Raw genomic sequence first — 57,671 nt, forward strand, 5'->3', positions numbered from 1 at the left:
GGTGAACGGATCGGTATGCAGCCGAACGTCGCTGTAGCCGTCGTTGTGCCCGAACTGCACGAACAGATAATCGCCAGGCTTGATGACGCCGAGGATCGCCGACAGCCTGCCTTCATCGACAAAACTCTTGCTGCTCCGGCCGCCCACGGCGCGGTTGCTGAAGGTAACGCCAGTTGTAAACAAGGCCGGGAGGCGGGCGCCCCACCCCTGCTGCGGGTAGTTATTCGCGCCGTTGGTCATGACGGTGGAGTCGCCGGCAAGGTAAATGACGGGCGCGGCCAGGGCCTGGTGCGCGAACCCCGCTAACAATATGGACAACATGGTCACCATGAATAACAAAAAGGCGCGACAATTCCTCACCAAATACCAGTGTGCTTTCATGATTTTTCTTTCTCTTGTATGCTGGCGCCGCGCGCACATGCCGTAATCAGACTGCAGGCGCCCGCAGGCGGTTCGGCGCTTGCGAAAAAAAATCCGCGCCCCCAAGAAAAACGAGCCACATGAGAAAAACGGGCCGTCAGCGGCGGCCTGGCTTACACTATCGCAATACAGAATGTCTGCTTGGTAACGCGTCCAGTGTACAATCGGGCGCAACAGAACGGTAACAACACACACACGCAGGCTTTACGATGAATGACGATTCTGGCGCTTTCCAGCTGCGCCGCCGCCAAGTACTTACGGGTGCGCTGGCAAGCGCGCTGCCGCTGGCCGTGCCTTCCCTGGCCTTTGCCGCACCCGAGCCGTTGATCGTCGGCGGTTTGCCCGTCACCTGCAACCTCACGCTCCCGGTCGCCTGCATGGCCAAGGCCACCAGCAACGCGAAAGCCGGCAATACGGGCCAGGCTTTCCAATACAGCAAATACAGCGGCTGGCCCGAAATCAAGGAATCCTTGATGACCGGGCGCATCCAGGCGGCCTACATGCTGGCCCCGCTCGTGATGGACCTCACCGACAAGCGCATTCCCCTCAAGATCGTGTCGCTGGGCCACCGTTCCGGCGCCGTGATCATGGTGCGCACCGATTCGGCCCACAAAAGCTTCAAGGACTTGCGCGGCAAGCGCATCGCCATTCCGAGCCGCTTTGCGGTCGACTTCCTTTTCCTGCGCAAGATGCTGGCGCGCGAAGGCATGTCGCCCAAGGACATCACGGTCATTGAAATGCCCCCGCCCGACATGCCGGCCGCACTGTATGCCAATGCGGTCGACGCCTACTGCACGGGCGAGCCGTTCGGCGCAGCCGCCCAGCGCGCCGGCTACGCTCGCCCGCTGTCGATGACGCGCAACGAGTGGCGCAATTACATCTGCTGCGTGCTCACCGTGCGCCAGGAACTGATCCGCGATAACCGTCCGCTGGTGCAGGACCTGGTCAACCATGTGCAGGCGGCCGGCAACTGGCTCGACGCCACGCCGGTCAATCGCGCCAAGGCGGTCGCTATCGCATCTGGACGCAAGTACTTCAATCAAGACCCGGCAGTGCTCAAGTTTGTGATGGAAAACCCGGCCGACCGCGTCACCTATGGCGACCTGCGCATGCTGCGTCCCGAGTTTGACGAGTTGATGAAACTATCGATCGAAGCGGGCACGCTGAAAAAGCCGGTTGCCTACGAAAGCTATATGGACGAGAGCTTCGTCAAGAACCTCAAGCCGACCATCATCGCGCTGTAACCTGGAACGCCATGAAGCCTGTATTTTCCCTCGCCCTGATCCTTTCCTTGCAAGCCGGTGCCGCGCAGGCAGCGCCGGCATTGAAGGCGGGCGTGTTCGAGCCGCCGCGCGCCGCGCCGCAATTCTCCCTGCCGTCGTCGAACGGCCAGTTCAAACTGAGCCAGTTGCTGGGCAAGGTCGTGGTGCTTGAATTTGGCTACACCACCTGCGTCGACGTCTGCCCGGTGTCGCTCGCGGCGCTGGCCGACGCGCGCAAGAAGCTGGGCGCCGCCGCGGCCGACGTGCAGGTCGTCTTCATCACCGTCGACCCGGCGCGCGACAAGCCGGCGCGCCTGAAGTCGTATCTGGCCGCGTTCGACCCCAGCTTTATTGGCGTGACCGGCAGCCAGGCGCAGATCGATGCGCTGCTCAAGTCGTACGGCATCAGCGCCGCCCGGCGCGTGGCCGGAGGCGACGCCAAGAACTACTTCATGAGCCATTCGTCTTACCTGTATTTCATCGACCGCAAAGGCATGCAGCGCGCGATGATGCCGTTCGGGCGGCCGTCCGACGAGATGGTGCACGACCTCAAGCTGCTGCTGCAGCCCTGAGGCGCAAGGGTTTGCGCATCAAACGCAATGCCGCACTGCTGGCGGCCACGGTGATCGCGCTGATTGCGCTGATTGCGCCAGCTGCGCTGTGGGCCGCCCTGGCGCCGCTCGCCGGGGCTTCGCGCGACTACCTGTTCGAGATACCCAAAGGGACCTGGGCGCGCCGCATGGCGGGCGAAAAAATCGAGATCCTGCCTTCGCGCGTGGTGCTGACGCTGGGCGTGCGCGACGTGCTTTTGCTGCGCAACAGCGACACCGTGCCGCAGATCTTCGGACCGGTACTGATCATGCCGGGTCAGGACTTCCGGCTGCCGTTCGCGCAGGTATCGGAAAACCAGTTCGACTGCACCGCCCATGCCAGCGGCCAGATGACGGTGGTTGTTGAACCGGCGCCGACGCCGGGCTGGCCGCGCCTGCGATGGCGCCTGGCCGCATTCGAGCGCCGGCTTCATCCCGATTCACCTTGATTCACCTTGATTCGCCTTGTTACCTTTCACGATTACCCTCACTAGGCAGCTGATGGAAAAGATAAAAAACGCGTTACCCTCGATTGTGCTGATGGCGCTGCTGATCGGCCTGTGGTGGTGGGTGGTGGTTGCCACCGACAGCCTGATCTTCCCCACGCCTGGCCAGGTGGTCGCCGGCACCATGGAACTGGCGGCCGACGGCACGCTGTGGGAGCATATTGGCGCTTCGCTGTTCCGGGTTGGCTGCGGCTTTGCGCTGGCGGTGCTGGTGGCAGTGCCCATGGGACTGTGGATGGGCCGTGTTGACGCCGTCTATCGCACCTTGAATCCGGTCTTCCAGATCATGCGGCCGATCTCGCCGATCGCCTGGATTCCGCTGGCGATTTTATGGTTCGGCGTGGGCGACGTCTCGCCGGTGTTCCTGATTTTTATCGCCGCCGTGTTCCCGATGATCGTGCAAACGGCTGCCGGCGTGCACACCATCGAGCGGCGCTACCTGCATGCGGCGCAAAATTTCGGCGTCTCGCGCAGCACCCTGTTCCGGCGCGTGATCGTGCCGGCGGTGCTGCCGGAAATCGTGGTGGGCATGCGCATCGGCCTTGGCGTGGCGTGGCTGGTGGTAGTGGCCGCCGAGATGATCGCCCTGCATTCGGGGCTGGGCTACCTGATCATCGATTCGCGCAACGCGGGCAACCGCTACGACCTGGTCATCGCCGGGATGATCATCATTGGATTAATCGGACTTCTGCTCGACGGCGTCATGCGCCTGCTCGAAGGACTCAAATCGGTAAGGTGGCGCTATGGAAGATAAGATCGTCGTCAAGGACATCAAAAAGCATTTCGGCAGCGGTGCGAACGCGCTGCCCGTGGTCGGGGGCGTGAGCTTGCGCATCGCCGATGGCGAATTCGTCGCGCTGGTGGGGCCGTCCGGCTGCGGCAAGTCGACGCTGATGAAAATCATTTCCGGCTTCGAGCAGCCGGACGAAGGCCAGGTCAGCATTGACGGCAGGCCGGCCAACCAGCCCAGTGCGAAAGGGATCGTCATTTCGCAGCACGGGTCGGTGTTTCCATGGCTGACGGTGCAGCAGAACCTGATGTTCGGCCTGAACGGCGACGGCCACGGCGACAAGGCCGAACTGGCCGATCACTACGCGGCCATGGTGGGCTTGAAGGGTTTCGAGAATGCCTACCCGCGCGAACTGTCGGGCGGCATGCTCAAGCGCGTTGAAATTGCGCGCGCGCTGGTCGTCAAGCCCGAAATTCTCTACATGGACGAGCCGTTTTCGGCGCTCGACGCGCTCACCAACCTCAAGATGCGCACCGAGCTGCTGCGCATCCTGGCAAAAGAGCGGCACACGGTGCTGTTGATCACGCACGATGTGGAGGAAGCAATTTACCTGGCCGACCGCATTTTCGTGCTGTCGCAACGCCCCACGATGATCCAGGCCACCTTTGAAGTCAAGCAGGCGCACCCGCGCAAGCTGTCGAGCCCGGAACTGCAAGAGCTCAAGGACAACATCCTGGCCGAGCTGGGCCTGTAGCGCGGCTGCGACCTCAATTGCACAAGGCCGATCCGGGAACGTAGCCCAGCGACTCGGCCCGCACGATGGTCGTGGCGACCGGATAGTTCATCGGCAGTTTAACCAAGGGAAAAAGCGGCTCGTAAGGCACCGGCGTGCATTCGCTGCCGCCCGGCTGGCAAATGCGCACGCGGATCAGCCTGATACAGCTCGCGTCCCCGTTATCCTTGGCGCAATTGACGCGGTTGCGGGCGGGACAACTGGGCATGGCAGCCGCAGGCATGGACACCATGCTGCTGCTGCTGTTTGAATCGTGCTGCATCGACATGTAATCGATGCGGATATGCTTGTCGGTAATCGGCTTGCCCAGCGCCAGTTCGCCGGGTCCGTCGCGAAATACGGCCGCCTGGCGCAGCGCGTTCATGGCCGCGGCATCGTTGAAGTCGGTGACCGATGCAGATCGCGCCGCGCGCCGGGTGACCTCTTGCAACGTGTTCCACATGTACAGCCCGCGCGCCACCTCCAGGATCGTAAATACCAGCACGAAAAAGAACATGGCCAACAGGGCGAATTCAAGCAGGAATGAGCCAGCCTGGCGTGCGGCGGGCGCCCTTTTCATACTTTTGACAACGTGCGATGGGGTGTTCATTTATAGAGCTCCACGGTGCCGCCCAGCGACTGGTCCGTAGCAATTCCCGCAAATTCTGCGTAAATGCTGGTGGACGTGGCTGGAACTGTCATGAAAAATTTCCCTACTGCCAGGACGGTCGCGCTGGCCTTGGCGCCATTGGATACCGGACACAGCAGCAACGGGATATTCAGGACGCGTCGATTGCGCAAGCCGCGCCCATGTGCGGAGCTTGGTTTAAGGTCGGTGGCGGCACTGCCGGAAAAATACGGCGCGGTGGAATAGCCGGATTTGGTATCAGGCAGCCCGGGTGCAAACAAGGCGGGCCACAGCGTCTTGTCGAGGGTGACGTAGCCGCCGGCCGGCTCGGTGGGTGACGCCAGATAGGCGCTGTACGGTACCGGCTTGGCATACGACCAAAGTAGTCCGTACTTGGCTGCCGTATTGCTGCCGGGAAGCGGAATCGGATCCGCAACAGTGAGCAACTTCCCGTTATCGGTCATCGTCGTGGCCGTTTGACCGGCTGGTGTCGTCGCCATCCATGAATTGCTGGCGGTATAAACAAACGACTTGATGTTGGCGTCCGGCGGCGCCATGCGATAGCTGCAGGAGCCGCCGCTGTACTGGTCGAAGCGGGAGTTGAGCTGTACGTAAAGGCTTGCCAGAGGGAACTTCTTCTTGACCGAAATCTGTCCTTTCATGACCCCTGACATTGGCAAGGTGCCGGAGCATACAAAGGGACCCACGTCAGCGGCGGTGGTATTGCTGGCGCCACTGGCGCCGGACGCAGCGATGGGGTCGACGACGAAATGTTCAGGCGATGAGCCGCCGGGGTTGAGCTGCATCAGGTCATAGCCTACACCGCGGCGAAACCCGTATTGCACCAGTTCGTTGCTGGGCGAGCGGGACGAGGCCGGCACCGTCGACATGGCGCACAGCGCCAGCGGCATCACGTTGGTCGTCGAGCGGCCGGCAACGGCGCTCGCGCCCGTGGTGGAGCTGTCCAATTTGGTCGACACGAAGCGCATCAGGTAGTTGTCGATGGTGTTGGCCGCGGCGCCCAGTTCGGCTGTATCGACTTTGGCGAACATGACGCCTTCGGGTGCTGCTCGGGCCGCCGTTGCATCCATCCAGCCGGCGCCCTTGGGAGCGGTGCTGAATTTGAGCGCGGCGTCGGACCAGGTGAAGGTGGCGTTCTCATAGGCGAACTTTTTACCCGCGGCGGCCGTGGCGGCAACGTTCAGCGCTGCATCGATGCCGCCGGCGGTACCGGACAGTTTTTCGGCCGCTGCCAGCGCGGCGGCGTCGGCCGCCGATTGCAACTCGACTGTACGATTGTACAAACGGCTCAGGTCGAGTGCCATGCCCAGGAAGGCGAGCATCAAGATCAACAGCACCGCGAACAGGACGGCAAAGGCGCCGCGCTGATGCGGCCCCGGATGCTGCAGCGTGGGCCGATTCGTCGGCAATCTGTTCACTGTCATCGCGTTTTCTCCCGTGCAATCCAAAGCTGAAGCACCCATTTGCATCAAAGCAAATGCTAGCGGAGCGGACAGTGGGAGGGTTGATCTGGGGCAAAAATTACAAGATCAGCCGCGTGGCTTTGACGGCTACTTATTTATCTGCCATCACTAAGCTATCGTAACCAAGCTATCGCCCGGGATACAATCATGGTTAAATTGAAAGATCCGCGATGAATAGCCCAAATAATCTCGAACGCTGCAGCAAATTTCTGTCATTAATTCTCAGGCACGAGCCACACAAAATTGGCTTGGTGTTGGATGGCAATGGATGGGCCGATGTCGATCGCTTGCTGCAGCAAGCTGCCGCCCATGGCGTCGCCAGCTCGCGCGCGTTGCTGCAAACGATCGTCTCAAGCAGCGACAAGCAGCGCTTTGCCTTGAGCGATGACGGCCAGCGCATTCGCGCAAACCAGGGCCACTCGATCGCCAGCGTCGACCTTGACCTCGGGCCGAGCGCCCCGCCGCGATTGCTCTATCACGGTACCGCAAGCCGCTTCATTGACCCCATCAGGGCATCTGGCCTGATTCCAGGATCGCGTAATCACGTGCACCTGTCCGCCGACCTCGCTACGGCGAGCAAGGTGGGATCGCGCCATGGAAAGCTGGTCCTACTCACCGTGCGCGCTGGCGATATGGCAGAAAACGGCCATGCCTTTTATGTATCGCAAAACGGTGTCTGGCTGACGGCTGCAGTGCCCGTTGCATACCTCATCTTTTCCGATACCGACCGCAGGCCACTGGAATAGCGCGAAAAATCGAGCTCACCCACAGCGCCCGTTGAGGGCCCTGCAATGTTGGCCTGGCTACATCCCCCCTCAGTTCCACCCTCAGTTCCACCACGTTCAAATCTCGATCTGGGTGCCCAGTTCAATCACCCGGTTGGCCGGGATCCGGTAATAGTCGGCGGCGCTGCGGGCGTTGCGCGACATGGAAATGAACAGCTGCTCGCGCCACGGCCACATGCCGCCTCTAGGCGTCGCAATGACGGTCTGGCGCGCGATAAAAAACGACGTTTCCATCATCGCCACAGGCGCCGCCTTGTCCTCCCACGCCTCGAGCAGTGCGGGAATGTCCGGTTCGTCCTTGAAGCCGTAGCAGGCCATGAGCTGGAAGCAGTTGTGCCCCAGGGCCGTGATGACGACGCGCTCCCCTGGCCCGACGTAGGGCTGTTCCAGTATGCGCACGGTGAGGAAAATCACCCGTTCATGCAGCACCTTGTTATGCGACAGGTTATGCAGCAGCGCATGCGGCACGCCGTCGCTCTCGCTGCGCAGGAACACCGCGGTGCCCGCCACCCGCACCGGCGGCGCGACGAACAGCGACTCCAGAAAGGCGTCAAGCGGGATGGCATGCTTTTGCAGATTGGCGAACACCAGCCGGCGCCCGCGCTTCCAGGTCATCATGCCGGTGAACAGAATGGCGCCCAGCAGCAGCGGAAACCAGCCGCCATGAAACAGCTTGAGCGTGCTCGCCGAGAACAGCACAATGTCGAGCACACAGAAAAACCCGGTCGCGGCAAGGCACAGCGCAAGCGGTAACTGCCAGCGATAGCGGGTGACGAAATACGTCAGGATGGTTGTGGCCAGCATGGTCGCCGTCACCGCGATGCCGTAAGCGCCGGCCAGGTTTTCGGAAGAGCCAAAGCCCACCACCGCCAGCAGCACGACCGCCATTTGCAGCCAGTTCACGGCCGGCAGGTAGACCTGACCGATTTCACTTTCCGACGTGTGCAGCACCCGCATGCGCGGCAGCAGCCCCAGTGCAATGGCCTGCTTGGTCATTGAGAAGGTACCCGAAATGGTCGCCTGCGACGCGATCACCGCCGCCATGGTCGACAGCGCCACCAGCGGATAGATGCTCCAGCTCCCCAGCTGGTTGTAAAACGGGTTGACCACGCTTTCCGGATGCACCATCAGCAGCGCCCCCTGTCCCAGGTAATTGAGCGCCAGCGCCGGAAACGTGATGGTGGACCAGGCAAGGCGGATCGGCGCTTTGCCAAAATGGCCCATGTCGGCGTACAGCGCTTCGGCCCCGGTAAAGGCCAGCACTACGGCGCCCAGCGCGATAAAGCCGGCAAAGCGGTTGGCCAGCAGGAAGCGCAAGGCATGCACGGGATTCATCGCGGCCAGCACCTGCGGCGCCTTGGCGATATTGATCACGCCCATGACCGCCAACGCCAGGAACCAGGCCAACATCACCGGCCCGAACCAGCGGCCGATGCCGGCCGTGCCGTGCCGCTGCACCGAATACAGCCCGATCAGGATCACGATGGAAATCGGCACCACGTAGCGCGCCATGCCGGGCGCGGCCACTTCCAGGCCTTCGATGGCGCTCAGCACCGAAATGGCCGGCGTGATCACGCTGTCGCCGTAGAACATGGTGGCGCCGAACACGCCAAGCACCATCAGCGGGACATACCAGCGCGACTTGCTGGTGACGGAATTGAGCGCCAGCGCCATCAGCGCCATGATGCCGCCCTCGCCCCGGTTATCTGCGCGCAGCACCAGCGCCACATACTTGAGCGAGACGATCAGCGTGAGCCCCCACAGAATCAGCGAGATGATCCCGAGCAGGTTCGGGGTGGACAGCGCCAGGCCGTGGGCCGGATCGAAAATCGTCTTGAAGGTGTACAGGGGACTGGTCCCGATGTCGCCGTAAACGATGCCTACCGCCGACAGCGTCAACGCTGCCAGGCGGCCTTGCTTGTGCTCTGAGCTCACAGCTAGTCCTTGTTGGTTGATGGATGAAGCCAAGCCAAGCTTATCGACTAGCGCGTAAAAAAATCATCAAGACTTGCCCGGCCCGTATATTGAAAGCGTAAAAACGCCGCTGCACTGGGCCTGGCAGGGTGGATATGGCACAATCACCGGATACCGGCAACGTCACACCTTATGTCCAGCAGCGATCTCGAAGCTCCCCGCCCCCCGTGCAAGCGCGGCAGCCTGCGCATTTATTTTGGCGCAGCCGACGGCGTGGGCAAGACCGACGCGATGCTGGCGGCGGCCCGCCTGCTGCAGCAGCAAGGGCGCGACGTGCTCGTCGTCGCCCCCGCTGCCGGGTTCGACCTTGACGCCGCGCTGGCGCGCAAGCCCGCTGTGGTGGTGCTGGGCCAACTGGCCAGCCCCAACCCCGCGCCCGCGCGCCATCCGCGCCGCTGGCAAGATGCCGACGAATTGCGCAGCGCCGGCATCGACGTGTTCACCACGCTCAACGTCGACCAGCTGGAAAGTCTGTTCGACGTGGTGCGCGCGATCACCGGCGCGGTCCCGGCGCACTCGCTGCCCGACACGGTGTTTGACGGCGCCGAGCAGGTGGTGTTTGTGGACGGCGCGCCAGACGTCCCGGGCGCCTTGCACCCACTGCGCGAACTGGCCCTGCGCCGCACTGCCCAGCAGGCCGAACACGCCGCGCGCGCGCACCGCGGCGCCGGCGCGGGAGCGGCCTTGCTGGCCTGCGTGGCGGCCGACGACCAGGCGCAGCACGTGATTCGCAGCGCGGCCCGGCTGGCCGGCCAGGTGAACGCCGACTGGCACGTGATCCACGTTGAAACGCCCTCCATGCAGCGCCGGGGCGCGGCGGGGCGCGAGCAGCTCGCGCAAGCTTTTGCGCTTGCGCGCAGCCTGGGCGCCAGCACCACGCTGCTCGCTGGCAGCGACATCGCGCTGATGATCGCCGACTACGCCCGCAGCCAGCATTTTTCGCGCATTGTCCTTGGCCGCAGCCGGCGCAGCGGCGCCCTGCCGTGGCGCGCGCCGCAGCTGCGCCGCATCGCCGCCTACGCGCCTGATATCGACCTGATCGAAACCGGCCACGCCAGCACGGCCCCGGCGCGGGCCGACGTTGACACTGGGGTTGGCACCAGTGTTGGCACCAGTGTTGGCACCAACGGCGCGCCGCCCGCACAGGCGCATCCCCGCTCGCGCCGCCAGCGCTACCTGCTCGGCGCCGGGGCCAGTGCGCTGACGGCCGCGCTCACCGCGCCCTTGCTGCCGTACTTCGACCTGGCCAACATCGCCATGCTGTTCCTGCTTACGGTGGTGCTGGTAGCAGTGCGCTTGGGGCGCGAAGCGTCGGTGGTGGCCGCTGTGGTGAGCGCCGCGGCGCTGCTGCTCAGCGCGCGCGGCATGGCCATTGGCGCCGCCGACCTGCAGTACAGCGTGATGTTCCTGGTGATGCTGGCGGTCGGCCTGATCACGGCGAGCCTGACGGCCGATCTGCGCTACCAGGCGCGCTTTGCGCTGCAGCGCGAAGCGCGTTCGCGCGCGCTGTACGAATTTGCGCGCTCGCTCTCGAGCGTACTGCAGACCGAACAGGTGTTCGAGATCACCCAGGCCTTTATCCGGCAAACCTTCCAGGCGCACGCCACGCTGCTGCTGCCTGACGGCGCCGCGCGCCTGGCCTATCCGAGCGCGCAGCAAGGCGTCGTGCATGTGCCCGTCATGAGTGTGCTCGACATGGGCGCGGCGCAGTGGGCATTCGACCGCGCCCTGCCGGCCGGCGCCGGCACCGACACCCTGCCCGGCAACAGCTTTTATTACCTGCCGCTGGTGGCGCCCATGCGCACGCGCGGCGTGCTGGCCATCTGGGGCGGGCAGGAAGGCGCCGCGCTGGCGCACGAACAGCGCAAGCAGCTTGAAACCTTTGCCGCACTGGCCGCAATCGCGCTTGAGCGCGTGCATTACGTGGAGGTGGCGCAAGACGCGATGGTGCGCATGGAATCGGAGCGGCTGCGCAACTCGCTGCTGGCAGCGCTCTCGCACGATTTGCGCACGCCGCTCACGTCGCTGGTGGGCCTGTCCGAGTCGCTCGCGCTGTCGCGCCCGGCCCTGAGCGAAGCGCAAGCCGAGATGGCGTTCGCGCTGCGCGATGAAGCGGTGCGCATGAGCACCCTGGTGTCGAACCTGCTCGACATGGCGCGCATGCAAAGCGGCCACGTGCGCCTGAACCTGCAGTGGCAGACGCTGGAAGAAATCGCCGGCAGCGCGCTGCGCGCCAGCCGCTGGCAACTGGCGCGCCACGTACTGTGGACCAGCATTGCGCATGACCTTCCCCTGGTGCGCTACGACGCGGTGCTGCTCGAACGGGTGCTGTGCAACCTGCTAGAAAACGCGGCCAAGTACACCCCGCCCGGCTCGCGCATCGGCATTACGGCCCAGCCCAGGGGCAGCATGATGGAAGTGACGGTGCATGACAACGGCCCGGGCCTGCCGCCGGGGCGCGAGGAAGACATTTTCGAAAAATTTACCCGGGGCGAGCGCGAGTCGCCGATTCCCGGTGTCGGCCTGGGCCTGGCCATTTGCCGCGCCATCGTCGAAGCGCACGGCGGCGCGATCCGCGCCGGCGCCTCGCCCGAAGGCGGCGCCGCCTTCATTTTCAGCCTGCCGCTTGGCACGCCTCCCGAACTACCTGCAATGGACGAGCAAGGACCAACATGAGCGAGACCAATCCAATAGCCCTGCTGGTAGAGGACGAGCCGCAAATCCGGCGCTTTGTGCGCATGGCGCTCGACGCCGAAGGCTGGCAAGTGTTCGAAGCCGAATCGATGCGGCGCGGCCTGATCGACGCCGGTACGCGCAAACCCAATTTGATCATCCTCGACCTTGGTTTGCCGGACGGCGACGGCATCGACTTCATCACCGACGTGCGCTCCTGGTCGCGCGTGCCGATCATCGTCCTGTCGGCCCGCACCGATGAAACCGACAAGATCGCCGCGCTCGACGCCGGCGCCGACGACTACCTGAGCAAACCATTCGGCGTAGGCGAACTGCTGGCCAGGGTGCGCGCCACGCTGCGGCGCCAGGGCCAGCCGCCACTCGACGCCGGCGCTCTGGTATGCTTTGGCGACGTCCAGGTCGACATTCAAAAGCGGCTGGTCAGCAAGGCCGGCAAAGGCGTGCACCTGACCCCGACCGAATACCGCTTGCTGTGCGTTCTGGTGGTCAACGCCGGGCGCGTGGTCACCAATCCGCAGCTGCTGCGTGAAGTGTGGGGGCCGTCCAACAGCGAAAATGGCCACTACCTGCGCATCTACATGGGCCACTTGCGCCAAAAGCTTGAAGACGACCCCACCCAGCCGCGCTACCTGCTCACCGAAACCGCGGTCGGTTACCGGCTGCTGTTGCAGGCCGATTGATTGGCCTTTTTAAGAGAGAAAAATTTGGTGGACAACAACCCGGCACTGCCGCCGCGGCGGGCATCGAACGCCGCCTCGCCCGAGCAAGCGCTTGCCAACAAGCTGGCGCGCGAACAAAAAGATGCGCTGGTGCGCGGCGTGACCTCGATCGAGGCGATGCGCGACGCGATCCGGCGCGCGGCGCGCGAGCTGCCCGCCATTGCCAGCGTGCCGCGCCTGGGCACGCTCGATGCCGCAGCCTTTCGCGCGCGCGCCGCACAGGGCTTGCCGTTTTTGCTCACCGGCCTGGTGGGCCGCTGGCCGTTGTCAAAGCTCACGCCGCAAACGTTGCGCGAGCGTTACAGCGACCTGGCGGTGCGCGCGCGGGTGGGCGACTACATCAACACCGCCTTTGCTCCCGACCGCGCGATGCAGGATATGTCGATGCTGGCGTATCTTGACCTGGTGGCCGGCGACGCGCAGGCGCTGCCGCCGTACCTTGGGAACCTGGAATTGCGCGCCTTGAACAAGCTCTGTTACTGGCCCGCGTATTTCGACAAAATGGGGCCGCCGCGCTTTTGGCTTGGCCCGGCAGGCACGGTGACGCCGCTCCACTGCGATTACGACGACAATATTTTCGCGCAGGTCTGGGGCACCAAACGGATTTTTTTGGCGCCGCCCCATCACGACCAATTCCTGTACCCGAGCGAAGCGAACGCCATTTTATTCGGCTCGCCGTTCAACCCGGAGGCGCCTGACTTCGACACATTCCCGCAGGCGCGCCAGGCCACCATGATCGAGTGCATCGTCGGACCCGGCGAACTGCTGTATGTGCCTGCCGGGTGGTATCACCAGGTGCGCGCGCTGACGTTTTCGCTGTCGGCCAACCGCTGGGCCAGGGCGCTGCCGTTGGCCTTGACAGGCGAGCTGTCGCTGCAGCGGCAAGGCTGACCGGGAACAGCAAAACGCCTGCGCTACTGACGCCGCTTTCCATAGTGGAGCTGCACCGATGCGATCTCCACCGCGCGGGCATCGTCGCCGGCGTGCTCGCCGGCGTTGCGATACACCCGCAGTTCCACCCGCTCGATATTGTCCGGCCTGATCTTCCCGCGGCCGCGCGCGGCGGGACCGCGGCGCCAGTAGTTCCACGTCCCCGGATAGGGCGTGGGTGTGAGTGCACTGCGCGCGAAGGTCAGCGCGTCGAGCCCGATATGCCGCGTGCTCCACTGCGCCCCCGCGCGCATGCTGGCGCGCCAGCTTGAACCGTCCTTTTCAATCAGCAGCACGTCAAGCGTTTTGCGCTTTCCGCCGGCCGCTTTAAGCCGCACGCTCAGCGTGCTGGCAGTGGCGGCAGCCGCCCCGCGCGCCGCGATGCGTTCCCCGACAAACACCGATCCGGCATACTGCTGCGCCACCTGCGGCGCCTTGAGCTGCGGGAGCGCCAGCGACAATGCGAGCGCGTTGCTGTTCTCGCCTGGCACCAGCTTGAAGCCCGATGCGCCGTCCGACTCGGACAGCCGCGCAAACGTCAGCGCCGCCTTGTCGCGCCGAGGATTGAACAGTTCCAGCGCCTTGTCGGCACCCGTTACCGTAAAGCGCCACACTTCACGCGCCTCGAACGGCCAGCGGCCGGGTTGTCCGCTCGCCTGGTCCGGAAACGCGGTCGCCTGTGCGCCCTCACCCTGCACTACGATGAACTCATATTGCCCTTCCGGCAGACGCGCCGCTTCCACGGGCGCGGCGTAGTCATAGCCGCGCACATGGCGCAGCGCAATCGGCTTGCCAAAATCGCGGGTCCCCGCGTCGCGGATGTACAGGTTCAGCCGCTCAGGCTTGCTTTGGCTGGCCAGGCGCACGCGGATCGTTGCGGGTGCGCCGGTCACAAACTCGCCTGGCGAGAGGTTTTGCACCAGGTCGGGATAGGTTTGCTGCGCATTGACGTGAAACTCGCGCAGGCCGACGCGGTTGACGGTGGCCGGCAGGGTCGCGAAGTCCACCGGGCCGGAGCGGCTCAGTAGCCACACGCCCGGCTCCACTTCGACGCTGCCCGACTGCGCCCGGCGCGCGCTCGCCGCAGCGTTTGCCGGCACGGTCAATGGCGTGGCGCTAAAGCCAGGACCCAGGTCAGGCAGCGCAATACCCATCTGCCAGGGGCGAAAGTACAGGCGCGAGACCACCTTGCCCGGCTGCGGCTGGGCGAACGGATCGCCTACGAGCAGCGCGTCCGGATAGACTTCGAGGCGCCACACGCCGTCGCGTATCTTGTCGAGAAAATAGGCGCCCGTGCCTTCATACGACACCACTGGCGACGAGCCGAAGCCCACGACCCGTTCAAGGCCGGCGGCGTTGCGCGGCGCGACTGCCGTGTCGCCCGCGTGCATGAACGCGTCGGCGGCATTGAGCAGGCTCGAATCGGTCTCGTAGTCGACACTGAAGTCGCCAAACTTGGTCGAGGCGGGATACGCGCCGTAAGAGGCCATGCGCGGCAGGCGGCGCATGGCCTCGCCCGCAATGACGGCGCTGACGGCCTTGCGCGGCGTATGCACCAGGTTGATGAAATGGGTTTGCCACGACAGATTGTACGGCGCGGTATCCAGCATGTCGTAGGCGAATACGGCGGCGAATTGCGCGCCCACGCTGCGAAAGGTGCGCGCCATGGCCGGATACAGGTAGCCGGTGTTCAGGTCAGCCTGGTCGAACTCGTAGACAATGCGCGCCTTGTGCAGCAGCGCAGGGTCGAGCAGCGCGGGATAGCTGTCCACGGCGGGAAGGAAGTTGCCTTTCAATGTATGACCCGACACCAGCCCGGAGGGATACCAGCCAAAATCGATGCCCTGCACGTTGGACTTGACCAGCGCCTCCCGAATGGCGAAGTCCTGCGAATAATTGTGAAACGTGATCTGCTCGCTGCCGGTGCCGCGCACGGCGTCGACCAGCGCGTTGATGTAGTCGACCGACTGCTTGAGGTTCTCCGGGTGGTGCACCGGTTCGTTGATCATTTCCACGAACAGGATCGCCGGATCATCCTTGAGCGCGGTGCGCGTATACGGATTGACGTGATTGAGCACCTGGCCGATATAGTTGGTCTGCGCCGCGATTGCCTTGGGGTTGGTGCCCAGCGCGGCGCGCTCGTACAGCGACGAGAAGCCCGCCGGCTTGTAGTCTGGATTGCCGATCTGGTCGGCATAGGACGAACCATACGTGACGATGGGGCTGAGCAGCATGCTGATGCCGCGCTCGCCCGCCTTGAAAATCAGGTAGTCCATCAAGCCGGTGTGCACGTCCTCGGTCAGGTTGCCCTCGCCGTCGCTACTTTCCCAGTCGCCCCACGAACACAGGCGCAGGCCATCCCAGCCCATGCGCGCGAAGTGGCCCATGTCGGCGTCGATCAGCTTTTTCATGTCGGCGCCCACGCGCTTCGCCAGCCGGTAGTCGCCGGAGGCAAAGGCGCAATAGTTGGCGCCGAACAGGCGCACTTCCTGCCGGTCCGCCTTCCAGCGCATCACGCCCTGCTGGTCGACGACAATGCGCGCAGGGGCGGCGAGCAGCGGCGCGGGAATAGTGCCAAACGAACAGGCGGCGATCAATCCAAGTAGCGCGCGGGGAAAGGTTTTCATGTATGCAGGGCATTTGTGCGAAATTCAGGAAGCCCATCATAGGATACGTTTGCGCCAAGAAACACTTGAGAAGCATTCACTTTTTACCGTTTTCCATACGGTATTTGCATACGCCGGGCCTACTCCCGCGTTAGCGCGAAATCGTCAACGTACAGCCAGTGTCCTGCCTTGCCTTCCGAATAGACGCCAAGCTGGATGCTGCCGTTGCTGACCATAATCCCCGGGATCACCATCTCGGTCCACGCATCGATGGCGGTATTGATTGGGCGCGCCAGGTCCGCGCCGCCATAGCCATGCACATACACCTTCGCGACGGCCTGTCCGCCGCTGCTTCTTACCCAGGCCTTGAGCGTGTAGCGCCCGTTGGGCAGCGCGATGTTTTGCAAGGTGCTGCCCATGGTTGGCGCCGCATGGCTGAGCGCAAGGGCCCAGCGCCCCGTATGGCCGCCCAGCAGGTTCATGGTGGGCCCCGCATCGGCCAGGTTGGTCCAGCTGGTCACCCATCCCGCAACACCCGTTTGCGTCACGCGGTCCGCCTCAAAGCTGGGATTGCGCACATAATTGTTGCCGCTGCCGACACGCCAGGTGCCCTGCCCCGCATCCAGGTCGAACTGGCTGAGCGAATGGAACACGGGCGAGGCGCCGTCGAACGACAACGGCAGCCACTGGTTGTAGCCGATGCCGTTGCCGGCAAAATTGCTCCAGCGGTCGCCCGCAAACAGGATCGTCGTTGCCTGGCTGCCTTGCACGGGAATGAAGAACCCGGTCTGCGATACGTGGGAAAAGTCGGCCTGCGTGCCCGGCATGATTTTCTCGGCCGAATACGGTCCCGTGATGCTGCTCGCTGTCATGTAGTACGTATGCGAGGCGTTCCACCCATGCAAGTCCGACGAGCACAGGTAATACAGGCCCTGGTACTTGAACATGGCGTTGCCTTCGCGCCCGCCCGCCGGACTGGAGAAGACCCTGGTGGCAGGTTCCACCGCCAGGTAGTCATCAGCGCGCAGCGGCGCAACGTACGCGTGCGCGCGGCCTTTCGCGTTGCTGAAGATCAGATAGGGTTGGCCATCATCGTCGACGAATACGGTCTGGTCGCCGGTGGCGGGGGTGACCACGTTCTCTATCCGTGGCTGCAGGTGGTGATACACAAAAGGACCGGTAGGCGTGTCGCTGACGGCAAATAGCACGCCGCCACCCATGGCGCGGCTTGCGTACTGGCTGATCAGCACATACTTGCGCGTGCGCTTGCTGTAGACCACGCCCAGACGCCCCAGCCACGCATCCGGCTCAAACACCTGGCCGGCGCCACCGGCCTGGATGACATTGCCTTCGAATTTCCAGTTCACCAGGTCGGTGGAGGAATACGCGGTCACTGCACTAAAGCGCGCGTTTCCTTTTTCCCCTACTGGCCTGGCGGCGTAGCGCACCGCTGCCTCGTATTTGGCGCCATACCAGTAGTAGGTATCCTTGACCTTCAAGATGCCGCCGCCCTGGGAATAGATGGGATTGCCGGCCGTGTCTTTCCAGAAGGTGTCGTTTTGCACCGGCAGCGACGCTGCGCGCAGCAGGGCCGGGCCGAGCATGACGAGCGCCGCCAGCAGGCGGGCAAGGTGGCAGAGGAATGGTTTGAGAGGTGTGGTGAACATGGCGCCGGTCCGACAGGAGGGCGCCCTATTATGCTGGAGGAAGGCGGGGGATGGCAGTCATCTGCGTGATTGTATCCATCCCTCAACAATTACTTGCGCATCGAAGCGCTGGCGTCGCGCGCGCCGCGGAACTCCGAATCGGACGACCAGTTTGGCCAGGTGCTGGCGTTGGCCAGGTCCGCGCCCACGCCATACAAAATCTCCAGGTCGCGCGCCATGCCGGTGAACGGCCACTTCTCGCTCCACTGGTCGGACGGCTGGTGGTAATTGTTTTCTGTGTACGCTTCGGACGCCGCTTTGCCGGCCGCTACGCCACCGTCAACCCAGTCGTCACCGGAATCGAACGACACGGCCGGCACGCCCCGCTTGGCAAACGAGAAGTGGTCGGAGCGGAAAAAGTGGCCCGCTTCCGGCTTAGGATCGGGCGTGTAGCGCAGCTTGTACTGCCCGGCCTTGGCCACCAGCTGATCGAGCAAGTCGAACTTGGCGCTGCCCGAAATGGTGAAGTTGCGCGTCGGCCCATGGGGGCTGAGCGCATCAATATTAATCACGCCCACCGTCTTGGCCAGCGGATATACCGGATTGGCTGCATAGTATTCGGAACCCATCAGGCCGCGCTCTTCGGCCGTCACCGCCAAAAACACCACGCTGCGTTTCGGCGCCGGCTTTTGGGCGTACACGCGCGCCATTTCCACCAGCGCCGCAATGCCGGTGCCATTGTCGATAGCGCCGTTGTAGATGGTGTCGCCCTTGGCGTCCGCCAGTCCCACGCCCAGATGGTCCCAGTGCGCGCTGTACATCACATATTCGCCCTTGCGCCCGGTGCCTTCGCGCAGCGCCAGCACGTTCTTCGATTTGATGACCTGCGCGTCAACGGCGTAGCTGGCCGACAGGGTCACGCCCTTGAGTTCGACGGGGCGAAAATCGCGCGTTTGCGCCTGCTTTTTAAGGTCCTCGAAGTTGGCGCCGCCGCGCTTGAACAAGTCGACCGCCAGCTCGCGCTGGATCCATGCTTCCATGGGCGCGTGCGACTTGGCCGGCTCCTTGCGCACGATGTCGAACATGACGTTGGTGTTGGAGTTCTTGACCGTCGCCCACCCGTATGACGCCGGCGCCGTTTCATGCACGATGATCGTGCCCACCGCGCCGCGGCGGGCCATTTCTTCAAACTTGTAGGTCCAGCGGCCGTAATAGGTCATGGCCTTGCCGCCAAATTCGCCCGCGCCCGTTTCAAAATCCGGGTCGTTGATCAACACGAGCGCCAGCTTGCCCTTCAAGTCCACGCCCTTGAAGTCATCCCACTTGCGTTCCGGGGCGCTCACGCCATAGCCGACGAATACCAGCGGCACGTTGGTGAAGTCGACTTTTTTGTCGCCGTTCATGGCCGCGCGGATCGCCAGGTCGTCGCCCTGGGCCAGGCTCTGGGTCTTTTTACCGTCGTGCACCGACACGGTCACCGGTCCCTTGATTTCAAAGCGGCCCAGCGGCACATCCTGCGTCCAGCCGCGCTTGCCGCCGGCAAGCTCGCCGCCAGGCTTGAGCCCGGCGGCCTTGAACTGGGCGACCAGGTAAGCGACGGTCTTGGTCTCGCCCGCCGAATCGGGCGCGCGGCCCTCGAACGCGTCGGACGAAACCACCTTCACGTGCTGCGACAAGCGCTGCGGGTCGAATAGTTGCGTGGGCGCTGCGCTGGCGGTAGCGGCTGCTGAAACCAGCACGAGGAATGTGGCGTTCTTCAATGTAAAACTCCATGTTGGACGTTGATCGAGGGTACGGGCCAGAGTATCGCCGCAATACGGGCCTCGGTCAAACTTGGCGCCCGGCTACAGGGCGCGCCAAGACCGGTTATATTATCGACAATACTTTTTTTACTGGAGCAGTATGCACATCGCCATCGAATCGCCGGACCAGGCCGACGTCATCGCCCTCATTGCCGACCTTGACGCTTACCAGGACAGCCTGTACCCGCCGGAGAGCCGCTATGCGATGGATCTGTCGTCGCTCACAAAGCCGAACGTCCGTTTTGCCGTCGCGCGCGACGGCGAGGGCCGGGCGCAAGGCTGCGGCGCGATCGTGTTCTATGCGGGCTATGGCGAACTGAAACGCATGTACGTGCGTCCCGAGAGCCGCGGCCAGGGCGTGGCGCGTGCCATCCTGACCGTGCTCGAGGCTTGCGCACGGCAAGACGGGATGCGCAGTTTCAAGCTCGAGAGCGGCCCGCACCAGGGCGCAGCGCTGGCCTTTTACGCCAGCTGCGGCTATGCCACCTGCGGGCGTTATGGCGACTACAAAGTCGACCCGAACAGCGTTTTCATGGGCAAGGACGACACCAGCCCGGCCGCCATCACAGAGGCGCGCTAACGCTGCTCGGGCCGCTGGGGCCGCACATCTCGCCCGTCACCAGCGGCGCCGATGCGCGCGCGCCAGGCATTCTGCCCTGCAGGCCAAACTCCACACTCTGGCCGGGATAAATGACGCGGTTGTAGCTCTGGTTCCCCGCGCGGTAGGGATTGGCGCCACTGACAATCGCATTCCAGCTGCCGCTCACCTGGCTGCCGTCCGCGTACGACCAATTGACATGCCAGCCATCGATCGCGGCACTGCCGCGATTGGTGATGCGGACCGCCGCAGTAAAGCCGCCGCCCCACTGTCCGGTGACGATGTAGCTGCACTGGGCAGGCAACACCGGCACCGGCACCGGCGCCGGCGCGATGGTCCCGTAGGCGATGCCACGCCCGGCGGTGCTCAGGTATACCGTGCCGTAGGTAGTCATGTCGCCGATGATGAAGCGGCCGTTGGCCGGCCCGCCATACTCGTGCGCGTCGTCATTGATGCGCGTCCAGGATGCGCCCTGGTCGGTGGAGCGGTAGGCGCCGCGCACGCCATTCACGCTCCCCCAGATATACACTGCCGGATAAAGCGTCCCCGGCGCGGCCTTGCCAAAGCCGACCGCAGCGGCGCTGCCCACGCCGGCCAGAGTGGAAAACGACGCGCCCGAATCCGTCGAGCGCGCCAGCCCGGCGCCGTTGAGCGCGACCCAGACGTCGCCTTCCCGGCCGGGCGCGACGCGCACCACGTTCGATGCGCCCGCTGGCAGCGCCGCGCGCGCGCCGAAGGACGCGCCGCCGTCCACGCTCACCAGCATGCCCGCGCCGCTGTACAGGTAGAACTTGCGCGGGTTGACTGCATCGGCCACCGGGCGCGCATTGAACACGTCCACGCCGGCCACCGTGCTCCAGCTGGCGCCAAAGTCGAGCGAGCGATACACCCGCGCCGCGTTTTCGGGCGCATGCAGCAGGACTGACGCGTCGGCCGCCAGCGCCACCTGCCCGCCCCTGCCACGCGTGGTGGCCGCGCGCTTCCAGGTCATGGCGGTGTCGGTGGAGTAGTACATGGCCGCGCCCGAACGCACCACCACGGCGCTATTGCGTGCGGCGACATCAAGCCCGCTGGTCGAGCCCACCGCCGGCGCATGCATGGGCGAATAGCGCGCCACATCCGCATGCCGAAAGCCGTCGTAATCCATGATCGCCGAGAGCATCGGTCCCTGGGCAATGCTGACCGCATTGAGGGCGACGGTTTCTTCCAGGCCGGCCACGGTAAAGTCCCAGGTCGCTGGCGTCAGGCCCACATCAGCGCTGCGAAAGACGCCATTGCCCGAGGTTGCCCAGACGGCGCGCGTATCGAACGGGTCGAACTCCACCGAGCCTGTCCAGTGGATCGACTGGCCCGCCGCCCATGACACGCCGTGCACGTCTTTGGCAAAGCCGCGCTGCACCACGTCGGTCCAGGTGGCGCCGCCGTTGGCGGAGGTAAAAATATGGTCGCCGTAAGCGCTATCTTGCTGCAGCCAGGCGTTGGTGGTGGACGCCACCAGGCGCAATGGGTTGTCAGGGGCCACACTGATGCCGCCAAACGGCGCGCCAATCGCCGGCGGCGTGACGTTCGACCAGGCGCCCGAGGCCAGCGCGTACTTCCAGATCTGGCCCTGGTTCATCGGTTCCGGCAGCGACCAGTGCGGGTGCGGTCCGGCGCCGTTGGCGTAGGTGATGAACAAGTTGCCGTCCGACCCGAGCGCGGCGCGCTGGGGCATCAGCGACGACGGCGCGCCGGCCACCGGACTGAAGCTGGCGCCGGCATTGCGGCTCAGGTACAGCGACGGCCCGGCAGCCCCGGCGCGCGAGACGCCCACCACGATGCGCTGCGCCACGCCATTGACCACGCTGGCCGGGTCGAGCAGCACCAGGCAAATGCCGTTGCCGTTCGGGGTCGACGTCACATCCAGGCTGTCCAGGCGCTGCCAGCTGCTGCCGCTGTCGGTGCTGCGAAACAGGCCGTTGGCGCGGGTGCCCACGTACAGCACGTTGCTCGAACCGGGGTCAACCTGCAGCCGTTCGCCGTTCTGGCGACCCATGCCGTTGCCGTGCGCCTTGAACTGGGCGCTGACGTCGATGCGGGTAAAATTTTTTCCAAAGTCGTTGGAGCGCAAAATCATGCTGCGCCCATTGTTGAAGTAACTGGTCCCGGCCAGCAGGTACAGCTTGGCGCTGTCGCGCCGGTCGAGCGCGATCGCTTCCACGCCCAGCAGGCCCGTTTCGTCCTCGGACACCCAGTCCATCAACGACACCCAGCGCGCGCTGCCCGCGTCCCAGCGATAGGCGCCGCCCACGTCGGTGCGGGCATACGCCAGTCCCCGCATGGTTTTGCTCGGCACCACGGCCGCGACGAAACCGCCGCCGCCCATGCTGACAGTATTCCAACGGTAGGGTTCGGCGCCGGCCAGGGCCGGCAGCAGCGCGCAGGCGAGCGCCAACAACTTGCGAAGTGGGGAAATGGTCATTGGGATGCGCTTTTCGGTGGCGTCAGGCTAAATATTTGACAAGGACCGTGATCGTCCACCTTGCGCGCCCTGCTGTCCAATCGCTTTTTTCGCGTTCCCGATGCCGATTGCGGGATCGACGCCCCGCTATCCGCGCAGCAGCTTGTCAAGCGCCATAAAATCGACCGGCTTGACCAGGTGATGGTCAAATCCCGCGGCAACAGCGGCCTTGCGGTCGGCATCCTGCCCCCAGCCAGTGGCGGCAATCAAGATCACTTCCCGGCCCCACGGCTCGGTGCGCAGGCGCCTGGCAACCTGGTAGCCGTCCATGTCGGGCAAGCCAATATCGAGGACCACCGCGTGCGGGAGAAACTGCTGCGCCAGCGCCAGCGCACTGGTGCCGTTGTAGGCGCACTGCACGCGGTAGCCGAGCATCTCGAGCGCCATCTGCAGCGTATCGGCGCCGTCGGCATTGTCGTCGACCACCAGCACGCGCCGCAGCGCGTCGATCGCCTGCGGCGCGGCGGCAGGCACTTCGGCCACCTGCAGGGGCGCTGCCGGCAGCGGCAGATACAGCGCGAACTGGCTGCCGCGCCCCGTCCCTTCGCTGCTGGCGCGAATGCGCCCTCCATGCAGCGCGACCAGGCCGCGCACCAGCGACAGGCCAATGCCCAGGCCGCCCTGGGCGCGGTCCAGCCCCGGCTCGAGCTGGGCGAACATAGTGAATACTTTGTCCAGGTTTTCGGGCGCAATGCCGATGCCCGAATCACGCACCGTGATCGCCGCCTCGGCGCCTCGCCGCTCGCCGCTGAAAACGATCAGGCCGCCGTCGGGCGTGTATTTGATCGCGTTGTTGAGCAAATTGGTCAGGATCTGGACCAGGCGCGTCGGGTCGGCCTCGAGCGTCACCGGTTCGATCGGCAAGTGCATCTCGAGCCGGTGGCCGGCCGCCGCCAAGCGTTCCTGCACTGCCTGCACGGCGTCTTGCATGACCGCCGTCAGCGCCACCGGTTCGCGCCGCAGTTCAAGCCGGCCCTGAGTGATGCGCGACACTTCCATCAAGTCGTCCACCAGATGGGTGACCTGGTTCATCTGGCGCTCGAACACTTGCTGCGCCCACTGCATCTGGGCGTTGCTGCTCGCTTGCAGCTTGAATATTTCCAGCACATTGCGCAGCGGCGCGAGCGGATTGCGCAGCTCGTGCGCCAGCGTCGCCAAAAATTCGTCTTTGCGGCGGTCGGCGTCGGCCAGCTGGGCGTTCAAGGCGCGCAGCTGGGCCGCGTCGCGCTGGCGTTCGGTCATGTCGCGATGGACGCTGACGGCGCCGTAGCTGTTGCCCTTGCGGTCGCGCAGGGGCTTGATCACGGCCTCGCTGCAGCCTTCGCTGCCGTCGCGCCGCACAAAAACCAGGTCGCCGCGCCACTCCCATTCGCCCGTCACGGCGCGCTGCACGGCCTGGCGCACTTGGGTCGCGTCTTCCGGGCGGTAAAACTGCCCCATGTCGGCGCCAATTGCCTCGGCGCTGCGGTAGCCCAGCATGCGCTCGGCTGCCGGATTGAACTCACGTACTTTTCCCTGGCCATCGGTGACGATGATGGCGTCGCTCTGGTCGGCAAAAATGGCCGCTTGGCGCATGGCGCTCCACTCCGCTTCAACCCGGTCGGTGATGTCGATGGCAATGCCGTACAACATCAGGCGAGCGCTATCCTGTTCGCTGGCCAGGCGCACCTGCCCTTCCATCGGGATCCAGGTGCCGCTGGCATGGCGCATGCGAAATTCCACGGTGCAGTCGCGCGCCAGCGCCTCGGCCGCGCCGATCGCCTGTTTCAAGCCTTCCAGGTCCGCTTCGTGGATCAAGGCATGGAAGGCTTGCTGCGTTCCGGGAAACGATCCCTCTTTCAAGCCGGCCAGCGCCTCCAGTTCGCTGCTCCACCAGACGGCGGTCGAGCCCACCTGGCGCGACCAGACACCCATCTTGGCGCCCCGCATGGCAATGCCGAGCACGTCGCGGCTTTCCTGCAGCGCGCGCACCGCGTCGCGCCGCGCCAGCAAAGCTTCTTCGGCATGTTTGCGCGCGGCCAGCAGCTCGGACTCGTACTTGCGGCGGTCGGTGGCGATGAACACGGCCGTCTCGTCGTACACCTGGCCCTCGTGCGTGCGGCGCAGGCAGTTGAACAGCATCGGCAGCGTGTGGCCGGCCCGGTGCCGCATGTCGAGCTGGACTTCGGCGACCGACCCTTGCATTTGCAGCAAGGGCGCCAGGTGGGTCTGGTGAAACACCTTGCCGCCGATGGTAAACAAGTCCTGCAGGCGGCGCTGCCCGACCAGGTCGGCGGCGGCAAAGCCCAGCCATGCGCAAAATGTGTGATTGACGCGCAAGATCTTGCCGTACGCATCGGTAACGACCAGCCCGCACGCTGCGTATTCGAACAGCGCGTCAGAATCGGGCAGTGCGGCCTCACTTGTCATCGGCGAACCAGGGTTGCAGAAAGGCCTCCATCGCAACCGTGCTGGCATGCGGCGCGGAGAGGTGCGGGCAATGGCCCACGTTGTCGATCACCTTGAGCGTGCTGCGCGGCAGCGCCCGTTGCATGTATTCGCCCACCGCCACCGGCGCGATCAAGTCATCGCTGCATTGCAGGATCAGGGTCGGCGCCTGGCAGCGCGCTAGTTCCTTGCGGTAATCCGACAGGAAGGTCACGCGCGCAAAGTGCTTGGCGATATTCGGATCGGTGCGGCAAAAACTGTTGGTCAGTTCCACGCCCAGTTCGGGTTGGTCGGGCGCGCCCATGATGGCGGGCGCCATCGCGCTCGACCAGCCGAGGTAATTGTTTTCCACGGTGGCCAGCAGCTCGTCGATATCCTGGCGCGAAAAGCCGCCGATATAATCCTGATCATTGATGTAGCAAGGCGAAGGCCCGATCATGACGTGCGCCAGGAAGCGCTCCGGCGCCTTGTTGGCCGCCAGCATGCCGATCATGGTGCTGACCGAATGGCCGACAAAAATGACCGGGCCGGGCGCGAATTGGTCGATAATTTCCAGCACGTCATCCGCATAGCCCTGCAGGCTGTCGTACTTGCCGTAATCGTAGGCGGCCAGGTCCGAGTTGCCGCTGCCAACCAGGTCGAACAGCACCACCCTCGCGTGCTTTTCAAACTGAGGCGCAAGGTAGCGCCACATATTCTGGTCGCAGCCAAAACCGTGGGCGAAGAGGATGGTCGTTTGACCTGTGCCGCGCAAGTGCACGTTATTGCGCTTGCTGATGTCTGTCATGAAAGCTCGCTCTTTGCGGATGGATAAGGTAATTTTATCATTGCGGTCTCATCCATTTACCAGTGCGCCCGTGCGGCGCATGCCGGCCATGGTGGCGGCCATCACCAGCACCCCCACGGCCGCGATGCTGGCAAACAGCGATACGCCAGTACTGCTGAGCAATCCATAGCACAGCAACACGGCAAAAGCGGCGCCGTTTTCAAAAAAGTTTTGCACGGCGACCGATTGCCCGGCATGCATCAGGCTATTGCCGCGCTCTTGCAACAGCGCGTTCATGGGCACCAGCAGCAGGCCCGCCAGCAGGCCGATGCCCGCCAGCACCAGCGCCGCCGCCGGCGCCGTGGTCACCCACGGCATGAGGACGATCAGCGCGCCGACGCCCAGTCCGAGCGGCATGACCGACAGCGCCTTGTGCAGTGGCACCAGGCGGGCGGCACCCACGGCGCCGCCGATGACGCCCAGCGCAAGTGCGCCCTGCAGCAGCGCGGCGCGCGCCAGCGGCAAACCGAGCACATCGGTGCCCCAGCGCAAGACTAAAAACTGCAGCACCGCAGCCACGGCCCAGAACAGAGAGGTGGCGGCCAGCGACCGCCCTGCCCCGGGGTCAGACCACAGCGTGCGGCAAGAAGCAACGAAGCGCCCCACCAGGCGCGCCGGATCGCGCAGCGCATGGGGCGCAGTGGCGCGCACCGGCGGCACCGCCAGCGACGCCGCAACGGCGCACGCGAACAACAGTAGCGTGCCCGCCGTTGCCGACCGCGCCGGGGTGCCGATAAAGGCCATCTGAAAGGCTGGATCGACCAGCACGCTGCCCAGCGCCACCCCGCCCAGCATGGCGCCGACGGTGGCAATTTCCATCCATGCGTTGGCCGCTACCAGCTGCTCTTGCGCGAGCAGTTCGGGCAGGATGCCGTAGCGCGCCGGTGCGTGCGCCGACGCGCCGAACCCGATCAGCGCAAAGGCCAGCAAGGGATGCAGGCCGGCCAGCAGCAGCGCGCAGCCGGCCAGCTTGAGCACATTGGTCAGCACGATCACGCGCGACTTGGCAAAGGCGTCAGCCACGGCGCCGGCAAAGGCGCCCAGCAGCACATACGACACATAAAAGCACACGCGCAGCGCCGGCGTCATCCATGCGGGCGCCGCGCGTTCGTTCAACAGGCCGATGGCGGCGATCAGCAAGGCACTGTCGGCCAGCGCGCCAAAAAACTGCGCCAGCACCAGCGCCGCCAAGGTGCGCCTGGCGCCGGCCAATCGCATCAGTGCTGTCCCAGGAAGTGCTTGCGGTAGCGCGGGGCCAGGTCGTCCAGGCGCAGCATGATGGGCAGGTCGGCCGTGTTGAAAGCGCGGTCGAGTGCCGGCGGGCCGAGCAGCATGGCGCCGCAGCGCAGATAGCCTTTGATGAGCGGTGGCGTGTCGGGTGCAAAGCGCGCCGTCGGCTCCGCAGTGGGCACGCGCGGCGCGCCCAATTCGAGCGGATGGCGCGCGCGCACCTGCCAGCAAGGCGCGGCCAGGTAGCGCGGGTGCAGGCTTTCCCAGATGGCGGTGGCAGCCTCCGGCCCGCCGGCCAGGCTGATGCTGGCGCAGCCGATCATGGTTTCCAGGCGCCGCTGCAGCATGTAGCGACCCAGCGCGCTCCACAAGGCCAGGATCACGCCGCCGTTGCGGTAGTCGGGATGCACGCACGAGCGGCCCAGTTCCAGCGCGCGCGGGCGCAGCGCGCGCAGCGGCGCCAGGTCAAACTCGGCGTCGGAGTAAAAGCCGCCGGCGCGGCGCGCCCCATCGGGCGCCAGCACCCGGTAGGTGCCCACCAGCAGCGGCTGGCCCGTGGCGCTCGCCGCATGCACCAGCAAATGGTCGCAGAAGGGATCGAAGCGATCCGCGTCAAGCCCGCTCTCGCGCGCCGGACCCGGCAAGCGCGCGCCCAGTTCGCCCCCAAAAATCCGGTAGCGCAGCTGCTGCGCGGCGCGCACCTCGTCTTCGCAGCCGGCCCACGTCACGGTCAGCGCTGCGGCGCCGCGCGCATGGCCGGCGGTGCAATCGGGTACGGTATGACTATATTGGCTCAGCATGCGCAGCTCCTCAGTTCGATGGGGGATAGCAGGCAATTAGCGCCTGCTGGCGCCGGTGATACCGGTACAGGGCCACAAGAGCGACCGGCACCGCCCCGCGCTTGCGCAGCGCAGCGCCAATGGCAAACAGCACGCGCTGCTTGGCAAAGACCATGGCCAGGCCTTTTAGCAGGGACGTGTCCGGATCCCACGCGTGAATCGCTTCGGACCCGGCGCCGTTCACTTCAATGATGGTGAAACCGGCGCCGCGCGCCAGTTCCTCCGTCGTATTGAAACGCACGTCGAAGCGGCCGCAGTAAAACTGCGGCATGTCGCGCGCAATGGCGTCGATGGCCGCCAGCAGCTGCGGCGTGATCAGCGCCGCGCCGTTCCGGTACAAGCCGCCAACGCGAGTGGAACCGATGGTGGCCAGGCGCACCTGTTCGTGCGCGGCCGGAATCCGGCTGCCGTTGCCGACGGCCTGGTGCTTGCCGCCGTTGCGCAGGCGCCGCGCGCGCGGGTCGGCATCGATCAGCGCGTCGATCGTGCGCACGCCGTCGCCCACCACGCGGGGAAAATAACGCAGCGCCAGCCCGATCAGGCGCGCCTTGCCCGTGTCCGGGTCGCGCGCGTAAAAAATGCCGGCTTCGCCTTCTTGCGCCAGATAGGGCTGCAGCACCACGCTTTCGCCTTGCGGATAGGCCGCCAGGTACGCGAGCAAATCGGTCATGCACGCGACGCGCCGCACGCCGTAACCGCACAGGCCAAGGTCAGGCTTGACGACCAGCGGAAAACGCAGCGCGGCGGCGCCCAGCGCCTCGGTCAGGCTTGCCGCGTCCAGTTGCGGCCCGGCGCACACGCCAATATACGGGGCGGTGGCCGCGCGCGCGACGGCGCCCATGCCCGCGAAATATTCCATCTTGCCCTCGCCCACCAGGCCACCGGCCGTGATGCACGGATTGGCGCACGAGGGCAAGGTGGCGCTGCGGTAACGCAGCGCCAGCCATACCCACTGCAGCGCGAGCGGCACGCAAATGAGCCACTTGGGCATGCGCTCGAGCGTGCTGCAGCGCGGCGCCATGCCAGCCTGCCAAGCCGCGCCCGGGGGATGGGCGGGGACGCGCTGAGCAGTGCTGTCGAGAAGAGGTTTGAATTGAATAAGCATAATCGGCCCAGCATGGCATTGCTAGCTCGACATTGTCTGTGCGCTACTTCACGAAGGACCGAGGCGCGCCAGTGCTGCCGTCACGGCTTGCTCGGCAGCAGCGGCAAGCTCGCGCCGACGCAGGCCGTGGGGCGCGATCGGGGCCAGGTAAGCCACGCGCGCCACCATCGACGGACCAGACAAGATCAGCCTGACGCTCTGTGCAAAGGTGGTCGCGCCCACGTATTCAGCGCTGCGGTGTGCCTCGCCCTCCCCGTTGAAATAAGCGAGGGCGACGGGCTGCACCGCAATTGCCGCGCCGCGCGCTGCCTCGAACAGGGCCGAATGAAACGGCAGCATGGCGCCCTGCGGCGCGCTGGTGCCCTCAGGAAAATATGCGATCTGGCTGCCGCCGTCGATATGGCCGGCCACGCGCAGCAGCAGCGGCCCCAGCGCCCGCCGGTTGCCGCGCTCGATAAAAACAGTGCCGGCGCGCATGGCCAGATAGCCCAGCACCGGCCAGCGGCGCACCTCGGACTTGGCGATAAAGCGGCAGGGTTGGCAGGCATTCAACACAAAAATATCGAGCCAGGAAATATGGTTGGCGACGATCAGCGTGCCGGCCGCCGCAGCAGGCAGCGCGGCAAGCTCGATGGCAACGCCGCAAATGCGCAGCAGACGCGCTGACCAGCGCTGGATGTGGCGCAGGCGAGCGGCTTGCGAACAGAAGGGAAACACCAGTGTGCACGTATACAGGCCGGCGACGATGTGCAGGCAAAACAGCGCAAGGCGGACGGGGTAGGCGGCGCTCAACAGGACTCCAAAATGTGCTAACCATACACAAATACGTGTTTGTGCGCCGCCCGTGTGCGTCGCCGTGTATGTAACAATCCCAGCGAGGCAATTCCCCCAACTTTTGCTGGAGACAATCGATGACTGCACTTCAAGACGCGCCGCGCCATTCCCTGTCAGGCCCCGCTGCGCCATTTGCCACTGCGACCGCCGCGCGCGGCGCCGCCTTGCTGGCCCTGGGGCTGGCATTAAAACAGCGCGCGTATGCCTTTACGACGGTCACGCCGGCGACCCACGCGCGCGTCAACGCCCGCGCCGACGCCCGCCGCTCTGCCGACCTGGCCGGCATCTTCGGCTGGAGCCGGCCATTTTGCGCTGACGTTCCCGATGCCGAGCTGCTGCAATGCATGCGGGACGCCGGCGTTGTGACCGGGGTGGACGATGCGGATGGCGCTCTGCTCAGCCAGGTTCGCGCATCGACCCTTGACGGCCAGCTGTATTTTCACTCCGCATTTCCCACCAGCGCCAGCGACGCGGTCTTTTTCGGCCCCGATACTTATCGCTTCATTCGCGCCCTGCGCGGGGCACTGGCAGCGTTTCCCGGTCCGATCACGCGCGCGGTCGATATTGGTTGCGGCGCCGGATCCGGCGCCATGACCATCGCGCTGGCCCATCCCGGCGCCACCGTGTTTGCGGCAGATATCAACCAGGCGGCGCTGAACGCCGCCGCGATCAATGCGCGCCTGGCATCGGTGACCAATCTGCTACCGGTCCACAGCGACCTGCTGAGCGGGCTCGATGGCGATTTTGACCTGATCGTCTCCAATCCCCCGTACCTGCTGGACCGCGAGCAACGCGCCTACCGCCACGGCGGCGGCGACCTGGGCGCCGGTTTGTCGGTCGCCATCGTCGAACAGGCGGTGGCGCGACTGGCCCCCGGCGGCATGCTGGCGCTGTACACGGGCGTGGCCATGGTCGACACCGCCGATCCTTTCCGCGCCAGCGCAGAGAGCCTGCTTGGCGCCGCCGGTTTCAGATGGACTTACGAGGAAATCGACCCCGATGTTTTTGGCGAAGAGCTCGCGGAACCGGCTTACCAGCACACTGACAGGATCGCCGCCGTGTTCCTGTGCGCAAGCAAGCCGGTGCAGGGCGAGTAAGCCGCGACCCAGGGCGTCCGTCGCGCGCGGGCGCATCATACGATAGTCAATTTCATTCAATACAACGGCAAACCGCACTCCTATCATCTGCGCACATTTCACTGAAAGGAAACGCAGATGAGCACGTTCATATCCATGGTGGCCTTCGCACTGGTTGCCGCGATTTCGCCCGGACCGGTCAACCTCGTCGCGCTTGCCAGCGGCGCGCGCCATGGCGTGCGCGCCAGCATGGCGCTCGTGACCGGCGCAACGCTGGGGTTCACGCTGTTGCTGCTGCTGACCGGGTTCGGTTTGCATGAAATGCTGGTTCGGATGCCTTGGCTCACTGCCGCGATCCGCTGGGCGGGTGTAGCGTTCCTCCTGTATATGGCGTGGCGGCTGGCCACCGATTCCGGGGAACTGGGCGGCGAAAAGGCAGGGCAAAAGCCGTCCTGGTCGCACGGGGCCGCCATCCAGTGGCTCAACCCGAAAGCCTGGCTGGCGGCGGTGGCCGGCATGGGAACCTATGCATCGACGGCAGACGCGCATGCGGTCTGGCTGTTTGCCGGAGTCTACTTTATCGTCTGCTATTGTTCCATCGCCAGCTGAGCCGTGGCGGGGAGCTTCCTGCAGCAGCACGTGCGAACGGCGCATCGGGTGCGGTTGTTCAATCGGGCGCTGGCGGCAATGCTGGTGCTCAGCGTGCTGTACCTGATGGCTGGCGCAGGTGCTCGCTAGCCTCGATACTGTCCCGGCGTTGCCGCCGTCAGCCGTTTGAATATGCGCTGGAAATGCGCCTGGTCGGCAAACCCGGCTTCGAGCGCGACCTGGGCCAGGGGAATGCGCTCCCTCAGGCGCGCTTTGGCAAACTGAATGCGGCGGTTGGTCTGGTATTCATGCGGCGCCACGCCGTAGCGCCGCTTAAAAGCGCGGATCAGATACGACCCCGACAGGTTCGCTATGGCGCACAGCTCGTCGAGCCGCAGTGTTTTTGCAAAGTGCATGTCGATATGCCGGGCCGCGCGCTCGGTCTTGACGCTGTCGCCGCCAGCGGTGGGCCCGGGCGCCAGCACGGCGTCGAGCAGGCCGGCAAAATCGGTGACGCCCATCTTGCGCCGGAAGCGGTCGTTGTCGCTGTCGGTCAGTTCCACGAACAGTTGCGCGCCTGCCGCCGCAAGTGCCGGCGAACGCAGCGCCGCCGTCGCGTACGGCCGGAACGCGGCGCTGCCTTCCCCGCGCAGCGCGCACTGGACGCGCCCCATCCAGTGCGGATCCAGATAAAACATCAGGTACGACCAGGCACCATCGTCGATGGCATTGCAGACATGAACGTCGCCGGGATTCATGATGACGATCACGCCGCTGTCGACGACCTCAGCATGGGCGCCATTGCCATAGCTGCTGCGTCCTCCCGTAATGACACCGACGGAAAGCGTTTCGTGCGAATGGCGCCCGTGCGTCACCCGGCGGCCGTCGCCCACCTGCCGTACCTCGATGAACGGCAGCTCCGGATCGCGCCAGAATCGTTGAATGGCTGGAATCAGGCTTGAACTCCTAGTCAGCCGGGTGCAAGACCGAATTGCGGCGCGAATAGCCGAAATACACGGCCAGGCCGATCACCAGCCAGACGCCGAACGCGATCCAGGTAGTCTGGCTCAGGAAAGTCATCAAGGTCACGCAAAAGACGATGGCCAGCGCGGGCAGATAAGGCACGCCCGGGCAGCGGAAGGCGCGGTGCAAGTCCGGGCGCTTTCTGCGCAGCACGATGACGGCCACCGATACCAGGCAAAACGCGGCCAGCGTGCCGATGTTGATCAGCTCGGCAAGCACATTGAGCGGCACAAAGGCGGCGATCAGGCCGAACACGATGCCCACGATCCAGGTCGCCAAAAACGGGGTGCCGTATTTCGGATGAATGACGGCCAGGCGCTTGGGCAACAGGCCATCGCGCGCCATGGCGAAAATGATGCGCGTCTGGCCGAACGCCATGACCAGAATCACGGTCGTCATGCCGACGATAGCGCCCAGGTCGACAAAGCCGGCGACCCAGTTTTCCTTGGCGTATTGCAGCGCCAGCGACACCGGATGGTCGACGCCGGCAAAGTTTTTGTACGGCACGATGCCCGTCATGATGGCCGACACCACCACATACAATACGGTGCACACGACGAGCGAACCGATGATGCCGATCGGCAGATCGCGCTCGGGCCGCTTGACTTCTTCGGCCGCCGACGTCACGGCGTCGAAACCGATAAAGGCGAAAAACACCAGCGCCGCAGCACTCATGGTCCCGCTCATTCCGAACGGCATGAACGGGTGCCAGTTGGCGGGTTGCACGTGGCGCGCGCCGACGAAAATAAACAGCAGCACCACGCTGATCTTGATGATCACCATGATGCTGTTGATGCGCGCCGATTCGCGCACGCCCCACGAGAGCATGGCCGTCAAAACCAGCATGATCAGCATGGCCGGCAAGTTCATCACCGTTTGCACGCCGGGCAGCGCGCCGGGGGCCGCCGTGAGCGCCGTGGGCAAGTGATAGCCAAAGCCGCCAATGAGCGACTGAAAGTAACCGGACCAGCCGACCGACACCGCCGAGGTGGCCAGGCCATACTCGAGCAGCAAGTCCCAGCCGATCATCCAGGCGACCAGTTCGCCCATGGTGGCGTAGCTGTACGTATAGATCGAGCCGGCCACCGGGACCGTCGAGGCGAATTCGGCGTAGCACAGCGCGGCCAGGCCGCAGGCGATGGCGGCGATGACGAACGAGAGCGTCAGCGCCGGACCGGCAGTGAGCGCGCCGGTGCCGGTCAGCACAAAAATGCCGGTGCCGACGATGGCGCCGATTCCCATCAATACCAGGTCGGCGGGACCCAGGACTTTTTGCAGGCCACCTGCGGCGCGGCTTTGGGCCACCATGTGGTCCAGGTTCTTGGTGCGGAAAAGGCTCATTGCTCGGTCTCGATCTCTGCTTGTCTCTGCTTGTTATTGTGGCGTGGGGGCTGTTGCAGCCGGCGAGTATGCTTGCGAGCGCCATTCTAACCTTGGAAACCTTGCACGAAAACCTTCCTGTGTGCAAAAAAGCGACGATCTTGCCCGCCGTGGTGAAGAAGGGGCAATAGCGCCACGTCGTCCTCGCGCACGAGGGTATCGCAAAACGCTGCAACTAATTGATGTAAAGGAGGGATTGGCATCTGTTCTATGGCTCCCCGCATTCGCGAGGACGATGTGGTTACGGTTTTCCAGTTCCGAAATGTCACGAATTTTGGTAGCCACTTAGTACCCAAACGTTTTGCAACACCCTCTCACGCAGGGCAGGCGCGCGCTGCGCCATCCAGGCGCACGCTCACCTTCAAGCCCGGTCCCGGGTCGCCACTCTCGAGGCCGCGCATCGAATCCTCTACCACGCCAGGCCCTGACACATTGCAATATTTGTTGCACTATGGTTCGCACTTGCGTACGCTAAGCAATAACTGATTGAGCGACGGCACCGGAAAGACCAATGGCATATGCGGCATTCCCGTGAACACATGGAACAGATGACACACTCTGCAAGAGTTGGTTACGCCATCGCATTCGTCGTCGGTTTGATCGTGCTAACGATTGCCTTACTTTTATGGCAGCATTTTGGCATGGATACGGTGTTGGAATTGTCCGTCGCCAACGGTCGCCAGCTGGGAGTCACCGCCCTCGACGATCGCCCCCAACAAGGTGAAAGCGTGGCAAAACTGACGCGTAGTGCGGATGCGCTCGTTCTCGATTGCGATTTGCGCCCCACCTTTCGACTGCCCTATTGCGGCTACCAGTTCAGTCTCAGTCGTGACGACAAAGGTATTGATCTCTCCAAATTTGACGCGATCAGTTTTGACCTCGACTACCAAGGCCCCGGCAAGCATTTGCTGCGCTTCTTCCTGCACGACTTCGAACCTGGCCGTTCCACCTTGCAGGACTTTATGTCCCAGAAGATCAGTGAAGTCCATATCTTCGACTTCCCCAGGCAAGGCACCGTGAAGATCCCGGTCACGCTTTTACGGACCGCGCCGTGGTGGATCGACATTCGGAACACACCGCTGTTGAACAATGAGATGCGCATCGATAACGTCACCGCGGTCGACTTACTGATCGGTGCCCCGGAGACGATTGGACAACATCATGTCACCCTGCGATCGATTAAGTTTCACGGCAAACTGATTCGTCAGAACAATCTGCTGCTGATCCTGGTAGCGATCTGGATTGTCTGCGCCCTTGCATGGCTGGCCAATGCGGTGATGCGCTACCGCGCCCAATTGCGCAGCACCAGCAGCCGGCTCGCCTTGCTCAGCCAGGTAAATAGCGCACTGGAACTGGAGACGCGAGAACTGGCTGGCCAGGTGTATTTCGACTCCCTCACCGGCGCACTCAACCGCGAAGGCTTGCGCGACGGCCTGATCAACAAGTGGCAATACAAGGGATCGCACAGCGAACCGATGGCGGTGCTGTTCATCGACCTTGACCACTTCAAGCGCGTCAACGACACGCACGGCCACGCGACAGGGGACGAAGTGCTGCGTACCTTCGCCGTGTCGGTGCAACGCGATATCCGCACCACCGACAAGCTGGTGCGCTGGGGCGGGGAAGAATTTCTGATTATTTGTCTGGGAACCGATGGCGTCGCCGCGCAGGGACTGGCCGAAAAATTGCGCGTCGCGATGCAAGGCCAGGTATGGCCGGGCGGCCTGCAGATGACGGCCTCATTCGGGGTCACGACATTGCAAGCGGGCGAAGATATCGGCGAAGCCATCAAGCGGGCCGACGGCGCGCTTTACCGCGCCAAAGCGAGCGGCAGAAACTGTGTACAGTCTGCCTGACCGCACTGTGGTGAACGTTCGCCGATAACTGCGCGGCGCACGGTGGCGCCGTGGCCACGCAAGCGGCAATTGCGTGGTATCTTTCCTGATATTAAAAACAACTTCACGATCAGGAAACGCATGGATACCTCCGCCGCCCGCCCACCCTGCCCGCCTTTTACCCGCGACAGCGCCATCGCCAAAGTACGTGCCGCCGAAGACGGCTGGAATACGCGCGATCCGCAGCGCATCGCGCCGGCCTATACCGCCGACTCCCGCTGGCGCAACCGCGCCGAGTTCGCGCTCGGACGCGACGAGATCATTGCCCTGCTTGAACGCAAGTGGCAGCGCGAACGCGACTACCGGCTGATCAAGGAACTGTGGGCCTTCACGGACAACCGAATTGCCGTGCGCTTCGCCTATGAATGGCACGACGGCGCCGGCAACTGGTTCCGCTCCTACGGCAACGAAAACTGGGAATTTGACGCCAGCGGCTTGATGCAAGTACGCCATGCCAGCATCAATGACCTGGCCATCGGCGAGGCCGAACGCAAGTTCCGCTGGCCCTCGGGGCGGCGCCCGGACGACTACCCTGGTCTGTCCGCGCTCGGCCTCTGATCGGGCCCGCCACCGGTTAGTGGCGCACCTTGAGCAACACCAGCCCGTGATTGGACACGGCAACGATCGATCCCTTGTTGTTGATCGCCAGCGCATGGGTCAGGCGCAGGCCAGGGTCGGCCGCGTACAGATGGTCGTTGAGGTCCACTAGGGCGCCGGCCAGCGTCCACGAAACGGCGCGTTCGCCGCCCGCGCCGGGCAAGTTGGAAGAGCCCACCACCACGCCGTCGGCATTGATCGCCACCGCTTCCGAGTAGTTGCCGCCAAGGGTGCCGATGTCGTGCATGAGCGCGCCGTCGTGCATGAACCCGTGGGTGGAGCCGATGCCGGTTGGCGACGAACTGCCCACCACCAGGCCCGCAGCGTTGATCTCCACCGCTTCCGAAAAATCCCCGCCCAGCGTGCCCAGGTCGTGCATGGCGCCGCCGTCATAGCGGTAGGCGTGCAGCTTGCCGTCGAGGTTGTCGGATCCGCCAACCACCTGCCCCGCATCGTTGAGCGCGCGCGCATACGAACGGGCGCCGCCCAGGGTGCCCAGGTCATGCAGGGCCGGGCCGCTGGCGCTGTCGTAAAGAAAGGCGTGCAGCGTTCCGGCCGCTTCGGAGGTGCCCGCCACCATGCCGGACACGTTAATGTCGAGCCCTTCGGAACGGGCGCCGCCCAGCGTACCCAAGTCGTGCAGCACGCCGTCGTACTGGTAGGCGTGGGCCGCGCCGCCAAAGGTGGCAATCCCCGTGACCTTGTCGCAGTCGCTCACCGCTCTGGCCTGCGAAAACGGGCCCGGTGGCGCGAGCCGGTGCAAGGCGCCGTCGTAGCGGAAGGCCTGGGGAATGTCGCGCGAGGGCCCGAGCGCCCAGCCGGCGACATGGCCGCAGCGGTTGATGCCGAAAGCTTGCGCACTGGCCCCGCCAAAATCGCCCAGGTCGATCAGGCGGGCGCCGTTGTGCAGGAATGCGCGGCTGGGGCCTGACGGTTTGAAGATGATGCCGGCAACCATGTCGTATTCGTTGATGCCAGTCGAGGTCACGCGGATCAGCGCGGCCGGGTCGTCGATCAGCGGCGCCACGTCGTAGATGACGCCAGGTGCCGGGTCGGGCGGCGGCGGCGGGTAGTGGTGCGAATGCCCGCTGCCGCAAGCGCCCAGCAGGGCTGCTGCGGCCACCGCAATGGCTGTTGAGAAAAAGTTGCGAGGTTTGAGTGTGGCGAACGATGTCAACATGATGATCTCCTGGACTGTACGTGACCGAGTCTAGGCGTCTGAGTTGGCATTCGCACGCTAATGAACAGTTCGCTTGTGTGCGCTCAAGCAGATCGATTCCTACCATCTAGAATGCAGCGAGGCATCCATAAAATGGCGCGCTCCCGGGCACATCAGGCCCGGGCCGCAAGACGTCAATATTCCCTACCGCTTCAGTTGCGACAAGTCACGCACGGCGCCGCGATCGGCCGAGGTGGTCAGCGCGGCGTAAGCTTGCAAGGCTTGCGAAACGTAGCGCTCGCGCGCCACCGGCTTCCAGGCGGCGTCGCCGCGCTCATCCATCGTGGCGCGCCGGTGCGCCAGGTCCTCGAAGCTCACGCGCAAGTTGATGGTGCGCGCCGGAATGTCGATATCGATCATGTCGCCCTCTTCCACCAGGCCGATCGCGCCGCCTTCGGCCGCTTCCGGCGAGGCGTGGCCGATCACCAGGCCCGACGAGCCGCCCGAAAAACGCCCGTCCGTAAACAGGGCGCAAGCCTTGCCCAATCCCTTCGACTTGATGTACGAAGTCGGGTACAGCATTTCCTGCATGCCAGGGCCGCCTTTCGGTCCTTCGTAGCGGATGATGACGACGTCGCCCTCGTGCACGGTGTCGCCCAGGATTGCTGCAACCGCATCGTCCTGGCTTTCGAACACGCGCGCCTTGCCGCTGAACTTCAGGATGCTCTCGTCCACGCCGGCGGTCTTGACGATGCAGCCATTTTCGGCCAGGTTGCCGTACAACACAGCCAGGCCGCCATCTTGCGAATAAGCGTGTTCCTTGTCGCGGATGCAGCCGTTGCTGCGGTCCATGTCGAGCGAAGCGAAGCGCTCGGACTGCGAGAACGCGGTCTGGGTCGGCACCCCGCCCGGTGCGGCCCGGAACAGGTCGAGCACGGCCGGATCGGTGCTGCGCGTGATGTCATTGTGCTCGATGGCGTGGCCCAGTGTCTTGGCGTGCACGCTGTAGACCGAGGTGTCGAGCAGGCCGGCGCGCGCCAGTTCGCCCAGGATGGCGCTGATGCCGCCGGCGCGGTGCACGTCTTCGATGTGGTACTTGTCGGTCATCGGCGCGACCTTGCACAGGCACGGCACGTGGCGCGAAATGCGGTCGATGTCGGCCATCTTGAACTCGACCTCGGCTTCGTGCGCGGCCGCCAGCAAGTGCAGCACGGTGTTGGTGGAGCCGCCCATCGAGACGTCGAGCGCCATCGCGTTTTCAAAAGCAGCCTTGGTGGCAATATTGCGCGGCAGGACAGTCGCGTCGTCCTGCTCGTAGTAGCGCTTGGCCAGCTCGACGATCAGCCGACCGGCGCGCAGGAACAGTTCCTTGCGGTCCGAATGGGTGGCGAGGACGGTGCCGTTGCCCGGCAGCGACAAGCCGAGCGCTTCGGTCAGGCAATTCATGGAATTGGCGGTAAACATGCCGGAGCACGAACCGCAGGTCGGGCATGCCGAGCGCTCGATTTCGGCCACGTCGGCGTCGCTGACGCTGCTGTCGCCGGCCTTGATCATGGCGTCGACCAGGTCGAGCTTGATGATCTTTTGCTTGCCGTCCACCACTTTGAGCACCTTGCCCGCTTCCATCGGGCCGCCGGAGACAAACACCACCGGGATATTCAGGCGCATGGCCGCCATCAGCATGCCGGGCGTGATTTTGTCGCAGTTCGAAATGCACACCATGGCGTCGGCGCAGTGCGCGTTGACCATGTATTCGACCGAGTCGGCGATCAGGTCGCGCGAGGGCAGCGAGTACAGCATGCCGCCGTGGCCCATGGCGATGCCGTCATCGACGGCGATGGTGTTGAATTCCTTGGCCACGCCGCCGGCCGCTTCAATCTCGCGCGCAACCAGCTGGCCCAGGTCCTTCAGGTGCACGTGGCCGGGCACGAACTGGGTGAAGGAATTGACGACGGCGACGATCGGCTTGTCGAAGTCGCCATCCTTCATCCCGGTGGCGCGCCACAGGGCGCGCGCGCCGGCCATATTGCGGCCGTGGGTGGTAGTGCGTGAACGGTAGGTCGGCATGGTCTCTCCTGAAAAGGCGAACGAATAAGACCAGTAGTGTGCCGCGCCGGCCACGAGTTGTCCAATATATGATTTAATGGCCTGTCATTCTTTTTGCGTATCACCGCCAATGCTGCAGACAAGTCCACAGACATGACCGCCACCATCGAACTGCGCCAGTTGCGCTACTTTGTCAGCGTTGCCGAGGAACTCCATTTCGGGCGCGCCGCCGCGCGCCTGCACATGACGCAACCGCCGCTGTCGCAAACGATCTTTGCGCTCGAGGCCGCGCTGGAAGTGGCGCTGTTCGAGCGCAACCGGCGCGGCGTTGCGCTCACCACGGCGGGCGCCGCCCTGCTGCCGGAGGCGCGGCGGCTGCTGGCGCACGCGGGCGAATTGCCCGAGCTGGTGCAGCGCGCCGCCTCGGGCGCGACCGGCAAGCTGGTGCTCGCCTTTGTCTCGTCAGCCGACTACAGCGTGCTGCCGCCCTTCCTGCGCGCCTACCGCGCCGCCTTTCCGCACGTGCAGATCACGCTGCGCGAAGCCACGTCCGACCTGCAACTGGACGACTTGATGAATGGGCGCATCGATGCCGGCCTGGTGATCGCGCCGCTGCCCGGCAAGGCCAGGACCGAGCTGGACTACCTGCCGGTGCTGAGCGAGCCGCTGATCCTGGCCGCGCCCGCGGGCCTGGCGGCGCTGCGCGGCAAGCGCGAGGCCGACCTGCGCCTGATGCCGCCGCTGCCGCTGATTATTTTTCCACGTCCGATTTCGCCCAGTCTGTACGACGCCATCCTGGCCGTGTTCCGCGCGGCCGGCATCACGCCTGCCATCGGCCAAGAGGCGATCCAGATGCAGACGATCGTCGGCCTGGTCTCGGCCGGCATGGGCATCGCCCTGGTACCGGAATCGGTGAGCAAGCTGCGCCGTCCAGGCGTGCAATACCGGCTGCTGGCGCAGTCAACGCCGCTGGTGGAGACGGGACTGGCCTGGCGGCGCGACAACAGCTCCCCAGTACTACAGGGTTTCCTGGAATTGATGCGCAAGACGCTCTGATGATCCAGCCTTGAATATGTTGCACGATAACAACGTTCGTAACATTTTTTGACGGTATTTGGTCGCTGTTCGCGACGAGTGCGTGCCAGCGAACAGAACGCCACTATCTCAAGCGTAAGCTTCAATTTAGGAAACGCATCGATCTGGATGCGCCCATTGAGGATTGTGATTATGTTACCAAGTAAATTAGTACCGCTGGCGCTGCTGGCCCTGAGCCAGGCGGTTGCCGCCCAGAGCACGCCGGGCGCCGCCGGCCAGTTTCAGCAAATCCCCCCTGCCCCCGTGATTCCCAAAGCCGCGCCCGCTTTGCGCATCGAACACAACAGCGCTACGGCCACGCCGGGCGCCGATGAAATCAAGTTCAAAGTCACAAGCCTGCGGGTGAGCGGCGCGCGCGCATACGCCGAGCGCGACCTGGTCGCCCTTAGCGGCTTTCGCGCCAATGTCGATGTCTCGATGGCCGACCTGGTGCGCATGGCCGCCAGGATTGCCGACCGCTATCACCGCGACGGCTACCTGCTGGCCCAGGCTTATTTGCCCGCGCAAGACATCAACAATGGCGCCGTCACCATCGCGGTGCTCGAAGGCACGTATGGCAAAGTTACCATCCGCAACCGCAGCGCCCTGTCGGACCGCGTCGTCCAACGCCAGTTGGAAGGACTGCGCAGCGGCGACACCGTCACCCGCGCGCCGCTCGACCATCGCTTGCTGCTGCTGTCGGACAACCCGGGCGTCGATGTCAGGTCGACCCTGGTGCCGGGCGCGTCGGTCGGTTCATCCGACCTGATCGTCGATCTGGCGCCCGGGCGCCGCCTGTCGGGCAGCGTCGAAGCGGACAATGCCGGCAGCCGCTACACCGGGCAATACCGGGCCGGCGCCACGCTCAACTGGAATGAACCGCTCGGCATCGGCGACGTGGCCAGCCTGCGCACGCTGACCTCGGGCAAGGGCCTGAACTACGCGCGCGCCTCGTACCAGCTACCCATCGGCAAGGTAAAGGCCGGGCTTGCCTACAGCAAGCTGCGCTACGAACTGATCGAGGAATTCGCGCCGCTGCACGCGCACGGCACCGCAGAGATCGCCAGCGTCTTCGCCAATTACCCGCTGCTGCGCACGCGCAACACCAATTTGAACGTCCAGCTTGCCTACGACGACAAGTCCTTCCGCGACCAGATCGACGCCACCGGCGCGCTTGGCGAAAAAGGCGCCAAAGTGCTGATGGCCAGCCTGTACGGCGACCATGGCGACGCCTTCGGCGGCGGCGGCGCGAACACATTCGCCCTCACCGTGTCGAGCGGCACGCTCGACCTGCAAACACCGTCCCTGCGCGCGCTCGACGCCCAAAGCGCCCGCAGCAACGGCGGCTATGCCAAGCTCGCTTTCAGTGCCAGCCGGGTGCAGCGCGTGACGGACGCGCTATCGCTGGCGGCGGCCATCAACGGCCAGGTGGCGTCCAAGAACCTCGACGTTTCGGAAAAAATGGAACTGGGCGGCATGCACGCGGTGCGCGCTTTTCCGGAAGGCGAGGCTTACGCCGACCAGGGCTACGTGCTGAGCGTCGAAGCGCGCCTGTTGCTCGCGCCCTTCACACCAAATCAGCGCAGCCAGGTACAGGCGCTCGCCTTTGTCGACAGCGGCACGGTCGAACGCGACCACCAGCCATGGTCCGACGCGCCCAACCGGCGCACGCTGAGCGGCGCCGGGATTGGCCTGGTCTGGTCCGAAAACGCCAACTTCCTGCTGCGCGCCTACTACGCGCGCAAGCTTGGCAGCCAGATGGCGACCTCGTCGCCCGACAAGCCGGGCCGCTTCTGGGTCCAGGCCGTGAAATATTTTTGATTAGGTAACGATTATGAACGCCATCTACAGATCCATCTGGAACGCCCGCCATGGCACCTTTGTCGCCGTTTCCGAAAACGCCGGCTGTGCCGGCAAGGCGGCATCGTCTTGCACCAGCGGGCGCGGCGGCGCCGCGCGCCTGACGCTGGGCATCATGGCAGCTTCCGTCGCCCTGGCGTGCTCGGGCACCGCGCTGGCCGCGCAGCCCACCGGCGGCGTGGTTACCGCCGGCAACGCCCAGATCAACAGCAACGCCACCGGCATGCTGATCAATCAAACCACCAACAACGTGGTGATCGACTGGCAAAGCTTTAACATCAGCGCCGGGCAGAGCGTGCGCTTCGTCCAGCCGGGCAGCAGTTCGGTTGCGCTCAACCGCGTGCTGGGCGCGGACCCGTCCAGCATCCTGGGCAGCCTGAGCGCCAACGGCAAGGTATTCCTGGTCAACCCCAACGGCGTCCTGTTCGGCCGCGGCGCATCGGTCAACGTGGGCGCGCTGGTCGCTTCCACGCGCGACATCGGCAACGCCGACTTCATGGCCGGCAACTACCACTTTTCGGGCGGCGCCGATGGCGCGGTCGACAATGCGGGCGCCATTCACGCCGCCGACGGCGGCTACGTGGCGCTGCTGGGGGCAAAGGTCAGCAATGGCGGGCGCATCGAAGCGAACTTCGGCACCGTGGCGCTGGCGGCAGGCAACGCGCTGACGCTAGAACTGTCGGGCGACCAGCTGCTAAGCGTGGGCGTGGACCAGGGCGCGGTGCGCTCGCTGGTTCAGAACGGCGGGCTGATCCAGGCCGACGGCGGCCGCGTGCTGTTGACCACGCAAGGCGCCGGCAACTTGCTGCAAAGCGCCGTCAACAACACCGGCGTGATCCGCGCCCAGCACCTGGAGAACCACGACGGCGTCATCCGCCTGATGGGTGACATGCAGTCGGGCACGGTCAACCTGGGCGGGACGCTCGACGCGAGCGCCCCTGGCGGGGGCAATGGCGGCTTCATCGAAACCTCGGCCGCCCATGTGCAAGTGGGCGCCGATGCCAGGGTCAGCACGGCCTCCGCGCTTGGGCGCGGCGGCAACTGGCTGATCGACCCGCAAGACTTCACCATCGGCGGCGGCGCCACCGACAATATTTCCGGCGCCACCCTGTCGGCTTTGCTGGTGACCAACAGCGTGACCATCAGTACGGCCACCGGTCCTGACACGATTGTGCCCGGCACGCCGCCCACGTCATTTCGCAATACGGCGATGAATGGCAATGGCGACATCAACGTCAACCAGGCCGTCAGCTGGACCGCCAGTTCCAGCCCGACCACGCTGACCCTGAACGCCGAGCGCGACGTCAACCTGAATGCGGCCGTGACGGCCACCAACGGCAACCTGCAAGCTTGCTGCGGACGCGACGTGAACGTCAACGCCGCCATCACCACCGTCAACGGCAGCGCATTGCTGGGCGCGGGGCGCAACCTGAACCTGAACGCGGTGGCGGCCATGACGACCACGGACGGCAACTTGATGCTATGCGCGGGTAACGATATCAATATCGCCGCCAAGATCACCTTGACGCGCGGCAGCAGCATTCCCGCGCAAAGCCTGAACCTGCCGCTCGGACTGGTCATCGCAGCCGGCAACAACGGCACGGGCGTGGGTACGGTGATCTTTTCGCCGCTGGCCCCCGCTGCGCCAGTCACCGGACCCAGGGCGCCGGTACGCGTTATCTACAACCCCACGTCGTACGCCACCCCGACCAGCTACCTGCCCCATTTCACGCTGACCGGAGGCGCTACGCTCACGCAGCAGATGCTGGTATTTGCCGCCGGCGGCGACAAAACCGCGAACGGATCCACCGCCACCACCTTAAGTTCGCTCAAAGGCAATCCGGCGGGCGTGAGCCTGGTGGCGGGCGCCGGCAGCGCCGCCAATTTCAATGACGCCAACGTTGGCGTAGGCAAGACCATCACCCATACCGGCTACAGCCTAGCCGGCGCCAGCGCCAGCAGTTACGCGCTGCCCGTGTCCTGCTGCGGTCCGATCGTTGGCCGCACCACCGGCACCATCCTGGCCGCGCTGGTGGTGCCGCCGGTGGTGGTGCCGCCGGTGGTAGTGCCGCCGGTCGTGGTGCCGCCCCCGGTGCAGATGCCTGTTCCGGCAGGCCTGCCACTACCGGGCGAAACACCGTTGCCGACCGAGGTGCCGCTGCCGCTGGAAGTGCCTTTGCCAATCGAGCAGCCAGGCGCAACCCAGGTCGCGCCGCCGGTCGAAGTGGCGCCGCTCGCCCTCACGCCACCGCCGCTGAGCGCACCGGCCCTGCTGGTAGTCCCCCGCCCGACCGGCGCGCCGCCGCAATTGGTGCGCCCGCCAGTTGATGTGCCGCCCACCTTGGTCCAGCCGCCGGTAGACCTGCACCCGGCGCCCCCGCCGGACTCGGAAATCGTGCCCAAGCGTCCGCGCAAGCAGGACCGCAACTAGCATGCGGCGAATGCACAACGCTATGAGCACGCCTCGACAGCGCTCGCCGCTGCGCGCTGCATCCTTTGCCGTGGCTGCGGCGCTGATGGCGTCCGTGCTGGGCGTATCCCCGGCGGCAGCGCAGACCGGTGGCGCGCCGGCTCATGCACCGGCGCAGATCGACTTCAAAAGCGAAGCGGCCTCGCAGGATGCAAGGCAGATGGCGCAATGGATACTCGACGCGGGCAACAACCACAATCTGTCGTTCATGATCGTCGACAAAAAGGAGGCCAAGGTCTTCATGTTCGATCCCGGCGGGCGCCTGCTCGGCGCCTCGGCGGTGCTGCTGGGCGCGGCCATCGGCGACGACTCGGCGCCCGGCATCGGCGAGCGCAAATTGTCGTCTATTTTGCCCGGCGAACGCACCACGCCGGCGGGCCGCTTCGTCGCCGCGCTCGACCATAACATCGGCGGCAAGGACATCCTGTGGATCGACTATGCGAATGCGATTTCGCTGCACCGGGTCGTGACGGGCAATGCCCAGGAACGGCGCACGCAGCGTCTGGCTTCGTCACCCACGTCCGACAACCGGATTTCCTACGGCTGCATTAACGTGCCGCCCAAGTTTTTCGACAAGGTCGTCATGCCAGCCTTTCACCAGACCAACGGGATTGTCTATATCCTTCCCGAAACACGGCCCATCGCGGCGGTGTTTGCCGGGTTCGGCTCCCGCTAGCGCGCTCAGCGCTGCTTACAGCCATCCTGCATCGCGCGCCAGCCGGAACGCTTCGACCCGGTTGCGGGCATTGAGCTTGCTGATCGCCTCCGACAGATAATTGCGCACCGTTCCTTCCGACAGGCTGATCAGCCTGGCGATATCGGCACTGCTCTTGCCCTCGCCCGCCAGGCGCAGCACCTGGCGCTCGCGCTCGGTCAGGGGATCCTCGCCCCCGCTCCAGCTCTCCATTGCCAGTTCGGGCGCCACCGCGCGCCCGCCCCCGTGCACGGTCCGGATTGCGCCCGCCAGCGCGTCGGCCGGCGCATCCTTGAGCAGGTAGCCGCGCACGCCGGCCGCCAGCGCGCGCCGCAGGTAACCGGCCCGCGCAAAGGTTGTAACGATCACCACCTTGCAACCGAGCCCCTCGGCGGCCAGCGCGGCGGCCAGTTCGAGCCCCGTCATCAACGGCATTTCGATATCGGTGAGCATGATATCGGGCGCCTGCGCGCGGCACAGCGCCAGCGCCTCGCGTCCGTTGCGCGCGGTGCCCACCACCGATATATCGTCCTCCAGGCCCAGCAAGGCCGCCAGCGCGCCCAGCACCAGCGCCTGGTCTTCGGCGATCACGACCCGTATCATGGCTGCGCTCCCGCCGGCAGGCGCAGTTCAAGCGCCAGGCCGCGCCCGGCCGTCAGCGCCAGCTGGCCGCCGATGGCCAACACGCGTTCCTTCATGCCGCTCAAGCCGTTACCGTGTTTCAGCGCCGGCGCGCCCTCATTCATCACGCCATTGTCGGCGATGCGAAAGACGATCATGCCGCCCTCCAGCGCCAGCGAAATGGCGCAGCTGGTCGCGCCTGCATGACGGATGATATTCGTGACAGCCTCGCGCAGCGCCAGCGCCACCACGTTTTCGACCGCCGCCGGCAGCGGCATGCGCGCCACGTCCTCGGTCAGCGCGATCCCCGCCGCAGCCAGGCCGGCCCGCGTGCTTGCCAGTTCGTGGGCAAAGCCGGTAAGGCGGTAGCCGCTCACGGCCGCGCGTACCTCGGCCAATGCATTGCGGGCGCAGCGTTCGATGTCGGCAATTTCGGCCTTGCATGCATCAAGGTCCCGGTCAGCCAGTTTGCCGGCCAGCTCCGCCTTGAGCGTGATGAGCGAGAGCGTGTGGCCCAGCAGGTCATGCAAGTCGCGCGAGATGCGTTCGCGCTCGGCGATGGTGGCCATGTGTTCCACTTCTTCCTGCTTGCGCAGCAACTGGGCGCGCGAGCGGCCCAGCGTGGTGCTCATCACGGCGGCCACGCCGACCGGCCCGCCGATTGCCAGCACCGGGATCAGGAACTGCACCGGGTCCGCGGCCAGCGTGAACGCTGTCAGGGCGCCCAGCGCCACCACACACAGCACGGCGAAGTAGGCCAACCTTGGCCGCATGATCCCGGCGCACATGCCCGCCGCGAGGATGAAAAACGTGCCGCTAAAACCGTTGAACGGCGCCCATGCGGCGCCGATCAGGCAACTGGCCGCGGCCAGCGCCGCGCTTCGCCAGTCCTGCACCCAGTGGCTGGCAAAATACAGCGGCACAAACCAGGCGATGGTCAGCGCCATTGCCGCCAGCTCAAACGCAGACGCCGGGAAAATGACGTATTTCCAGAGCACGAACAACAACGAAAATGACCACAGGTAAGGCTCGTTCCCCTGGCCTGGCGGGACCCAGGGCCAGGCTATGAAAGCGTGAAGTTTCTTCATTGTTGGTTCAGGACCCTATTCGTTAAGCAAATACACATCGGCAATCCGGACAGCATGGTTGTCCGGCGCAGATGCGGCGATTCTACGGAGGACGACAAGAACGGACAAGATGTAAACAACATGGTTTGGGAATGACAAATGTCATGTGGGTTGAAAGATTGAACCAGCGTAGACAGTCTGCGAGTGGGCGACCCGGCATCGCGCGCTAGTCGAGCCAAGACGAAATTATGGCTGAACACATGTCGCCGCGAAAACCGCTTTGCACACGCCAATTACCACTTGGCAATCGCCGGCCCGGTCGCGCTCTCCCAACGCATGATTCGGCAAAACCGCCCGTTTTCACCCGATATGACCCGATATGACCCGATATCACTTGATTTCCCCGCGAATTGCCACGCTTTTGGTCCGAAATCGCTCGAACGGTTCGCGAAACGCTTCGATTTGATCGCGAAATTGAACGATCACGGATTACTCGTGTCTAACAATCATGAACGCAGCGCCATCGTAGAAAATCGTTCGCTTTTCGGATCATCGCGTAGTCAAATCTGGCCGTTTCGCATTGCAATCGTGCACAAGCGTATGCACATCGTGCTGAATCGGGCCAAATCGTGCGTTATCGTGCCATAAGGAGAGAACCATGCGTCGCCAGCACCCCGACCACCGGATGGACATCCCTGTTTCTCTACAGGTATATCACCAGCTACTCGGCGCCTCGGCCGCTACTGATTTCGCAAAGGAAGACTGGGAAATCGCGGCTGAAGCAATTGATGAATGGGTCCGGCGCCATAACCCGGATGCGCTTGCCGCTCCCGCAGCCAGCGGCTATCAATGGAAGCGCCTGTTCCTGCCTGACGGCACGCTTTTGCGCACGGTATTCGCCGGGAAAAACTATCACTGCCTGGTCGAGGGCGACCGCATTCTCTACGAAGGAAAAGCGGTGTCGCCAAGCTGCTTTGTCAACGCCGTCGGCGGCATGCGGCGCAATGCATGGCTGTGCACCTGGATACTGTTCCCCGATACCAAGGAATGGAATCTGGCAGACACCTTGCGCGCGCGCGGCCGCCCTCGCCGCGCGCACAAAACTGCCGCCGACCATGCGCCAGCAACACAGGCAGCGACTGTTCGCCCGGCTGTCAATGGCGCGCCGGTAAATGACGCACCAGCGCCCATGGACGCGCCCAAAGCAAGCGCACCCGAATCACCTCGTTGCGAGCACCCGATGCACGATCGACGTGATCGGCGCGAACGAGTTCCGACAACGAATCCGGGCGGTGAGGACCGCCGCCGCCACCGCTGCGCCGGCATCCCGCTTTCTCCGCCACCGTGCGCGCGCGGCCCAGACCGCCGCAGCAACAGGGACGATGAAATCGCGGCATTGCTCAGACAGCAATTGCTTCCACTCCTGTATGAAATTTGCGCATTCGACGGGATGGCCGCCCCGACCGGCACCGCACCCGTTGCATAGCCTCACTGGCTCCGGCTGGTCGTTTTTGGCCCCTTGTACTCTTTCGCATCGGCCTCCGGCTGGCGTCTTGACACGGCAGTTTCTGCACGGTCATTGGCGTGCCGCTATCGCCGCGCCAACGACGCACGGCGCCAACCGATGGCGGTTTGCCAACCAGAAACGTGCACGATTACTGTTCCGAGCCCGACGCGCCCCTTTTTTTTTGCGCAATCCAGCCGCCAACCGCCCCGAATACATACATACAACACATTTGCAAATATTTAACGTTTACCCGGCGATTTGAATGTTTTGTTAGCAATCATGTGAACTTTTGGCATACATTGGGGAGCAGTTCAATTTCATGGAGAAACAGTACCAACAGATCCGCCCACCTAATAAGGAGACACTACATGAGCATTCGCTTTCGTAATTCCTTGTACCCCCCTGCTGCCCGCACTTGTCCTGCTTGCCCACGCTTCCGGCGCGGCCGCCAGCACCTTGAACCAGAACGCCTCGTGGACCATCGACCGCGCCAATACCGCCACCAAGTACCGCGCCGTGGCCTATGGCGACTCGATCTATGCCGGCTACAACGGCTCGGTCAGCAGCGCGGCAAAATATGCGGCGCCGACGGTGAACGCCGAATATCTGTCCGCGCAGTGGGGGTCCGACATCGAAAGCGTGCGCCGCACCAAGTCGGGCGCCGTGGCGTCGGACGTGTACAACAACAAGATCGTCGCAGAGCGCTCGTATATGCAAGCGAGCAACACTCGTGTCGTCACCTTCGAAATGTGCGGCAATGACGGCCTGCAGGCGCGTTCCAGCTTCAAGAGCCAGACCGGCACCTGCAATTACAGCGGCCTGGCTGCCGCCGAAAACAGCTGCAAGACCTACGTGACGGCGGCGATGGATTACATCAACGCCAACGCCTATCCCGGCGTCAAGCTCAAAGTGGTCTCCAACCTGCACTACCCCGGCTATGCGCTCGACAATGTACAAAGTTCGTGCAAGGACGCCATGACCGGCGCGACCGTCAAAATGCAGGACAAGTTCCTGCCCGCCCTGGCCCGGATGAACTTCATGATGTGCGACGTGGCCCGGCAAAAGGGATTTACGTGCGCCGACAATTTCGCCCAGTACATGGGCGCGGACTACGATGCCAACGGCGACGGCCAGGTCGACGCCGACGCGCTGCGCTACGTCGCCGGCGAAAGCGAAGCGAGCTACGTCACCCGCATCACAACAACGCTGCGCCCGACACTGCGCGACGCCAACACGCACTTCGTGTCCTCGAGCAGCAGCTACGACTACATCCAGTCGGACGACACCCACCCAACCTATAACGGCAGCACCATCAGCTCGGGCCTGTTTGGCTCCACCACCGGCACTGGCGCCGCGCGCTACAGTTCCTTCACGGGCGGCAAAAGTCCGATCTGGAACCAGTATGGGCACGAACGCATCGGCTGGGCGGTATCGACCTACAACCCACCCGCACCCTGACCGCCACGCGTAGCTCCTTGCTGACGCCACCTCGTCCAAAGCCAGGGCCGGCCGGCACCGATACCGGTGCCGCCGGCCGCGCCTGGCAAACGTCGCGCGCGCGCCTCGCCGCCGCGCTGTTGCTGGCCGTGGCCGGCCTGGGCGCACTGCTGCTTGCGTGGATGCCGGCGCCGTCCGGCCCGCCCGCCCCCGCGCCTGCGCCGCTGACAACGCAGTCCCCCGGCATGGCGAGCGCCGTGACGCCCAGCCTGCCGCAAACCGGGCAAGCGGCCGCGCAAGCGCGCGCCGCCGAGGGCGACGCCGATCCGACGCCCGACCTTCGCAGTTACGTCGCGCGCGGCGAAAACCCGACCATCGCCCAGGTGATCGAACGCCTGCACGAGCGCGGCGTGTACTCGGGCCTGGGCGCCTTTTCGCCGCCGGGAACCAGCCCGCCCTTGGTTGGACTTGCCGTGCCCGAAGACTTCGTTCTTCCCAAAGGCTATGTCCGCCACCACCAGGCAACCGATGATGGCCAGCGCATCGAAGCCATTTTGATGTTCGCGCCCGACTTCCAGTTGTTGGGCGCCAACGGGCAGCCGGTCGCCATGCCCGGCAACCGCGTCGTACCCGCTGAACTGGCCCCGCTTGGTTTACCGATCCGCCGCATCGTCATCCCTGCCCCAACCGAACCCGCCCGTCCCTGAACCATGGCCCCAATTTACCCTGCAACGATACGCATTGCCGCCGCCATTCTCGCCAGCGCAGCCATGGCGGCGCTGTACGCGCGCGGCGGCGCCGGCTTTATGCTCGGCTTCGTCTTCCTCGTTCCGTGGCTGCGGACGCTGGACGCGAGCCCCACGCTGCCCGGCGCGCTGCTGCGCGCCTGGGTTATGTCAATCGCCTTCACTGCGGGGGCTTTCGGCTGGTTCGGCATCGCTTTCGGGCAGTATGCCCAAGTGGGCGCCGCCACCGGCCTGTCGCTGCTGCTGCTCGCCGCGCCGCTGTTCCAGCCGCAATTTCTGGTCTTTGCCGTGGTGCGCCACGCAAGCCGGCGCCGGCATGGCGCCGCAGTGGGCGCACTGGCGGGCGCAGCGGCGTGGGTGGCCGCAGAATGGCTGCTGCCCAACATGCTCGGGGACACCTTGGGCTACGGCCTGTATCCATCCCGCCTGCTGCGCCAGGGCGCCGACGTGGGCGGCGCCGCCGGGCTCACGCTGCTGCTGCTGCTGGCCAACGAAGCCGTGGCGGCGGCATGGGCGCGGCGCGGCGACGGCGTGCGCGCGATGGCCAGGCCACTCGCGCTGGCCGCGCTTGTGCCGCTGCTGCTGGCCGCCTACGGCCAGGTTGTGCTTTCCGGCCAGATCGCGCCGTCCGGCAAGCCCTTGCGCATGGGACTGATTCAATCAAACATTGTCGCCTACGAACGCCAGCGCCAGGAAAAGGGCACCCATGCCGTGGTGCGCGAAGTGCTCGACGCCCATTTCGCAATGAGCTATGACGCCGTCGTGCGCCAGCACGCCGACGCCGTGCTGTGGCCCGAAACCGCCTACCCAACCACGTTCGGCCATCCCAAGAGCGAAGCAGGCGCCCAGTTCGACCGCGACATCGTCGATGTCGTCAATGCTGCCGACGTGCCCTTCGTGTTCGGCACTTACGATGTCGACCAGGCCGGCGAATACAACGCGGCCGCGTTCGTGCAGCCCGGCACGGGCCTGCTGGGCTTTTATCGCAAGACGCGCCTGTTCCCGTTCACCGAGTATGTGCCCGCCTGGCTCGACGGGCCGGCCGTGCGGCGCGCCCTGCCGTGGAGCGGCAACTGGCGCGCCGGCAACGGTGCCCGCGTGTTTCCCTTGCGCCTGCGAGATGGCCGCGAAGTTCCAGTGCTGCCCCTGATCTGCCTGGACGATGTCGATCCCGGCCTTGCCATCGACGGCGCGCGGCTGGGCGCGCAAGCGATCCTGACAATGTCGAACGATTCCTGGTTCACCGCCACGCCGCTGGGCGCGCACATGCACCAGAGCGCGGCGGCGTTTCGTAGTATTGAAACGCGGCTGCCGCAATTTCGGGTCACCACCAATGGCTACAGCGCCGTGATCGACGCCACCGGCAGCGTGCTGGCCGGCACGCGCATGGGCGAACGCACGCTGGTGATTGCCGACGTACCGCTGCGCACGCCGGCGCCCACGCTGATGGTCAGGTGGGGCAACTGGGTCGGGCTGGCCGCCAGCGCGGCGCTGCTGCTGCTGGCCGCGTTGTCGGCCTACCCGTCGCGGCGCGGCGGCGTGACGGGCGCGCCGGCCGGCCTTGCCGTCACGCGGCCGCTGCAAGTTACGGGTCTACAAGTTTTCGTGTTGCCGCCCACCGCCCGTCTGGCGGCCGCTGTGTTGCGCGCCTGTGCGCGCGGCGGCCTGCTCTGGATGTGCGCAGCCCTGCTGCTCAACGAAGCGTTGCGCACCAACACCTTGGCCCAAGTGCGCATGTTCACCGGCGTTTTTCTGGCGCCGGAGGCGGGGGCCTGGTGCGTGCTGGCGCTGTTTTCGGCACAGGCCTCAGTGGCCAACGGCGCCCTGGTGCTCGCGCGCGGCGCGCATCGCTTCGAGCTCGCCCTTGCCGACATTGCGGCGGTGCGTGTATGGTCCGTCGCCCTTCCCTGTCCCGGCATTGCCCTGCAGCTTGCGTCCGGGGCGCGCTGGCGCTACGGCCTGGCGTTGGCCAACCCCAACCTGCTGGCCGCTGCACTGGCCGGCGCCGGCGCACCCGCGCCGCGCCAACGCACGCGCCTGCAAGCGGTGCTGCAGGCCTATGTGCAAGCCGGCCTGGCGATCCGGCGCACGCGGCTCGACCATCCGTTTGCCAAGTATGTACTGCTGCCGCTCGCGCTGGCCATCCCCGCCTTCCACCTGCAGCAGCAAATTGCCTACGGCGGCGCGTTTGGCGAGTATTACAGTTTTGGTCTGAAGGCTTACCTCACCGCCTTTGCATTGTGGTGGGCCGCCTGGTCGATCGGCGTGGTGCTTACCGAAGCGCTGCTGCGGGCGGCAACCGACGCCGGTACGCTGCTGGCGGCCTTGGTGCGCCCCGCGCAGGCGAGCGCCCTGCGGTACAGGCTGCAGCGCTGCAGCCACGCCGCGCTGTTTTTGGGCCTGCCGGCGTGGCTCTTGGTGACGGTCTACGGTGCGTAAGCACCAGCGCAACCACAGCTTGTAATGTCAGTCAGCGCAGCAACTGGCCGGGACGCAAGGCGAGCGCGCCCGATGCATGGCGCAGCGCCGCCAGCAGCGCGACCAGCACAACCCCGGCCAGCGCCAGCCAGGGTGTGGTCCAGACCAGCGACGCGCGTTCGACGAAGCCTGCTTGGTACCGAGCAATCCCGATAAAGGCCAGCGGCAAGCCGAGCACGGCCGCCGCCAGCATCAGCGCACTCAACTCGCGTCCCAGCAGCATGCCGACCTGCACTTTGCCCGCGCCGTACAGCTTGCGCAAGACGATTTCGCGCGAGCGGCGCTGCACCATATGACCCGACAGGGCGTACATGCCGAACGCGGCGATTGCCAGCGCCACGCCGGTGGCGAGCACCAGCAGCCTGGCCAGCCGGGCGTCGCCCGCGTAATTGGCGGCCAATACATCGGCTGCGCGCTGCGTATGCATCAACGCATCGGGAAAATAGCGGGGCCAGAGGCGCGCCACCGCTTGTTCCACGTCGGCCACGGACCCGCTCGCCCGTACGCTCAGCGTGCCGGCCCAGTCGATGCCCAGCTCGTAGATTGTCGCGCCCGGCTCGTCGCGCAGGGAGCGGAACCGCAGTTGCGGCGCGATCCCGATGACCCGGTAGGACAGCAGCTTGCCGTCTTCGGTGGTGCGCTGCAGCGTCTGCCCCACCGCCGCCTCGGGCGAGGCAAAGCCGAGCTGGCGGACGGCGATGGCATTCAGCACGACCGAGACGCCATCGTTTTCCTTGTCGATGCCTGCATCGAACAGGCGGCCGGCGAGCGGGCGCAAGCCATACACTTCAAAGAAATTGGTGTCGACCATCTTGGCTTCCATCGAGACCGCGGCCTGGCCCTCACGCATCAGATCGTGGATTACATCGCTGCCGAAGCGGCCGACCACGTGCTCGGACAGGACCACGCCTTGCACGCCCGGTTGCCGGCCCAGTTCGCTCAAAAAGCCGCGCACGGCAGCGCTCTTTTTGCCGCGCTCGGGCAGGTCGACGATCAGCAAGGGCGCGGAATCAAAACCGGGCGCGGCATGCATCGCGAAGCTAGTCTGCACCGACATCCCCATGGCCAGGCTTGCCAGTCCGATCGCGGTGCCCATTTGCAGCACCGTCAGCAGCGCGCGCAAGCGCGCGCCAAGCGCCGATTCAGCGTTGACGCGCCCTTCCAGCGCCTGCGCCGGTCTGACTTTCAAGGCCGTCAGCGCCGGCTGGATCGCCGCCACGATGCCGATCAGCACGCCCAGCAGCAGCGCCAGCGCCACGTTCGGCGCCGAAAAGAGCGTGTCGAGCTTGCGGTTGACCAGTTCGGAAAACAGCGGCAAGGCCAGCCACGCCATCAGCAGGCCAAGCACGGTGGCAAGCATCGACACGACCAGCGATTCGGCCAGGAACTGCAGCACGACCCGGCGCACGCTCGCGCCAAGTACCTTGCGCATGCCAATTTCGCGCTGGCGCCGCAATACGCGCGCCGTGGCCAGGTTCACATAATTGATGGCGCCAATGACCAGGATCAGCACCGCCACCAGCGCCAGCGCGGCCACCGTTGTCCGGTCGCCCCGATCCCCGGGCGCGCAGACCGGATTGCGCGCCACATCCTGGTCGAAATACGCTTCGCGCAAGGGCGAGAGCGCCAGCTCCATGACCTTGCGCCGGCCGAGCCGGGCGCGCACTGCCGGCGGCACGCCCTGCACGCCAGGGGCGTTGTCAATGATTGCCTGCAGCGACATGGCGATAGCATTCGTTTCCGCGCCTGGCGCAATGCGCAGCAGCAAACGGCCCCATGCGCCATGTTCGCCGGTTTGCAGTTCGGTGCGCATCTCGGGCGAGGTCAGCACTGAATGAACGCCGTACAGCGCCTCGAATGGAATGGTGGTGTTGGCCGGCCGATCGCGCACAATCGCACGCACGCGCAGCACCTTGTCGCCGATGTGCAGCGTCCGGTCCAGCGCAGGCGCGCCGCCGAACAGGCGCCGCGCCGTGCTCTGGGTTAATGCCAAACCGTCCGGGCGGCTCAAGGCCGCGTCCAGGTCCCCTTCCAGGGCGGACAGCCCCAGCATGCCGGCAAAATGCGGCAGCACCAGCAGGCTTGGCATTGTTTGCAGCGTGTTCCCAACCTTGACCGTGGGCGGATCGACGCGGAAAAAGGCGGTGGCATCGGCCACGCCCGGCGTCTTGAGCGCCGCTTCGCGCAGCAGCAACGGCGCCTGGTCGAACCAGGGGGCCTTCGGGTCCACGTTGAACTTTTGCTTGACGACGTAGATGTGGTCAACGCCAGGCACGGCGGCATCGTAACGCCAGGAATACTGGACAAAACCGAGCAGCAACAAACACGCCCCCAGGCCAATGGCAAGGCCGAGGATGGCAATGGCCGAATAAACCGGTTCCTGGACCAGGTGGCGCGCGCCTATGCGGAAATCAGCTAGTTTCATGGTGTGCCTTATTGCTGTGAACGGACATGGGCGGGCATTGGCAAATGTTGCCAGCTACGCTACAGACTTGCAATATACTGTAAAATTGCTACTTTATAGAGAAATATTTACTATTAAGTAGCAATACGACGGATGGGCGGCAGTGATGCTATCGTGCGAACAGGCAAATGCCTTGATGGCTCACAGGACAATCAGCTCATGCAAAATCTACATGTTGGCGTCGTCGGCTACGGCTACGCGTCAGCCACCTTTCACATTCCCCTGATCCGCGCCACGCCCGGCCTGACGCTGTCGTGCATTGCCAGCAGCAAGGCACCCATCACCCAGCAAGCGCTGCCGGACGTTGCCGTCGCAGGCAGTCCCGCCGCGCTGTTTGCCAACAGCGACATCGACCTGGTCGTGATTGCAACGCCGAACGACACCCACTATCGGCTCGCCGCTGCCGCGCTGGAAGCGGGCAAGCATGTCGTCGTCGACAAGCCTTTCGCGCTCGACGTGGCCGAGGCAAGCCGGTTGATCGCGCTCGCCGAGCGCCACGGCCGCCAGCTGTCGGTATTCCACAACCGGCGCTGGGATGGCGACTTTCTCGGCGTTGCCCGGCTGATCGACAGTGGCCAGCTGGGCGCCGTGCGCCACTTCGAATCCCATTTCGATCGCTATCGGCCTGTCGTGCTGGAGCGCTGGCGCGAATCGGCCGCTGCCGGTGGCGGCCTGTGGTACGACCTCGGCATCCACCTGGCCGACCAGGCGCTGCAATTGTTCGGCAGGCCGTCCACTGTCTGGCTCGACTTGCAGCGCCAGCGCGACGGCGCGCTCGCTGACGACTGGTTCCATGCCGTGTTGCACTACGCGGGCTTGCGCGTGATTTTGCACGCATCCGCCCTGGCGGCAGCACCGGCGCCGCGCTTCGTGCTACACGGCACGGCCGGCAGCTTCGTCAAATACGGGCTCGACACCCAGGAGGCGGCGCTCAAACGCGGCGAACGGCCGGGCAGTGCAGGCTGGGGCGACGATCCGCTGCCTGGCACCTTGACGCTCGGCCAGGTGGCAGAAGAAACGCTCTACCCCGGCCAAGCCGGCGACTACACCGTGTATTACGCGGCAATGCGCGACGCCATCAATCTGGGCACGCCCCTGCCCGTAACGCCGCAATCGGCCTGCGATGCGCTCGAAATTATCGAACTGGGATTGGACAGCGCGCGCAGCGGCCGTGTTGTGAAACTGCCGCCGCGCTGACAACGGCGGCGTCAATACAAACATTGCCGGCACATGCCTGCCGCGCCTGCGGCACAGGGAAATTGCAATTCATTACCGAAAACCTGAGCAATGGTGTACATTTCAGCGTCTAGCGAAGCACCCGTTTCGCCGCCAAACCGGAGCCATTTGCATGCCGATGCACGTCCTTCGTCTTACCCGCCTTGCCGTTGCCGCCGGCGCCCTGTTGTTGACCCAAGGAATGACCCAAGGCGCGCTGGCACAGTCACCCGCATCGTCAGGCAACGCGCTGCCCAGCGAAACGCCCGCCAAATTTGTCGCCCCTACCGCCAGCTTCGACTACGAACGGCGCATCGTCATGATTCCCATGCGCGACGGAGTCAAGCTCAAGACCGTGATCGTGGTG

At 64.8% G+C, this 57,671-nt stretch carries 45 protein-coding genes and 1 pseudogene (2 of these 46 only partly in view); 25 read left to right on the forward strand and 21 right to left on the reverse strand.

Annotation, left to right across the window (positions count from 1 at the left end):
• Positions 1-321, reverse strand: the 5' end (the start) of a protein-coding gene (locus ACP7BV_RS05190) for a GDSL-type esterase/lipase family protein (protein ID WP_426102195.1). The gene continues 774 nt to the left of window position 1, outside the view; 321 of the gene's 1,095 nt are visible here — the first part of the coding sequence; it begins with the start codon at positions 319-321; its stop codon lies beyond the left edge, outside the window.
• Positions 322-629: 308 nt separating this feature from the next.
• Here ACP7BV_RS05190 and ACP7BV_RS05195 point away from each other — a divergent pair, with 308 nt between their 5' ends.
• The 5 genes from ACP7BV_RS05195 to ACP7BV_RS05215 are packed head-to-tail and all read left to right on the forward strand — an operon-like array spanning position 630 to position 4,262.
• Positions 630-1,664, forward strand: coding sequence for an ABC transporter substrate-binding protein (locus ACP7BV_RS05195; RefSeq protein WP_426102197.1), 1,035 nt, complete (start codon positions 630-632; stop codon positions 1,662-1,664).
• A gap of 11 nt (positions 1,665-1,675) precedes the next feature.
• Positions 1,676-2,254, forward strand: a complete 579-nt coding sequence (locus ACP7BV_RS05200) for an SCO family protein (protein WP_426102199.1) — start codon at positions 1,676-1,678, stop codon at positions 2,252-2,254.
• 11 nt (positions 2,255-2,265) lie between these two features.
• Complete coding sequence (locus ACP7BV_RS05205; RefSeq protein WP_426102201.1) at positions 2,266-2,721, forward strand: hypothetical protein; 456 nt, start codon at positions 2,266-2,268, stop codon at positions 2,719-2,721.
• Between the two features lie 52 nt (positions 2,722-2,773).
• Entirely contained in the window at positions 2,774-3,532 is a 759-nt protein-coding gene (locus ACP7BV_RS05210) for an ABC transporter permease (RefSeq protein ID WP_426102203.1), read from the forward strand.
• Positions 3,522-4,262 carry an ABC transporter ATP-binding protein gene (locus ACP7BV_RS05215; RefSeq protein ID WP_426102205.1) on the forward strand — a complete coding sequence of 247 codons (741 nt, stop codon included), beginning with the start codon at positions 3,522-3,524 and terminating at the stop codon, positions 4,260-4,262. The genes ACP7BV_RS05210 and ACP7BV_RS05215 overlap by 11 nt, the downstream gene beginning before the upstream one ends.
• 13 nt (positions 4,263-4,275) lie before the next feature.
• Here the strand turns inward: ACP7BV_RS05215 and ACP7BV_RS05220 are convergent, their stop codons facing one another.
• Both ACP7BV_RS05220 and ACP7BV_RS05225 read right to left on the reverse strand, forming a co-directional pair.
• The gene (locus ACP7BV_RS05220) at positions 4,276-4,890 is read right to left on the reverse strand and encodes a TadE/TadG family type IV pilus assembly protein (RefSeq protein WP_426102207.1); all 615 of its coding nucleotides are present in this window, start codon (positions 4,888-4,890) and stop codon (positions 4,276-4,278) included.
• Positions 4,887-6,353: a pilus assembly protein TadG-related protein gene (locus tag ACP7BV_RS05225; protein ID WP_426102209.1), complete on the reverse strand. Its 1,467-nt coding sequence runs from the start codon at positions 6,351-6,353 to the stop codon at positions 4,887-4,889. Before ACP7BV_RS05225 ends, ACP7BV_RS05220 begins: the two co-directional genes overlap by 4 nt.
• Before the next feature lie 209 nt (positions 6,354-6,562).
• On the opposite strand from ACP7BV_RS05225, the gene ACP7BV_RS05230 reads away from it, so the two are divergent.
• On the forward strand, positions 6,563-7,138 hold the full coding sequence (locus ACP7BV_RS05230) for an RNA 2'-phosphotransferase (RefSeq protein WP_426102211.1): 576 nt from the start codon (positions 6,563-6,565) through the stop codon (positions 7,136-7,138).
• Between the two features lie 96 nt (positions 7,139-7,234).
• Here the strand turns inward: ACP7BV_RS05230 and ACP7BV_RS05235 are convergent, their stop codons facing one another.
• Positions 7,235-9,112 (reverse strand): potassium transporter Kup, encoded by a 1,878-nt coding sequence (locus ACP7BV_RS05235; RefSeq protein ID WP_426102213.1) that lies wholly within the window; start codon positions 9,110-9,112, stop codon positions 7,235-7,237.
• Positions 9,113-9,283: 171 nt separating this feature from the next.
• Between ACP7BV_RS05235 and ACP7BV_RS05240 the strand changes: the two genes are divergently transcribed.
• From ACP7BV_RS05240 to ACP7BV_RS05250, 3 genes are read left to right on the forward strand one after another with little or no spacing between them, the layout of a single operon-like run.
• A complete protein-coding gene (locus ACP7BV_RS05240; RefSeq protein WP_426102215.1) occupies positions 9,284-11,827 on the forward strand; it encodes an ATP-binding protein in 2,544 nt (847 codons plus the stop codon).
• A complete protein-coding gene (kdpE, locus tag ACP7BV_RS05245; protein ID WP_426102217.1) occupies positions 11,824-12,525 on the forward strand; it encodes a two-component system response regulator KdpE in 702 nt (233 codons plus the stop codon). Before ACP7BV_RS05240 ends, kdpE begins: the two co-directional genes overlap by 4 nt.
• Positions 12,526-12,552: 27 nt before the next feature.
• Complete coding sequence (locus ACP7BV_RS05250; RefSeq protein ID WP_426102219.1) at positions 12,553-13,455, forward strand: cupin-like domain-containing protein; 903 nt, start codon at positions 12,553-12,555, stop codon at positions 13,453-13,455.
• Between the two features lie 23 nt (positions 13,456-13,478).
• On the opposite strand, the gene ACP7BV_RS05255 is transcribed toward ACP7BV_RS05250, so the two are convergent.
• The 3 genes from ACP7BV_RS05255 to ACP7BV_RS05265 form a co-directional block, all read right to left on the reverse strand.
• Entirely contained in the window at positions 13,479-16,121 is a 2,643-nt protein-coding gene (locus ACP7BV_RS05255) for a hypothetical protein (protein WP_426102221.1), read from the reverse strand.
• A 119-nt stretch (positions 16,122-16,240) separates the two neighbouring features.
• Positions 16,241-17,767: a family 43 glycosylhydrolase gene (locus ACP7BV_RS05260; protein WP_426102223.1), complete on the reverse strand. Its 1,527-nt coding sequence runs from the start codon at positions 17,765-17,767 to the stop codon at positions 16,241-16,243.
• An 89-nt stretch (positions 17,768-17,856) separates the two neighbouring features.
• The gene (locus ACP7BV_RS05265; RefSeq protein ID WP_426102225.1) at positions 17,857-19,506 is read right to left on the reverse strand and encodes a M28 family metallopeptidase; all 1,650 of its coding nucleotides are present in this window, start codon (positions 19,504-19,506) and stop codon (positions 17,857-17,859) included.
• Positions 19,507-19,648: 142 nt separating this feature from the next.
• Here ACP7BV_RS05265 and ACP7BV_RS05270 point away from each other — a divergent pair, with 142 nt between their 5' ends.
• A complete protein-coding gene (locus ACP7BV_RS05270; RefSeq protein WP_426102227.1) occupies positions 19,649-20,128 on the forward strand; it encodes a GNAT family N-acetyltransferase in 480 nt (159 codons plus the stop codon).
• On the opposite strand, the gene ACP7BV_RS05275 is transcribed toward ACP7BV_RS05270, so the two are convergent.
• The 7 genes from ACP7BV_RS05275 to ACP7BV_RS05305 all read right to left on the reverse strand — a co-directional run bounded on the left by ACP7BV_RS05275 (position 20,112) and on the right by ACP7BV_RS05305 (position 29,865).
• Positions 20,112-22,607 carry a cellulose binding domain-containing protein gene (locus ACP7BV_RS05275; RefSeq protein WP_426102229.1) on the reverse strand — a complete coding sequence of 832 codons (2,496 nt, stop codon included), beginning with the start codon at positions 22,605-22,607 and terminating at the stop codon, positions 20,112-20,114. The two genes, ACP7BV_RS05270 and ACP7BV_RS05275, sit on opposite strands and share 17 nt — an antisense overlap.
• Before the next feature lie 126 nt (positions 22,608-22,733).
• Positions 22,734-25,055, reverse strand: a complete 2,322-nt coding sequence (locus ACP7BV_RS05280) for a hybrid sensor histidine kinase/response regulator (protein ID WP_426102231.1) — start codon at positions 25,053-25,055, stop codon at positions 22,734-22,736.
• Complete coding sequence (locus ACP7BV_RS05285; RefSeq protein ID WP_426102233.1) at positions 25,045-25,860, reverse strand: alpha/beta fold hydrolase; 816 nt, start codon at positions 25,858-25,860, stop codon at positions 25,045-25,047. Before ACP7BV_RS05285 ends, ACP7BV_RS05280 begins: the two co-directional genes overlap by 11 nt.
• Before the next feature lie 48 nt (positions 25,861-25,908).
• Positions 25,909-27,117, reverse strand: coding sequence for a lysophospholipid transporter LplT (gene lplT / locus ACP7BV_RS05290; RefSeq protein WP_426102235.1), 1,209 nt, complete (start codon positions 27,115-27,117; stop codon positions 25,909-25,911).
• Entirely contained in the window at positions 27,117-27,929 is an 813-nt protein-coding gene (locus ACP7BV_RS05295) for a GNAT family N-acetyltransferase (protein WP_426102237.1), read from the reverse strand. The genes lplT and ACP7BV_RS05295 overlap by 1 nt, the downstream gene beginning before the upstream one ends.
• A 10-nt stretch (positions 27,930-27,939) precedes the next feature.
• Positions 27,940-28,989 carry a hypothetical protein gene (locus tag ACP7BV_RS05300; protein WP_426102239.1) on the reverse strand — a complete coding sequence of 350 codons (1,050 nt, stop codon included), beginning with the start codon at positions 28,987-28,989 and terminating at the stop codon, positions 27,940-27,942.
• Between the two features lie 132 nt (positions 28,990-29,121).
• The gene (locus ACP7BV_RS05305) at positions 29,122-29,865 is read right to left on the reverse strand and encodes a lysophospholipid acyltransferase family protein (RefSeq protein ID WP_426102241.1); all 744 of its coding nucleotides are present in this window, start codon (positions 29,863-29,865) and stop codon (positions 29,122-29,124) included.
• A gap of 119 nt (positions 29,866-29,984) precedes the next feature.
• Between ACP7BV_RS05305 and ACP7BV_RS05310 the strand changes: the two genes are divergently transcribed.
• Both ACP7BV_RS05310 and ACP7BV_RS05315 read left to right on the forward strand, forming a co-directional pair.
• The gene (locus tag ACP7BV_RS05310; protein ID WP_426102243.1) at positions 29,985-31,004 is read left to right on the forward strand and encodes a methyltransferase; all 1,020 of its coding nucleotides are present in this window, start codon (positions 29,985-29,987) and stop codon (positions 31,002-31,004) included.
• A gap of 117 nt (positions 31,005-31,121) precedes the next feature.
• Positions 31,122-31,721 (forward strand): annotated as a pseudogene (locus tag ACP7BV_RS05315) (LysE family translocator).
• Here the strand turns inward: ACP7BV_RS05315 and ACP7BV_RS05320 are convergent.
• Both ACP7BV_RS05320 and ACP7BV_RS05325 read right to left on the reverse strand, forming a co-directional pair.
• Positions 31,718-32,464: an AraC family transcriptional regulator gene (locus ACP7BV_RS05320; RefSeq protein WP_426102245.1), complete on the reverse strand. Its 747-nt coding sequence runs from the start codon at positions 32,462-32,464 to the stop codon at positions 31,718-31,720. The pseudogene ACP7BV_RS05315 and the gene ACP7BV_RS05320 overlap by 4 nt on opposite strands.
• Positions 32,465-32,537: 73 nt before the next feature.
• Entirely contained in the window at positions 32,538-33,935 is a 1,398-nt protein-coding gene (locus ACP7BV_RS05325; protein WP_426102247.1) for an amino acid permease, read from the reverse strand.
• A 578-nt stretch (positions 33,936-34,513) separates the two neighbouring features.
• Between ACP7BV_RS05325 and ACP7BV_RS05330 the strand changes: the two genes are divergently transcribed.
• On the forward strand, positions 34,514-35,830 hold the full coding sequence (locus ACP7BV_RS05330; RefSeq protein WP_426102249.1) for a GGDEF domain-containing protein: 1,317 nt from the start codon (positions 34,514-34,516) through the stop codon (positions 35,828-35,830).
• Between the two features lie 120 nt (positions 35,831-35,950).
• The gene (locus ACP7BV_RS05335; RefSeq protein WP_426102251.1) at positions 35,951-36,427 is read left to right on the forward strand and encodes a DUF1348 family protein; all 477 of its coding nucleotides are present in this window, start codon (positions 35,951-35,953) and stop codon (positions 36,425-36,427) included.
• 16 nt (positions 36,428-36,443) lie between these two features.
• Here the strand turns inward: ACP7BV_RS05335 and ACP7BV_RS05340 are convergent, their stop codons facing one another.
• Positions 36,444-37,646 carry a hypothetical protein gene (locus ACP7BV_RS05340; protein WP_426102253.1) on the reverse strand — a complete coding sequence of 401 codons (1,203 nt, stop codon included), beginning with the start codon at positions 37,644-37,646 and terminating at the stop codon, positions 36,444-36,446.
• Positions 37,647-37,829: 183 nt separating this feature from the next.
• Positions 37,830-39,692, reverse strand: coding sequence for a dihydroxy-acid dehydratase (ilvD, locus tag ACP7BV_RS05345; protein ID WP_426102255.1), 1,863 nt, complete (start codon positions 39,690-39,692; stop codon positions 37,830-37,832).
• A gap of 132 nt (positions 39,693-39,824) precedes the next feature.
• Here ilvD and ACP7BV_RS05350 point away from each other — a divergent pair, with 132 nt between their 5' ends.
• The 4 genes from ACP7BV_RS05350 (at position 39,825) to ACP7BV_RS05365 (ending at position 45,751) form a co-directional block, all read left to right on the forward strand.
• A complete protein-coding gene (locus tag ACP7BV_RS05350) occupies positions 39,825-40,727 on the forward strand; it encodes a LysR family transcriptional regulator (RefSeq protein ID WP_426102257.1) in 903 nt (300 codons plus the stop codon).
• A gap of 171 nt (positions 40,728-40,898) precedes the next feature.
• Positions 40,899-42,566, forward strand: a complete 1,668-nt coding sequence (locus ACP7BV_RS05355; RefSeq protein ID WP_426102259.1) for a ShlB/FhaC/HecB family hemolysin secretion/activation protein — start codon at positions 40,899-40,901, stop codon at positions 42,564-42,566.
• A 13-nt stretch (positions 42,567-42,579) separates the two neighbouring features.
• A complete protein-coding gene (locus ACP7BV_RS05360) occupies positions 42,580-45,036 on the forward strand; it encodes a filamentous hemagglutinin N-terminal domain-containing protein (protein ID WP_426102261.1) in 2,457 nt (818 codons plus the stop codon).
• 22 nt (positions 45,037-45,058) lie between these two features.
• Positions 45,059-45,751, forward strand: coding sequence for a hypothetical protein (locus ACP7BV_RS05365; protein ID WP_426102263.1), 693 nt, complete (start codon positions 45,059-45,061; stop codon positions 45,749-45,751).
• Positions 45,752-45,766: 15 nt separating this feature from the next.
• Here the strand turns inward: ACP7BV_RS05365 and ACP7BV_RS05370 are convergent, their stop codons facing one another.
• Complete coding sequence (locus tag ACP7BV_RS05370; protein ID WP_426102265.1) at positions 45,767-46,372, reverse strand: response regulator; 606 nt, start codon at positions 46,370-46,372, stop codon at positions 45,767-45,769.
• A complete protein-coding gene (locus ACP7BV_RS05375; protein WP_426102267.1) occupies positions 46,369-47,478 on the reverse strand; it encodes a sensor histidine kinase in 1,110 nt (369 codons plus the stop codon). Before ACP7BV_RS05375 ends, ACP7BV_RS05370 begins: the two co-directional genes overlap by 4 nt.
• A 183-nt stretch (positions 47,479-47,661) precedes the next feature.
• Between ACP7BV_RS05375 and ACP7BV_RS05380 the strand changes: the two genes are divergently transcribed.
• The 5 genes from ACP7BV_RS05380 (at position 47,662) to lnt (ending at position 53,586) form a co-directional block, all read left to right on the forward strand.
• Positions 47,662-48,105, forward strand: coding sequence for a hypothetical protein (locus ACP7BV_RS05380; protein ID WP_426102269.1), 444 nt, complete (start codon positions 47,662-47,664; stop codon positions 48,103-48,105).
• 10 nt (positions 48,106-48,115) lie between these two features.
• On the forward strand, positions 48,116-48,943 hold the full coding sequence (locus ACP7BV_RS05385; protein WP_426102271.1) for a hypothetical protein: 828 nt from the start codon (positions 48,116-48,118) through the stop codon (positions 48,941-48,943).
• 477 nt (positions 48,944-49,420) lie between these two features.
• Positions 49,421-50,422, forward strand: a complete 1,002-nt coding sequence (locus ACP7BV_RS05390) for an SGNH/GDSL hydrolase family protein (RefSeq protein ID WP_426102273.1) — start codon at positions 49,421-49,423, stop codon at positions 50,420-50,422.
• A 17-nt stretch (positions 50,423-50,439) separates the two neighbouring features.
• Entirely contained in the window at positions 50,440-51,108 is a 669-nt protein-coding gene (locus ACP7BV_RS05395) for a hypothetical protein (RefSeq protein ID WP_426102275.1), read from the forward strand.
• A 3-nt stretch (positions 51,109-51,111) separates the two neighbouring features.
• The gene (gene lnt / locus ACP7BV_RS05400) at positions 51,112-53,586 is read left to right on the forward strand and encodes an apolipoprotein N-acyltransferase (RefSeq protein WP_426102277.1); all 2,475 of its coding nucleotides are present in this window, start codon (positions 51,112-51,114) and stop codon (positions 53,584-53,586) included.
• A gap of 31 nt (positions 53,587-53,617) precedes the next feature.
• On the opposite strand, the gene ACP7BV_RS05405 is transcribed toward lnt, so the two are convergent.
• Positions 53,618-56,050 (reverse strand): FtsX-like permease family protein, encoded by a 2,433-nt coding sequence (locus ACP7BV_RS05405; RefSeq protein ID WP_426102279.1) that lies wholly within the window; start codon positions 56,048-56,050, stop codon positions 53,618-53,620.
• 198 nt (positions 56,051-56,248) lie between these two features.
• Between ACP7BV_RS05405 and ACP7BV_RS05410 the strand changes: the two genes are divergently transcribed.
• Together ACP7BV_RS05410 and ACP7BV_RS05415 are read left to right on the forward strand one after the other, a co-directional pair.
• Positions 56,249-57,286: an oxidoreductase gene (locus ACP7BV_RS05410; protein WP_426102281.1), complete on the forward strand. Its 1,038-nt coding sequence runs from the start codon at positions 56,249-56,251 to the stop codon at positions 57,284-57,286.
• A 151-nt stretch (positions 57,287-57,437) separates the two neighbouring features.
• A protein-coding gene (locus ACP7BV_RS05415) for a CocE/NonD family hydrolase (protein WP_426102283.1) crosses the window boundary here: on the forward strand, positions 57,438-57,671 show its start. Its footprint extends 1,743 nt past the window's final position; 234 of the gene's 1,977 nt are visible here — the first part of the coding sequence; the start codon lies at positions 57,438-57,440; its stop codon lies off the right edge, out of view.

Origin of the sequence: Massilia sp. TSP1-1-2 (assembly GCF_049896185.1) — a bacterium.
In the GTDB taxonomy this organism is placed as follows: Bacteria; Pseudomonadota; Gammaproteobacteria; order Burkholderiales; family Burkholderiaceae_D; genus Telluria_A.

What these genes read in the sequence shown, in the direction of transcription:
- ACP7BV_RS05255 (WP_426102221.1), bottom strand. Translation starts at nt 16,121, where the DNA reads ATGAAAACCTTTCCCCGCGCGCTACTTGGATTGATCGCCGCCTGTTCG.
- ACP7BV_RS05370 (WP_426102265.1), bottom strand. Translation starts at nt 46,372, where the DNA reads ATGATACGGGTCGTGATCGCCGAAGACCAGGCGCTGGTGCTGGGCGCG.
- ACP7BV_RS05360 (WP_426102261.1), top strand. Translation starts at nt 42,580, where the DNA reads ATGAACGCCATCTACAGATCCATCTGGAACGCCCGCCATGGCACCTTT.
- ACP7BV_RS05195 (WP_426102197.1), top strand. Translation starts at nt 630, where the DNA reads ATGAATGACGATTCTGGCGCTTTCCAGCTGCGCCGCCGCCAAGTACTT.
- ACP7BV_RS05410 (WP_426102281.1), top strand. Translation starts at nt 56,249, where the DNA reads ATGCAAAATCTACATGTTGGCGTCGTCGGCTACGGCTACGCGTCAGCC.
- lnt (WP_426102277.1), top strand. Translation starts at nt 51,112, where the DNA reads ATGGCCCCAATTTACCCTGCAACGATACGCATTGCCGCCGCCATTCTC.
- ACP7BV_RS05295 (WP_426102237.1), bottom strand. Translation starts at nt 27,929, where the DNA reads ATGCTGAGCCAATATAGTCATACCGTACCCGATTGCACCGCCGGCCAT.
- ACP7BV_RS05375 (WP_426102267.1), bottom strand. Translation starts at nt 47,478, where the DNA reads ATGAAGAAACTTCACGCTTTCATAGCCTGGCCCTGGGTCCCGCCAGGC.
- ACP7BV_RS05335 (WP_426102251.1), top strand. Translation starts at nt 35,951, where the DNA reads ATGGATACCTCCGCCGCCCGCCCACCCTGCCCGCCTTTTACCCGCGAC.
- ACP7BV_RS05240 (WP_426102215.1), top strand. Translation starts at nt 9,284, where the DNA reads ATGTCCAGCAGCGATCTCGAAGCTCCCCGCCCCCCGTGCAAGCGCGGC.
- ACP7BV_RS05350 (WP_426102257.1), top strand. Translation starts at nt 39,825, where the DNA reads ATGACCGCCACCATCGAACTGCGCCAGTTGCGCTACTTTGTCAGCGTT.
- ACP7BV_RS05405 (WP_426102279.1), bottom strand. Translation starts at nt 56,050, where the DNA reads ATGAAACTAGCTGATTTCCGCATAGGCGCGCGCCACCTGGTCCAGGAA.
- ACP7BV_RS05275 (WP_426102229.1), bottom strand. Translation starts at nt 22,607, where the DNA reads ATGACCATTTCCCCACTTCGCAAGTTGTTGGCGCTCGCCTGCGCGCTG.
- ACP7BV_RS05210 (WP_426102203.1), top strand. Translation starts at nt 2,774, where the DNA reads ATGGAAAAGATAAAAAACGCGTTACCCTCGATTGTGCTGATGGCGCTG.
- ACP7BV_RS05270 (WP_426102227.1), top strand. Translation starts at nt 19,649, where the DNA reads ATGCACATCGCCATCGAATCGCCGGACCAGGCCGACGTCATCGCCCTC.
- ACP7BV_RS05340 (WP_426102253.1), bottom strand. Translation starts at nt 37,646, where the DNA reads ATGTTGACATCGTTCGCCACACTCAAACCTCGCAACTTTTTCTCAACA.
- ACP7BV_RS05200 (WP_426102199.1), top strand. Translation starts at nt 1,676, where the DNA reads ATGAAGCCTGTATTTTCCCTCGCCCTGATCCTTTCCTTGCAAGCCGGT.
- ACP7BV_RS05280 (WP_426102231.1), bottom strand. Translation starts at nt 25,055, where the DNA reads ATGACAAGTGAGGCCGCACTGCCCGATTCTGACGCGCTGTTCGAATAC.
- ACP7BV_RS05325 (WP_426102247.1), bottom strand. Translation starts at nt 33,935, where the DNA reads ATGAGCCTTTTCCGCACCAAGAACCTGGACCACATGGTGGCCCAAAGC.
- ACP7BV_RS05230 (WP_426102211.1), top strand. Translation starts at nt 6,563, where the DNA reads ATGAATAGCCCAAATAATCTCGAACGCTGCAGCAAATTTCTGTCATTA.
- lplT (WP_426102235.1), bottom strand. Translation starts at nt 27,117, where the DNA reads ATGCGATTGGCCGGCGCCAGGCGCACCTTGGCGGCGCTGGTGCTGGCG.
- ACP7BV_RS05225 (WP_426102209.1), bottom strand. Translation starts at nt 6,353, where the DNA reads ATGACAGTGAACAGATTGCCGACGAATCGGCCCACGCTGCAGCATCCG.
- ilvD (WP_426102255.1), bottom strand. Translation starts at nt 39,692, where the DNA reads ATGCCGACCTACCGTTCACGCACTACCACCCACGGCCGCAATATGGCC.
- ACP7BV_RS05310 (WP_426102243.1), top strand. Translation starts at nt 29,985, where the DNA reads ATGACTGCACTTCAAGACGCGCCGCGCCATTCCCTGTCAGGCCCCGCT.
- ACP7BV_RS05385 (WP_426102271.1), top strand. Translation starts at nt 48,116, where the DNA reads ATGCGTCGCCAGCACCCCGACCACCGGATGGACATCCCTGTTTCTCTA.
- ACP7BV_RS05300 (WP_426102239.1), bottom strand. Translation starts at nt 28,989, where the DNA reads ATGGCGCCGCGCTGCAGCACGCTCGAGCGCATGCCCAAGTGGCTCATT.
- kdpE (WP_426102217.1), top strand. Translation starts at nt 11,824, where the DNA reads ATGAGCGAGACCAATCCAATAGCCCTGCTGGTAGAGGACGAGCCGCAA.
- ACP7BV_RS05355 (WP_426102259.1), top strand. Translation starts at nt 40,899, where the DNA reads ATGTTACCAAGTAAATTAGTACCGCTGGCGCTGCTGGCCCTGAGCCAG.
- ACP7BV_RS05330 (WP_426102249.1), top strand. Translation starts at nt 34,514, where the DNA reads ATGGAACAGATGACACACTCTGCAAGAGTTGGTTACGCCATCGCATTC.
- ACP7BV_RS05215 (WP_426102205.1), top strand. Translation starts at nt 3,522, where the DNA reads ATGGAAGATAAGATCGTCGTCAAGGACATCAAAAAGCATTTCGGCAGC.
- ACP7BV_RS05260 (WP_426102223.1), bottom strand. Translation starts at nt 17,767, where the DNA reads ATGTTCACCACACCTCTCAAACCATTCCTCTGCCACCTTGCCCGCCTG.
- ACP7BV_RS05285 (WP_426102233.1), bottom strand. Translation starts at nt 25,860, where the DNA reads ATGACAGACATCAGCAAGCGCAATAACGTGCACTTGCGCGGCACAGGT.
- ACP7BV_RS05365 (WP_426102263.1), top strand. Translation starts at nt 45,059, where the DNA reads ATGAGCACGCCTCGACAGCGCTCGCCGCTGCGCGCTGCATCCTTTGCC.
- ACP7BV_RS05220 (WP_426102207.1), bottom strand. Translation starts at nt 4,890, where the DNA reads ATGAACACCCCATCGCACGTTGTCAAAAGTATGAAAAGGGCGCCCGCC.